Raw genomic sequence first — 56,188 nt, 5'->3', positions numbered from 1 at the left:
CGGCTCCCAGCAACGGCTGGAACTGAGGCGACGGTGATGGGATCGGAAGGCGGCGCGCATCGGCGCGCCGCCCGTCGCCACAAAGGAAGAAGCAATGGCGAACGAACGAGCGACCATGAATTTCCAACCCGCAATCGGCGAGCAGATTGTCGTGGAATTGCCGGCGACGCCTGGCGCGGGCGTCGTCTGGTCGGTTCCGCCGGCGCCGGCGGGCTGCACCATCACCCAGATTGAGAGCAAGCCCGATGACACAGGGATAGGCGGCACAACCTTGCAGCGTTTCACGGTTTCTTGCGGCAAGCCTGGACAGATCCAGCTTCGCTTTGAACTGAAGCGGCCGTGGGAAGACATTGTCCGGGCCGTTCAGCCGGTCACCATCGACGTGAAGTAGCGTCCTAAAAGCGCGGCTCGAACTGCTCAAAAACGGCCGATCGCCCTGCGATGCGGCCTTTCGCGGCCCTCCCCGCGCGACCGCGGGGCTTGACGTTCCTCCCCCCTATCGCCCATAGCCCTCATCAAATTTCGAATTCCCGATAGGACCGGACAAAAATGGGTTTCAAATGCGGCATCGTTGGCTTGCCCAACGTCGGCAAGTCCACGCTCTTCAACGCGTTGACCAGAACGGCGGCGGCGCAGGCCGCCAACTATCCCTTCTGCACCATCGAACCGAACACCGGCGAGGTGGCGGTGCCCGACCCGCGCCTGGGCAAGATCGCCGCGATCGGCAAGTCGAAGGAGATCATCCCGACCCGCATCTCCTTCGTCGACATCGCTGGCCTGGTGCGCGGCGCCTCGAAGGGCGAAGGGCTGGGCAACCAGTTCCTCGCCAACATCCGTGAGGTCGACGCCATCGTGCACGTGCTGCGCTGCTTCGAGGATGACGACATCACCCATGTCGAGGGCCGCATCGACCCCGTCGCCGATGCCGAGACGGTCGAGACCGAGCTGATGCTCGCCGACCTCGACAGCCTCGAGCGCCGCATCGTGCAATTCCGCAAGCGCGCTTCGACCAAGGACAAGGAAGCGACGACCGTGCTGCCGATGATGGAGGCAGCGCTCGAACTGCTGCAGGCCGGCAAGCCGACCCGCATCCTGCTCAAGGGCATTTCGGCCGAGGACCTGCGCATCCTGCAGGGACTGAACCTGTTGACCTCGCATCCCGTGCTCTATGTCTGCAACGTCGCCGAGGCCGATGCCGCCACCGGCAACGAACACACCAGGGCCGTGGAAAAGATGGCGACCGCCCAGGGCGCCGGCACCGTGGTGATCTCGGCCGCGATCGAGGCCGAAGTCGCCCAGCTTTCGGATGAAGAGGAGATGGAATTCCTGTCCTCGCTCGGCCTCGACGAGCCCGGCCTGAACAAGGTCATCCGCGCCGGCTACGAGCTGTTGCACCTCATCACCTATTTCACCGTCGGGCCGAAGGAGACGCGCGCCTGGACCATCCACAAGGGCGACAAGGCCCCGCAGGCCGCCGGCGTCATCCACACCGATTTCGAACGCGGCTTCATCCGCGCCCAGACCATCGCCTATAACGACTTCGTCACGCTGGGCGGCGAAGTGGCGGCCAAGGAAGCCGGCAAGGCACGCGATGAAGGCAAGGAATATGTCGTCCAGGACGGCGACATCATGCTGTTCAAGTTCAACACGTGATGNGGTGGCGAAGTGGCGGCCAAGGAAGCCGGCAAGGCACGCGATGAAGGCAAGGAATATGTCGTCCAGGACGGCGACATCATGCTGTTCAAGTTCAACACGTGATGCTTCGGGAAAGAGCGTCTCGAACTGCTGTCTGACAACATTCTTGATATGAAGAAATTCCTACAATAGACTTATCGGGGTATTTACGATCTTCGGGGCAGTTTTAAAGCAGACGAAGAGAAGAGCGGAAAATGGCCGAGACATCAATCGAATGGACCGACGCGACGTGGAACCCTGTTGCCGGATGCACGATCCTTACGGCAGGATGCACCAACTGCTACGCCATGCGGATGGCTGCCCGCCTCGAAGCGATGGGAGTCGAGAAGTACGTGGGATTGACACGGGAAAGCGGTGGAAGGGCAAAGTGGACAGGCAAAATAAGGCTCGATAGCGGCTCTCTCGACATTCCTGCGTCTTGGAAGAAACCGCGCCGTGTTTTCGTCAACTCGATGTCCGATCTTTTCCACGCGGATGTACCGGTGGACTTCATCCGCGACGTTTGGCGCGTTATGGGCGCCACCCCGCGCCACACTTATCAAATCCTCACCAAGCGGCCAGATAGGATGGCAGAAATTCTATCAACGAAAGCATTTGAAGTTCTGTCGAACGTATGGCTTGGAACAAGCGTTGAGGATAGCCGGGTGCTTCACAGATTGGATGAGCTTCGAGCTGTTCCAGCGGCCATAAGGTTTGTCTCCTATGAACCGCTGATAGGCTCAGTGGCGGGCGCAAGCCTAGCAGGCATTCACTGGGCTATAGTCGGTGGAGAAAGCGGCCCCAACGCACGTCCAATGGAACCGAAGTGGATCGACGAAATCTTCGACCAATGCACCGATGCCGATGCCGCATTCTTTTTCAAACAGTGGGGCGGGAAGAACAAGAAGGCAACAGGTCGAACCTATCGTGAGCGCTTGTGGGATGACCTACCAGAATTGAGAATGTGAGATGCCATCTTGGTCGCCAGCTTCACGGCTGCCGAGCTAGTATTCGAAACCGCAAAGAAAAGCGATGCAAGCGGCGCACCGTTCCTGTGGTGAAGCCGAACCGGATCAAGCACGGCACCTTTGAAGGCGGTTTCAAGGCGTTCTTTCACATAGGCTTCAATCGCGTTTACATCAGCTCGGCGCGCCGCCAGCCCTTGCGTTTCGAAAATGTCTTCACGCGCAATTTCATGATTATACCAACGAGACCGCCAGTCGCTGGCGCCTAGAACCCTATCTAGACTTGCTTGCTTGCCAAGATCGAGCTTAGCCGGATCGTGCGGAGCATTCCTGTAGAGGCCGGACAGCGGAAAGAAGTACCAACAATCCAGTGCCTCGGTCTTGGCAATTGCCTCCACCGTCTCCCAAGACACCTCCATGCCGTACGGATCTAGAAAAATAACCCCACGTATTCCACGGCCGACAATTTCGGAACCTCGCCAAGGGGTATTCGTGCATAGACGCTGCACGAGTTTATTGGCGTCCCCATTGCGCACGATGATTTTGCGATCTGGATATTCCTCAACCAGAGTTTGAAGTTCTGAGAACCGGAACGTGTCTTGTTCAATGAGAACAATCGAGTGCATTGGTGGATCGATTTCGATCGCGATTCGGGCCGACCCTGGTGTCGTGATTTCCTCTGGCTCAGCAAAATCCGGCCCGAATAGCGGCAAACCGGGGCGCACTTCGGTGCGAGTGCCAGAACCAGCAAATGCGTCGATGTAGATGCAAGCAAAATCCTGATTTCGAAGCGCAATCGAAAACGCCTGCAAATACTCTTGCAGACATTTCAATTTTCTCGACGTGTCAGGTCCCCCAAAGACATGTTTTGCCAAATTTAATATCCCCGCCCAAGCGCACTATCCAACCTCGAAAATGGGCAAGTGTCTAGCCAATTTGGCGTTCGAGGAACGAACAATGTAGTCTCGAAAAGTACCCCTTATCTCTTCAACAAAGTATCTAAAGCAAATGCAACAAGCTGAAACCCGCGCATGAACCGTCCATAAGGGCCTATAACGACTTCGTCACGCTGGGTGGCGAAGTGGCGGCCAAGGAAGCCGGCAAGGCACGCGATGAAGGCAAGGAATATGTCGTCCAGGACGGCGACATCATGCTGTTCAAGTTCAACACGTGATGTTNAGGCACGCGATGAAGGCAAGGAATATGTCGTCCAGGACGGCGACATCATGCTGTTCAAGTTCAACACGTGATGTTCGCACGGTAGGCATCCAAAGCATCGTCGCGATCCTGCGGCGATGCACTATCGGCGTATCTCCGAGCTCTGGTGCCATCCCGTCCAATGGCCACTTGTCTTGATTTTTTCATGGCACGGGTCTAAGCGGCGGGCACACGCTCGGCGCATGCGACGAAGAGCCGTGCAATCCGACATCAATCCAACCGCCCTTTGATCCAGCAGGGGAGATCTGGCGATGATCAAGGCCTTCGTCGTCGACAATGATCGCCTGCGTCTCACCGACGACCTCCAGGCCAATGGCGACAAGGTGGTCTGGGCCGATCTCGTCAATCCGACCAAGGAGGAAGAGGCCACCATCGAAAGCTGGCTCGGCATCGCCATCCCGACTCGCGAGGAGATGGAGGAGATCGAGATTTCCAGCCGCCTCTATATCGAGGACGGCGCCTACTTCATGACCGCTACCCTGCCCGCCCAGACCGAGGTCGACGATCCCCTGATGTCACCGGTCACGTTCGCGCTCGCCGGCAACAGGCTGATCACGGTGCGCTACCACGAACCGAAGGCGTTCAAGACCTTTCCGCTGCGCGCCGAGAAGGCGGCGACCGGATGCACCAGCGGCGACACCATCCTGATCGGCCTGCTGGAAGCGATCGTCGATCGCCTTGCCGACATTCTCGAGCGCGCCGGCCGTGACGTGGAAGTGATCTCGCGTGACATCTTCCAGGCGACCTCGACCAAGGCGTCGAAGCGCAACCGCGACTTCCAGGAGCTGCTGAAAGCCATCGGCCGCAAGGAGGACATCGCCTCCTCCGTGCGCGACAGCCTGATCTCGCTGCAGCGCCTCGCCGGTTTCCTCGCCCATGTCGCCACCCAGACCAGGATGAGCAAGGATATCCGCGCCCGCATCAAGACCTTGTCGCGCGACGTGCTGTCGCTTGCCGACCACGCCACCTTCCTGTCGCAGAAGATCTCCTTCCTGCTCGACGCCACGCTCGGCATGATCTCGATCGAACAGAACGCCATCATCAAGATCTTCTCGGTTGCCGCCGTCATCTTCCTGCCGCCAACGCTGGTCGCCTCCATCTACGGCATGAATTTCGACGTCATTCCCGAGCTGAAATGGCAGCTTGGCTATCCCTTCGCCATCGGCCTGATGATCCTGTCGGCGATCCTGCCCTTCTGGTATTTCCGCCGCCGCGGCTGGCTTTGATCGGGTCGCCGCGGGCGGACTGCCTGTTGCTGGCGCACCAGAAATAACTTGACCAAACCGCGCCCTGCCTGCATCCGGGATACCCGATCCCTGCGGATCGCTGAGCCGGATTTCAGACCATGACTGCAAAAACCTGGGCCTATGAGGAGTTCGTCGAGGGCACCTCGCTCGACCTCGGCACCAAGCTGGTAAGTGCCGCCGAGATCATCGAATTCGCGCGGGAGTTCGACGCCCAGCCGATGCATCTCGACGAGGAGGCCGGCAAGGCCAGCATCCTTGGCGGGCTNACACCTGCGCCATGTTCATGCGCATGCTGTGCGATGCCTTCCTGCTGGACTCCACCTGCCAGGGCGCGCCCGGCGTCGACCAGGTCAAATGGAAAAAGCCGGTCCTGGCCGGCGACCAGCTCACCGGCAGCCTCGTGGTCGTCGCCAAGCGCCTGTCGAGATCGAAGCCGCAACTGGGCTTCGTCACCATGCGCAGCGAACTGTTCAACCAGCGCGGCGAAAGCGTTTTCGAGCTTGAGAATTCCGTCATGTTCCTCACGCGTGAGGCCGCGGGGAGCCTGGCATGACCCTGGACGAATTCTTCCGCATCGGTACCACCGTGACGCTGGGCTCGCACACATTCGAGCCCGAGGCGATCAAGGCCTTCGCCCGCAAATACGACCCGCAAATCTTCCATATCGACGAGGAAGCCGCCAGGAAGAGCGTGCTCGGCGGCCTCTGCGCCTCCGGCTGGCATACCGCCGCCACCTGGATGAAACTCAATCTCGAAGCCGGCATGGACACCGGGGGCGCTGCCTGGGACGGCCCCGGCTTGGTCCCCGAATTCGGCCCCTCGCCCGGCTTCAAGAACCTGAAATGGCTGAAGCCGGTCTACGCCGGCGAAACCGTCACCTTCACGCGCACCGCCCTTTCCCACCGCCCGATCGCCTCGCGCCCCGGCTGGCGCCTGCTGACGCTGCGTTGCGAGGCCTTCGCCTCGGCCGGCGACAAGGTGCTGGAGTTCGAGAGCGCCGTGCTGGTGAAGGTGGAGTAGCGGCGCTGGGCGCTCTTCCTTCTCCCCTTGCGGGAGAAGGTGGCCTCGCGAAGCGAGGTCGGATGAGGGGTGTTCCAGCTTGGCGCCGACGGCACTCCGTCGCCCACCCCTCAACCGTCTCGGCGCTGCGCGCCGATCCACCTTCTCCCGCAAGGGGAAGGGAAGAACTGCTCCCTCAATGGCCCTCGAACCCGATCAGCGTCCGCACCGGCACACCGAGCGCTTCCAGCTTGGCGCGGCCGCCGAGGTCCGGCAGGTCGATGACGAAGCAGGCGGCGAGGATGTCGGCGCCGATCTGGCGCAAGAGCTTGACCGCCGCCTCCGCCGTGCCGCCGGTGGCGATCAGGTCGTCGACGAGGATCACCTTCTCCCCAGGGGCAACGCCGTCCTTGTGCATCTCCATTTCGTCGAGCCCGTATTCCAGGCTGTAGGCGACGCGCACGGTCTCGTAAGGCAGCTTGCCTTTCTTGCGGATCGGCACGAAGCCAGCTGAGAGCTGGTGGGCGACGGCGCCGCCAAGGATGAAGCCGCGCGCCTCGATCCCGGCGATCTTGTCGATCTTCTGACCGGCATAGGGATGCACCAGTTCGTCGATGGCGCGGCGGAAGGCGCGCGCATTGCCAAGCAGCGTCGTGATGTCGCGAAACAGGATGCCGGGCTTGGGATAGTCCGGGATGGTGCGGATCGACGCCAGCAGCGTGTCTTCGAGCGAAGGTTTCATGAGACGGCTCTCCGGATGATCCAACTGACGGGCGTGAAAGGCGGCAGGGTCCGATCGTAACCCGGCGCGACCGACAACGGCTAGCGCGATGTGGCGGCCGAGACAAGCCGCATCCGGAAGGGATCGATCTAGCAGACCCCAGCCATATTCCGCATCCGCATGATCCGCGATGGTCCGCCCGACTCCGACTATCTGAAACGGAGATTGGAGCGCGACAATTGCCCGATCGAACTGCAGCCCATCAGCTTCATGCCGCGTTCGACCTCGACCCGCATCTGCTCGAGCGCCCTTTCGACACCCGGTTGGCCGGCCGCCGCCAGGGGAAACATATAGTACCGGCCAATGCCGACGGCCTTGGCCCCGAGCGACAGTGCCTTCAGCACATGGGTGCCGCGCTGCACACCACCATCCATGATGACGTCGATCTTGTCGCCGACGGCATCGACGACCTCGGCAAGCTGGTCGAATGCCGCCCGCGAGCCATCCAATTGCCGCCCGCCATGGTTGGACAGTACGATGCCGCTGCAGCCAATATCGACGGCGCGTCTGGCATCCTCCACCGACATGATACCCTTGAGGCAGAACGGACCCGACCACTGCCTGACCATCTCGGCGACATCGTCCCAGGTCATCGACGGATCGAGCATCTCGGTGAAGTAGCGGCTGATCGACATCGTGCCGCCGCCCATGTCGACATGTTCGTCGAGCTGCGGCAACTTGAAGCCCTCATGGGTGAAATAGTTGACTGCCCAAGCCGGCTTCAGCGCGAACTGCGCCATGCCGGCAAGGTTGAGTTTGAAGGGAATGGCAAAACCAGTGCGCTTGTCGCGTTCGCGATTGCCCCCGGTGGTGCTGTCGACGGTCAGCATCATCACTTCTACGCCAACCTGCTTTGCCCGCTGTATCATCGCCCGGTTGAGGCCGCGATCTCGGTGGAAGTAGAACTGGTAGATCTGCGGGCTGCTGCTGATCCTGCGCACTTCCTCGAGGCTGACGGTGCCGAGCGTGGAAACACCGAACATCGTGCCGTATTTGGCCGCGGCTTTGGCGACCGCCCTCTCGCCCTGATGGTGGAAAAGCCGCTGCAGGGCAGTCGGTGAGCAATAGAACGGCATAGCCAATTTCTGACCCATGACGGTCACCGACATGTCGATCTCACTCACCCCGCGCAGGACGTTGGGGACCAGGTCACAGCTTTCGAAACTTGCGGTGTTGCGGCGATAGGTGACCTCGTCATCGGCCGCGCCATCGATGTAATTGAAGATCGGCCCCGGCAGCCTTCGCTGCGCCATCCGCCGGAAATCGGAAAAATTGTGACAGTCGCTGAGCCGCATCATCGATTTCCAAGGCCATGGCCGACGAAGCCTTTGCCGCTGTTGAAATATCAACCAGATGCGGCCCTGCCAACGAACTAATTGCTGAACTCCCCATAGAGCACGGCCGTGAACACGAAAAGGGGCGCCTGAAGCGCCCCTCTCTGCCGAGATTGCCGGCGAAGTCTTACATGCCGAGGTCGGAACGCAGCTCGGCCCTGGCAACCTCATATTCGGCCTTGAAATCGTCCCGGTTGAGCAGGACCGCGGCAATGACGCTGCCGGAAATCTTGCCCATCTCGACATCGGACGGATAATGGATGCCGCCGACAACGCGGTTGTGGGCGTATTCGGCCGCGCGCGCCATGATCTCGGCGCGCCTTTCCGGAACCATGTCGGCCAGGATGATGCCCATCATGGTGCCGACAGTGGCGTGGCCGGACGGCCAGGAGCCGGAGCTCGACAGCTTGACCGCCGGCTTGACAAGATCGCTGAGCCGGTGCGGGCGCGGACGCTTCCACACATCCTTGGCCGGGTCGACGACAGCACCTTCGGTGGCCACGACCCGGTCGAAGAAGGCGCTGAATTTCGGCAGCTTTTCCGCAGTGAAATTCGGCCCCATGACATCGGCGAAGCGCCAGACATTCTCTTCGGCATCGGCGACGGCGCGGGCTTCCATTTCGGGCGTACGCGTCACCTGCAGCGTCAGCACCTCGCCGAGTTCGGCCTTGGTCTCGGCCGAATCGTTCGCCGGTGGAGGCGGCAGGATCATCGTCAGGTCGACGTCCTTATTGGTGACGAAGGGTTTTGCGTCTTCGGCTTGGGCGGCCGAGCCGATGACCAGCAGCAGCAGACCAGCCGCGAGCGATGCGTATTTCTTCATGGAGCGATCCTTTGTTCGAGAATGCCGCAGGATCGCCAGATGCGGTGACGGCCATGTGACATGACCGTCACCGGACGCAAAAAGGGCGCCTCTCGGCGCCCCCCTGCATTTCGCTATGTCCGCCCCGCTCAGTGGGCGATGCCTTCCCACACCTTGCGCTTGGTCAGATAGACCAGCGCGCCGAACAGCAGCAGGAACACCAGCACGCGGAAGCCCATTTTCTTGCGGTCTTCCATGTGCGGCTCGGCGGCCCATGTCAGGAAGGCGGCCACGTCGCGGGAATACTGGTCGACGGTCTGCGGCGAGCCGTCATCATAGGTCACCTGGCCGTCGGAGAGCGGCTTGGGCATCTTCAGCGACACGCCCGACATGAAGTACGGATTGTAGTGCGTGCCTTCCGGGATGACCATTCCGGCCGGCGGCGTTTGATCGTAGCCGGTCAGCAGCGAATGGATGTAGTCGGGGCCGCCCGCGTCATACTGGGTGAAGATGTCGAAGACGAACTGCGGAAAGCCGCGCTCGACGCCGCGAGCCTTGGCCAGCAGCGACATGTCGGGCGGGGCAGCGCCGCCATTGGAGGCAGCGGCGGCTTCCTCATTGGCGAACGGCGCCGGGAAATGGTCTGACGGCTTGCCGGGACGGTCGAACATGTCGCCGGCATCGTTGGGGCCGTCATGGATGGTATATTCGGCCGACAGCGTCTTGACCTGGGCGTCACTGTAGCCGAGGTCCGAAAGCGTGCGGAACGCCACCAAATTCATCGAGTGACAGGCCGAGCAGACTTCCTTGTAGACCTTCAGGCCGCGCTGCAGCTGCGCCTTGTCATAGGTGCCGAACGGGCCGGTGAAGCTCCAGTTCATCTCCTTCGGCTCGTCGATCGGGAAATGCGTCGGTGCGGCTGCATTGTGCGCCTCTTCGGCCGCGAATGCCCAAGTGCCTCCAGTTCCAACGCCGGCAGCCACAAGGCCGATCAGCGCCAGCGAGGTGAGAATCTTTTTCATGCCAAATCCCCTTAGATTCTCTACCGCTCTGTCTTCCTGTTTGAGCATGATCTCTGGACAAACGGTTCCGTTTGTCCGGGAAAACCGGTTCCCACTTTTCGGGATCATGCTCTAGCCCTTGGTCTCTGGTGCGGCCGTGGCGCCCGCCGGATGCCCGCTGCCACCCTTGTTCTTTTCGAGCACCGCCTCGGTGATCGAGTTCGGCACCCTGCGCGGCGTCTCGATCAGGCCGAGCACTGGCAGCGCGATCAGGAAGAAGGCGAAGTAGAACAGCGTCGCCATCTGCGCCATGAACACATAGCTGCCTTCCGCCGGCTGCGAGCCCAGCCAGCCGAGCAGGATGGCATCGGCCACGAACAGCCAGAAGAACAGCTTGTACCAGGGCCGGTAGACCGCCGAACGCACCTTGGAAGTGTCGAGCCACGGCACCAGGAACAGCATGACGATGGCACCGAACATGCATAGCACGCCGCCGAGCTTGGAGTTGATCGGCCCGATGTTGAAGGTGATGGCGCGCAGGATCGCGTAGAACGGCAGGAAGTACCATTCCGGCACGATATGGGCCGGGGTCTTCAGCGGGTTGGCGACCGTGTAATTGTCCGGATGGCCGAGATAGTTCGGCAGGTAGAAGACGAAGTAGGCGAAGAAGAACAGGAACACGATCATGCCGAACGCGTCCTTGATGGTCGCGTAAGGGGTGAAGGCGACGGTGTCGGTCTTCGACTTGACCTCGATGCCGGTCGGGTTCGACTGGCCCACGACATGCAGCGCCCAGACGTGCAGCACGACGACGCCGGCGATCATGAACGGCAGCAGGTAATGCAGCGCGAAGAAGCGGTTGAGCGTCGGGTTGTCGACGGCGAAGCCGCCCAGCAACAGCTGCTGGATCCAGTCGCCGACCAGCGGAATGGCGCTGAAGAAGCCGGTGATGACGGTGGCGCCCCAGAAGCTCATCTGTCCCCATGGCAGCACGTAGCCCATGAAGCCGGTCGCCATCATCAGGAGGTAGATGATGCAGCCGAGGATCCAGAGCAGTTCGCGCGGCGCCTTGTAGGAGCCGTAATAGAGGCCACGGAAGATGTGGATATAGACGGCGACGAAGAAGAACGAGGCGCCGTTGGCATGCATGTAGCGCAGGAGCCAGCCGGAATTGACGTCGCGCATGATCTTCTCGACCGAGCCGAAGGCTAGATTGGTGTCGGCCGTGTAGTGCATGGCCAGCACGATGCCGGTCAGGATCTGCGCCACCAGCATGATCGACAGGATGCCGCCGAAGGTCCAGGCATAGTTGAGGTTGCGCGGCACCGGATAGGCGACGAAGCTGTCATAAACCAGCCGCGGCAGCGGCATGCGGGCGTCGAACCAGCGTTCGATACCGGTCTTGGGCGTGTAGGTCGAGTGTCCCTCGCTCATCGAAATATCCCCTGCCTCAACCGATAAGGATCTTGGTATCGGAAATGAACTTGAATACCGGCACAGCCATGTTCTCGGGCGCCGGGCCTTTGCGGATGCGGCCGGCGGTATCGTATTGCGAGCCGTGGCACGGGCAGAACCAGCCGCCGAAATCGCCTTCCTGGCCGAGCGGAATGCAGCCCAGATGGGTGCAGACCTGAACCATCACCATCCAGGCTTCCTTGCCGGGCGTGGTGCGGTTGGCGTCGGTCGCCGGCGCGTCGGCCGGAAGGTTGGCGTTGCGGGCGATCGGATCCTTGAGATCGGAGAGCTTGACGGCCTCGCCGTCCTTCATTTCCTGTTCGGTGCGGTTGCGCACCACGACCGGCTTGCCGCGCCACTTGACGATCAAGGACATGCCCGGTGTCAGCGAGGCGACATCGACCTCGACCGAGGCAAGCGCCAGCGTCGAGGCATCGGGGCGCATCTGGTCGATGAAGGGCCAGGCAACGGCGCCGGCGCCGACCACGGCTGCCATGCCGGTGGCGACGTAGAGAAAATCTCGACGGTTGGGATCGTGGGTATCGGTTGCGCTCACGGGTGCCTGATCCTTTCGCCTCTTCCGCGCCGGTGGCCGAGCCTGTTCCCCGCTCAATCACGCCAACCCGACAGCGCATGGCGAACAGGCTAGCGAATTCCTCCGGCATTTGGACTTCGGTTTATGCGTGAAGCCCGTTTTTGTCCAGACGGGTGAAGGCACAAGGGCAGATTGTCGCGGGGACAAAATCCGCCACTGCGCGGCAAGGCGGCGAATGGTCGCAAAAGGCGGCTAAACAACCGGGAAACAACCGCAAATCCGATGCCCTGGTTCGCCTCGACACGGGACGCCGGTGTGATCTATCCTTCCTTGCATGGCACACGTCATCGATCGCGAGGAATGGGCTGTTCGCCCCGACCGCTGGAAGGGTGAACTGCAGTGCGGCGCCTATGGCTCCAACTCCTGCCTGATCTTCAATCACCTGCCCGATGTCGGCGGCGGACCGCGGCTGCACTCCCATCCCTACGCGGAGATCTTCATCATCCGCCAGGGCACCGGCCTGTTCACGGTCGGCGACCAGGAAATCGAGGCCACCGCCGGCCAGATCCTGATCGTGCCGCCTCACACGCCGCATAAATTCACCAATCTCGGCCCGGGTCCGCTGGAAACGACGGACATCCACGAGAACGGTACGTTCATCACCGAATGGCTGGAGTGAATCCGGCATAGCCCTGTCGAGTTCCCGATTGCCGCCTAGATCTATGGCGTGGCATCGGGCCAGGATATGCAGGACATGCGAACCTCAAACATCGAAATCGAAGGGCTGAGCATTGCCATCCGCGAGGCAGGCCCGGCCGATGCGCCTGCCTTCCTCCTGCTGCATGGATGGCCGCAAAGCTCCTACGCGTTCGAACGCGTGATCGGCCGGCTGGCCGCCGATTACCGGGTCGTCGCACCCGACCTGCCCTGCATCGGCGGCTCGCAAGGCATGCCCAAGGCAGGCGACAAGAAAACCCTGGCGAGGCTGATGAGGGGCGTTGCCGAGGCTTGCGGGCTGCGCCAACTCGTGGCCGCCGGCCATGATGTCGGCGGCCAGATCGTGTTCGCTCTGTTGCGTGACCATCCCGACATTCTTTCTGGCGCGGCGATCATGGATGTCGTCGTTCCAGGCGTCGCGCCGTGGGAGGAGGTCATTCGCAATCCGATGATCTGGCATTTTGCATTCCATGCCGTCCCGGCATTGCCGGAAACGCTGGTGAGCGGCCATCAGAGCACCTATTTCGACTTCTTCTTCAATGCGCTTTCGAAGGATCGGGCATCGATCCCCGCGCAGGCCAGGGAAATCTATGCAAGAGCCTATTCCCGGCCGGAAAGCCTTCAGGCCGGCTTCGACTGGTACCGCGCCTTCCCCGAAGACGCCAAGGCCAACGCGCTTCCGCCCACCCAGCCGATCGCGATCCCGGTGCTGTATCTGAGGGGGTCGGCCGAGGCCGGCGACATCGACGACTATGTCGACGGGCTGCGGGCGGCCGGGCTGTCGAACGTCGAGGGCGACATCATCGCCGACAGCGGACACTTCGTCGCCGACGAGAACCCCGAAGCGCTCGCCGTCCGCCTGGCGAGATTTCACAGGGAAATCCGCGCTGCAGGCTCCGGCCCTACATGGCGCCAAGCCTGACCAGCACGGCCTTCGGGATGTTGTATTCGCGGATGACGGCATCATGCCTGCGCAGCCCGCACAGTTCGCGCTGGATGAAGTAGGCGTGCACTGCCTTGGCGGCATCCTTCAGGAGCATCGAGCGTATCTGTTCGTCGGCATTGTCACGCAGCCTTGCCAGCGTTTCCTCGACCTTCTGCCCGGCGCGGCCGAGCGCGGCCGCCTTCTCGGCTAGGATCTCGTGGCCAAGCGCATCGAAAGCGGCTTCGTCGGCGGCAGCGCTCGTCGAACCAGAAGGGGGGCGTAGAGACATCAGCGGGCCTCCAAGTCCTTAGCTTCGGGAAAAGATAAAATAGGGCCGAAATCATATCTCCAAAAATCGACCGCGGAAATAACGTGTCCATCCGAGAACGCGGACACTAAGACGCCCATACCGTCGACATCCGTGTAGGCAAAATCGGAGATCAGTCGCGCCTTAGTTGTCAAGGAATGGCCAACACCTACAGCTTCGAAGCTTCCCATGTCCCCATCGTCCATTTTTGTAAAGGAGACTGCTGCCGGCACGGAAAGTCCAGAATGGTCGGAGAGGAACTTAAGCAATTCCAACCGGAGCTCATTGAGCACTTCAGTCTCTAGCGGCAAGACAATAGCCATCAAACCTACTCCGCCGGCCGTGTCTCTTCCAGCACGCTTTCCTCGTGATAGAGGAAGCCGCCGGACTGCCGTTTCCACAGCCGCGCATAAAGACCGTCGAGCGCCACCAGTTCGTCATGCGTGCCTTGCTCGACGATGCGGCCGCCATCGAGCACCACCAGGCGATCGAGGGCGGCGATCGTCGACAGCCGGTGGGCGATGGCGATCACGGTCTTGTCCTGCATCAGCCGCGTCAAATTTTCCTGGATCGCCGCCTCGATGTCGGAATCGAGCGCCGAGGTCGCCTCGTCGAGGATCAGGATTGGCGCATCCTTGAGGAAGACACGTGCGATTGCGACGCGCTGGCGCTGGCCTCCCGAAAGCTTGACGCCGCGCTCGCCGACAAAGGCCTCGTAGCCGGCCCGGTCCCTGTTGTCGCGCAGGCCAAGGATGAACTCGTGCGCCTCGGCTTTCTTCGCCGCCGCGATCACCTCCGCATCGGTCGCGTCGGGCATGCCGAGCTTGATGTTGTCGCGCAACGAGCGATGAAACAGCGCCGTGTCCTGGCTGACGACGCCGATATTGGCGCGCAGTGAATTCTGCGTAACGTCCGAAACGTCCTGGCCGTCGATGGTGATCGAGCCGCTCTCCAGATCGTAGAGCCGCAGGATCAGATTGGCGAGCGTCGTCTTGCCGGCACCCGACGGTCCGACCAGCCCGACTTTCTCGCCCGGCTTCACGACAAGGTCGATGCCGTTCAGCACCCCGAACCCCTTGCCATAGTGGAACTCGACGTTTTTCACGTCGATGCGGCCGCCAGCCACGATGAGTTCCTTGGCGTCAGGCGCGTCGATGAGCCCGAGCGGCTGCGAGATCAGCGCCTTGGAGTTCTCCAGCACGCCGAGGTTTCGCAAGATGCTGTTGAGCTGCATCATCAGCCGGCCGAGCAGCATGTTGAGCCGAAGCACCAGCGACAGCGTGAAGGCGACCGCGCCGACGGTGATCGAGCCCTCGACCCAGAGATAGACGGCAAAACAGCCGATCGCCGTGATCATGATGCCCGACAGCGTCGTCAGCGCCATGCGCACGCCGGTCAGCCGGCGGGTGAAGGGGCGCAGCGCGTCGAGATAGATGTCGAAGCCGTTCCTGATGTAGCGGTCGTCGCCGTCGGCCGAAAACAGCTTCAGCGTCTGCACGTTGGAATAGGAATCGACGATGCGCCCGGTGATCATCGAGCCGGCTTCGGCCGTCGCCTCGGCGTGCTTGCGGATTGCCGGCAGATAGAGCTTGGCCAGCCAGCCGAAGGCGGTGATCCAGATCACCACCAGCACAGCGAGCCTGAGATCGAGCCCGGCGACCAGCGCCAGCGTCGTCACCGTGTAGACGACCATGAACCAGACCACCTCGAGGAAGCTTTCCATCAAATCGCCGGTCGCCTGGCCCGCCTGCCAGACTTTTGTGGCGATGCGGCCGGCGAAATCGTTCTGGAAGAAGGCGTAGGACTGGCGCGAGACATGCCTGTGCGCTTGCCAGCGCACCAGATTGTAGAAGCCGGGCGTGATCGTCTGTTCGTCGACCAGCGCCGACAGGCCGACGACGATGGTGCGGACGACCAGCACCACCACGATCATGAACACCAGCTCCGGGCCGGCGGCGGTCCACAGCGCATCCCAGCTGCGCTCGCCGGGAAGCTGGTCGAGAATATCGACCAGCCGCCCGACGAAGTAGAACAGGCCCGCCTCGACCAGCGGCGCGATGCCGCCGATGACCAGCATGGCGAAGAAGGCGAATTTCGCCTGGCCGACATAGTGCCAGAGAAAGCCGGTGACGCTTGAAGGTGGCCGAAGGCTCGACGGCTCCCTGAACGGATAAACCCAGTTCTCGAACCAGCGATAGACGGCTGTCATCATGCGGCGATCATCATTCTGCGGCTTGCCCCTTGGCACCGATGTCATTGGCAACGAGGTCGTTGGCGGCCTCGACGGGGCTGTCCTCGAGCAGGAAGCCGCCCGACTGGCGTTGCCAGAGCTGCGCATAGAGCCCGCCCCTGGCGACCAGTTCGTCGTGCGAACCCTCTTCGATGACGCGGCCCTGGTCCATCACCACCAGCCTGTCCATCGCCGCGATGGTCGACAGCCGGTGCGCGATGGCAATGACGGTCTTGCCTTGCATGAGCTTGTAAAGATTCTCCTGGATGGCCGCTTCCGCCTCGGAATCCAGCGCCGATGTCGCCTCGTCAAGGATAAGTATAGGCGCATCCTTCAACATAACGCGAGCAATGGCGATGCGTTGCCGCTGGCCGCCGGACAATTTGACCCCGCGGTCGCCGACATGGGCGTCGAACCCCTTGCGGCCATTGTGGTCCGAAAGCCCGCCGATGAAATCCAGCGCCTCGGCCCGCCGCGCCGCCTCGACAAGCATCTCGTCCGACGCGTCGGGCCGGCCATAGAGGATGTTGTCGCGCACCGAACGATGCAGCAGCGAGGTGTCCTGCGTGACCATGCCGATCTGGGCACGCAGAGAATCCTGCTTCACACCGGCGATCTCCTGGCCATCGATCAGGACCCGGCCGCTCTCCAAGTCGTAGAAGCGCAGGAGCAGATTGACCAGCGTCGACTTGCCGGCGCCCGAACGGCCGACGATGCCGACCTTCTCGCCCGGCTTCACCGCCAGCGACAGGCTCTCGATGACCCCCTTCTGCTTGCCGTAATGGAAACGGATGTCCTCGAAGCGGATTTCACCACGGGAAACGGTGATCTCCTTCGCATCGGGCTTGTCCTCGACCAGGCGCGGCAGCGAGATCGAGGCGATGCCGTCCTGCACCGTGCCGATGTTCTCGAACAGGCCCGACATTTCCCACATGATCCACTGCGACATGCCCCACATCCTGAGCACCAGGCCGATGACCACGGCCACCGCGCCGATCGTCACCGCTTGCCCCATCCACAGCCACAGCGAGATGGCGGTGACCGAGAACAGCAGCAAAGCGTTCAGGATGTAGAGCGAACCGAAAAGCACCGTTACCAGCCGCATCGACCGGTAGACCGTGTCGAGGAAGCCCATCATGCCTTCCCTGGCGAAGGAGGCCTCGCGGCGCGAATGGCTGAACAGCTTGACCGTCTGGATGTTGGTGTAGCTGTCGACGACGCGGCCCGTCATGGTCGAGCGCGCATTGGCCTGCTCCTCGCCGACCTTGCCGAGGCGCGGAATGAAAAAGCGCAGCAACAGGATGTAACCGACCAGCCAGACGCCAAGCGGCGCCGCCAGCCGCCAGTCGGCCGAGCCGACGATGAACAACATGCCGAGGAAATAGACGATGACGTAGTTCAGCACGTCGATCACCTTGATGACGCACTCGCGCACGGCGAGCGCCGTCTGCATCAGCTTGGTTGCGATGCGGCCGGCGAACTCATCCTGGTAGAAGCTCATCGATTGCCTGAGCAGGTAGCGGTGCACCTGCCAGCGTATGCGCATCGGATAATTGCCCATCAGCGTCTGCTGGTTGAGCAGCGAATGCAGCCAGACGGTGCCCGGCAGCGCGAACAGCACGATGAAGGCCATGCCGGCGAGCTTCCAGCCTTCTGTCTGCAGGAAGGTTTCGCGGTTCTGCCCCGACAGCCAGTCGACGATGCGGCCGAGGAAACCGAACATCCACACTTCCGCGATGGCGATGGCCGTCACCAGCACCGCATCGGTCAGTATATAGGGCCATGCGCCGCGCGTATAATGCAGGCAGAAGGCCACCAGCGTCTTGGGCGGCTCGACCGGTTCCGCTGCCGGGAACGGATCGAGCCTTCTTTCAAACCAGTTAAACAACAACATAGGTCATGCTCGTGAAATCTGTTTCCCGCTTACGCGGCGTGGCGACGTACGAAGTCCCCGGGCCGTGTGGCGCCGAGGGCCGACGGTCCGGAATCATCCGGACCGCCGGCCCTGCTTCGCGCTATATAGGGGCTCGCGGGCTTTTCGCCGACAGGCTCGTTTGTCGATCCTGACGGTGCGGTGTCGACGAGCCGGATTTTCGCGCCCGGCCGGATCAGCCGGATAATCCGGCGCACCAGCGAGGGCCGGCCCGGGTCGGGAACCGCACGCGAAAAATCGACATCCGGCAGCATGCCGCGATGCGGCCGGCGGCGGACTTCGGCGTGGACTGCCGACGAATAGGTTTCGCCGATCAGCAGAGCCCAGGTCGCCATCTTGCGCTCGTGCAGGCTTCTTGAACCGGGTATTCTGTAGGGATCGAACATTGGTCCGTCCTCCACGTGAAGATGTGATAAAAAAGGCGAAGCAAGTTCGACCACCGGCATTCGGCCGGAGGTGCGCATTGCCTCGGTCAGGGCATGACTGAACGAGTCGGTCTGGACACGACTGAAGGANATTCGGCCGGAGGTGCGCATTGCCTCGGTCAGGGCATGACTGAACGAGTCGGTCTGGACACGACTGAAGGAGTCGGTCCGGACATGCTCAGCTTGGGCGTTCAGCCCTTTTGACTTTTTGAAAAACATCGCAGGATTCCTTCGAGTGCCGAAAAATCGTTTCGGCGGGAATCGGTGCGATCAAGTCTTAGAGAGTCAGGAGAATCGTCGTACCGAAACCGCCGTGGGGCGTACTGGCCCACAGGAGAGGCGCTGGATGTGCATGGTCATCATGAGTTACCCCTCCATCGGTTCGGGTTGACAATGCTGGCCGTATACCCGACTTCGCAGAAAATGGCCACCCGCAGGTCCAGGAATTTCCAAAACCGCGAGGTCGCTGTGGCCGATCTGCCACTTATTAGAAAGATGCGGAAATGAACAATCGTCTCCGCGTCGCGCTCTACCAGCCTGACATCGCCGGCAATACCGGGACAATCCTGCGCTTCGCCGCTTGCCTCGGTCTTGGCGTCGACATCATCGAACCGGCCGGCTTCCCGCTCTCCGACAAAGCGCTCAGGCGCGCCGGCATGGACTATATCGAAATGGCTGCCCTGACCCGACATGTCGACTGGAACGCCTTCGAGGAATGGCGCAAGGTGAACGCGAAACGGCTGGTGCTTCTGTCGACCAAGGCGACGGCCCCTTACACCGAATTCGCCTTCGCCCACGGCGACATTCTCCTGTTCGGCCGCGAATCCGCAGGCGTGCCGGATCCGGTCCATCAGGCCGCGGACGCGCGGCTGACCATCCCCATGCAGGGTGGCGCGCGCAGCATCAACGTCGCGCTCTCCGTCGCCATGGTGGCTGGCGAAGCCGTCCGGCAACTCGGATAGCGGTTCACCAGCAACGCCGTTTCCAGTCATTTTCACCCAGGCGCACATCGCCTTCTCCTGTCATTTGCTCCATCGGCATTTCTTCGCTACAAGCTCAACTTAACTTGAGGTCAAGCGGAAAATGGGAAATGGCTCCAGCAACGGAACTGACGGTCGGCCAAGTGGCCACGCGCAGCGGCGTGGCGGTATCGGCACTGCACTTCTATGAGGCGCGCGGGCTGATCCGCAGCCACCGCACATCAGGCAACCAGCGCCGCTACGGCCGCGACGTGCTGCGGCGGGTGGCGATCATCAAGGTCGCGCAGGAGGTCGGCATCTCGCTGGCCGAAATCGGCGCGGCACTTGAATCATTACCTGAAGGCCGCACGCCGACGCGCGAGGATTGGAATCTGCTTTCAACGGCTTGGCGCGATAGCCTCGACCAGAAGATCAGCCAGCTAGAGAAGCTGCGCGACGGCCTGACCGACTGTATCGGCTGCGGCTGCATGTCGATCGACAAATGTCCGCTCAGGAACAAGGGCGACAGGCTGGCAAGGGAAGGCACGGGGGCGAGAAGGCTGGTTCTTCCTTCTCCCCGTTCACGGGGAGAAGGTGCCTGAAAGGCGGATGAGGGGCAGCGCGAACCTTTTCAATGTTCGCGCTGCCCCTCATCTGCCTGCCGGCATCCTCTTCCCGTAAACGGTGCGAGGAAATCCTAATCCGCCGCCGGCAACCGCCTGATGGTGAATTCGATCAGATCCCCCGGCCGTTCGAACCAGCTTTCGATCTCCGTCCAGTAGGCCTGCTTGGGGAAACGCTCGAACCATTCCTTGGCTTTGAGGCGCGCATCGGAGCGCGGCAGCACGAAGGTCTCGCGCAGGAAACCGTCGCGCGGCATGCGCTCGCGTTCGGCCCGGCTTTGGTCGAGCCTTTTCTTCAGGCCATCCAGCGGCGGTCTTGCCGGAGTGCGCACGAAACAACTCCTTGCACCTGGCGCATGACCCCGAAATCGGGTTCGGAAAGGATCATGCGCAAAACCAAAGTGACTTGACCCTGTCCCTTAAGAGATTAGGGATCGCGCCCGGAAAAGACGAGTCTTTTGTCGACTCGACCGACCCGCAACCGGAGACAGCACTTGGAACGACCTGAAATGCCACCTGGCCTGCCCGCCGACATCGAAGAGAAGAAGATGAAGGCACGCCTGTGGTTCGAGGCCTTGCGCGAACGCATCTGCGGCGCCTTCGAGCAGATCGAGCAGGATCTCCAGGGACCGCTGGCCTCATGGTCGCCGGGCCGCTTCGAAAAGACGCCTTGGGAGCGTGACCAGGGCAAGGGCGGCGGCGGCACCATGTCGATGATGCATGGCCGCGTCTTCGAGAAGGTCGGCGTCCACACCTCGACTGTTTATGGCGAGTTCTCGCCCGAATTCAGGAAGCAGATGCCCGGCGCCGAGGAAGATCCGCGCTTCTGGGCGTCCGGCATTTCGCTGATCGCGCATCCTTGGAACCCCAACGTCCCGGCCGTGCACATGAACACGCGCATGGTCGTCACTTCCAGCCATTGGTTCGGCGGCGGCGCCGATCTGACCCCGGTGCTGTACCGCCGCCGCACACAAGACGATCCCGATAGCATCGCTTTCCACCGCGCCATGCAGTTCGCTTGCGAAAAGAACGCTGATGTCGCCGACTACCCGAAATTCAAGACTTGGTGCGACGAGTACTTCTATCTGCCGCACCGCAACGAGCCGCGCGGCACCGGCGGCATTTTCTTCGACTGGCTGCATTCGGCGCAGGACAAAGGCGGCTGGAATGCCGATTTGAACTTCGTCCAGGATGTCGGGCGATCTTTCCTGGTCGTCTACGGCCATCTCGTGCGCGCCAACTTCAACGAGAACTGGACCGACGGCGACCGCGACGAACAGCTCATCCGCCGTGGCCGCTATGTCGAATTCAACCTGCTTCACGATCGCGGGACCATCTTCGGCCTGAAAACCGGCGGCAATGTCGCGTCGATCCTGTCCAGCCTGCCGCCGGAGGTCCGCTGGCCGTAACAAGATGGTGAGCGTGATGTGAGGCCGCATTGATGTCCCATTCCCGGCGAAATGGGCACGGAATGTGGCACCGAATGCTTCGAAAATTTCTTTTTCGTCTAATAGGCACTTGAAAAGATTGGTCTAATTGTTGTGCCGGGTCGGGAAGCGCCGGTGGTTTGCTGAGCGTAATTCCGAGGAAGTGGGAAACGCTTTTTCCGTTCGGAATTGCGTCGAAACAAGCGAGCCGCGACTCGACGCAACCGGACGGCCCAAGACCATGCGGGACACCTCGTCAAAAGGATGCCCGCTCTTTCCAGGAGTACTTCCCAATGCGCAAGATCATTGTTTCGGCCGCCGCGGCGGCCTTGCTCGCTTCCGGTTCGGTAGCATTCGCCGCCGTCAAGCACACAACCGGCACGGTCAAGACCTTCGACGCGACAGCCATGAGCCTGGTTCTTGACAATGGATCATCTTTTACGCTTCCCAGCACCTTCAAGGATCCTGGCCTGAAGGTCGGTGAAAAAGTCAGAATCTCATGGGACACGAGCGGCAAGAACAAGATTGCCGAGTCGGTCAAGATCATGAAGTGACGACCAACCCGCCCGGGCTGGACGAGACGATGTCCGGCCCCTGCCCTGGGCTAAGCGCAAGAGGGCGGAGCGGAACCGCTCCGCCTTTTTGTGGTTGACCGCAACCAATATCACCCCATCTGTGTTATGCTTTCCGCCCGCTCAGGCTCCGAAAGTCCAAGCCCGGAATTCGAAGCGTGGGCCAAGAAAGCACTGGGGCCTCGCCCAGGCTCCACGGAGGAAAAAGGGAGAAATCCGATGAAGGAATTCCACTGCGGGTCGCTCGTTCCCGGCTGTGACTGGCACACCCGAGCCGACGAGGAAGCCGAGGTGATGCGCCGGGCCGTCGAGCATATGCGCGAGACGCACGGCGAGACGACCATCCGCGAAACTATGATCGAGGCGATCCGTTCACGCATCGAGAAGGCCCGCGACGCCGCGTAAGCTGTGCGCCGACCTTGACGCCCGCCATTCGCTTTGGCGTTGTGGTCGCTTTGATACATGGCACCGCACCTGCTCCGTATTGCGACGACGAGATGTTGCAGGAAATCGCTTCGACGCGGTGCACGTCACCTTGTGAGTAAAAAAATATATTCCCTCCAGCTAAAATAAACCCCGCGGTAACCCAACCGGTGCCACTGTCGGCCGGACAATCCGGGTACTGTGGGCTGCCAGAGAAGCCCGTCGCCACCAGGCACTGATCCGGATCGGTGGGGTGGTGAGGTGGTTCGCGCATGCGCGAAAAGTCCGGCAGTCGACTGAGCTCCTGCACAATGGCGCTCGTTTCGTGCGCGCTCATTGGCGCATCGCCGGTTGTTGCCCAGGAATTGACGACATCGTTGGTCGACGTCCATCAGGGCTCGCCGCTCAGCGATCGCGCGCGAGGCTTGGGCAATGGCGGTTACGAATTGCAGAGCGGAAACCGGGTATCGTTCAACCAATGGTACCGCGCAAGCTGGGTCGATATGCACGTGGACCTCATCACCCAGATCACCCAGGACACCGGCATCCTTTGGGGATTTGGGACCGGGGAACAGGGCGAGAAATACAGGATCGAGCCCAGCCTCAAGCTTGGTTTCCTCACCCAGATGCATCCGAGCCCGAACAGCACCCTTTCCCTGTCGCTTACCACCGTGATCGGCGGCAAACTCACCGAAAAATCCTGCCAGGCCGACTATGGCGACCTCGGTACCTACAGCGTCAATTGCCGGCTTGCGGCCAGCCAGATGGCTCCTGAGGAAACGTTGAAATATCTGGTTAACGCTAAACCGGAGAGCCAGCATCTGTGGCTGAACTACCGTGTTACTTTCTGATCGCCGAAGGCCATGGATTGAAAAACCGCGGTTCGCGATCGCCCGTACCAGTTTCTTGTTTGATCGGAGTAGGAACATGCCAGCTAGACATTTGAAATTCGGTATCGCCATGGCCTTCGCCATGCTGTCGGCGCCGATCGCGTCGGCCCAGCAGGCCCCCGATGCCGACGAGATGGCCGCGCTGTGCCATGGCGGCCTGTCCATATGCGTAAGTGCAAAGATCCCGGCCGCGCGCACGCAAACAGCAACAACACCAGGGTGGATGAGCCCCGACGTCGGTGCCGCGTGGGCCGCGGGTTACAAGGGCAAGGGCGTCACGATTACGATCGTTGACGATTTTTCCAGTACATCGCGGTTCTCCGGCAACTTTGGCATTGGGGTGCAGACCCAGCGGCACGGCGAATGGACACGCGAAGAAGCCTCCATGATTGCCCCCTTGGCAACCATAAGGTCGAAAGACTTCACAACCAGCTCGGCGGTGACGCTGGCGCCTGGCCTGAACGTGCTCAATCTGAGTTATGGCATGTACGCTACAGCGGGCTACAGCCCAAACCAGATTGGATGGAGCGCCGAGGAGGCTTCGATCATCTCTTATGCCACCAGAGGGTCAGCCGTTGTCTCCAAGGCAGCCGGCAACGACTCCGTTGCCGTGGGCGGTGTCACCAATGGCCAGCAGGACTATCTCGACCTCGCCCTGGTCGGCAAAGCGTCAGCGATCTTCGTCGGTGCGCTGTCAACGAACGGCACGACGTCAAACCCGGCCCAGCTCGCCTGGTACTCCAACTACGCCGGATCCAATCCGCTTGTGCAAAGCCATTTCCTTGTAGTCGGTGTCGACGGGAGCAAGACGGGCCTTTATGGCACGTCCTTCGCCGCGCCGATCATTTCAGGCTATGCGGCGATCATCGGCAGTAAATTCACCAAGGCGACGCCGACCCAGATCACCAACGATCTGCTCAACACGGCTCGTACCGACACGCTGGTCAACTATAGCGCCTCCACCTACGGCAAGGGCGAAGCAAGCCTTTCGCGTGCCTTGGCTCCCGTGGCCATCAGGTAGATGGGCCGCCCTTCGTGCACGATATTCGAGCCAGGCTCTAGGGTTCAAGGGCCTTCGCGGCGCGTTCGAGCAACGCGCCGCGATTAGGCGCAAATCCCGCTTCGACCCATTCCGCCTCGAGGTTCTTGAGGATTTCGCCGAGCTTCGGCCCAGGCTTGGCGCCAAGTGCAGTCAGATCGGCGCCTTTCAGCGGAAACGACGGCTTTTCCCATTTGAGCGCAAAGGCGAGCAGGCGCGAGAAACCGCCGGCTTCGAGCAGTGCGTCATTGTCGTCGACGGCCCGCACCCGCGCCGAGGCGAGCGACAGCCGCAGGCGATCGACAAAGCCTTGCCGATCGCCACGATAGAGCCGCTTGGCCAGTTCGCCCTCGGTCGTCTTCGGCTCGACGGCAGACGTCAGCCCCCAGTGGCGCAGGCGATCAGCTTCCGCGGTCGACAGTTTCAGCCGCTCGGCCAGTATTTTCATGCGCGCCGCATCCGGCGGCACGATCGCCTCCAGCCGCAGCATCGCGTCGGCCGGCCAACCCAGATCCTTCTCGGCCTTGGTCAGCCCGTGGATGGCGTCGATGCCCCATCTCTCGCTTTCCGGCAGCGCCGCGGTCAGGACGCCGGCCTGCCGCATCCACAGCAGCGCCCGAGATGGGTCCGGCGCCGACAGAAGCTTCTTCACTTCGGACCAGACGCGCTCGGCCGACAGCTGTGCGAGCCCGTCCTTCAGCCGCGCGCAGGCCTTCAGCCCCTCGGCGTCCGGCCGCCCTTCGCCATACCAGGCGAAAAAGCGGAAAAAGCGCAGGATGCGCAGGTAATCCTCGCGGATACGTGCTTCCGGACCGCCGATGAAGCGCAGCCGCCGTGCCTCGATGTCGGCGATGCCGCCGACCAGGTCGAGAACCCTGCCGTCGGCCTCGGCATAGAGCGCGTTGATGGTGAAATCGCGCCGCTCGGCGTCGAGCTTCCAGTCGCGGCCGAACGAGACCTTGGCGCGGCGGCCATCGGTCTCGATATCGGCGCGCAAGGTGGTGATTTCATAGGGCTTGCCGCCTGCGACCACAGTAATGGTACCGTGCTCGATACCGGTTGGCACCGCCTTGAAGCCTTTCGCCTCGGCGCGGCGGATGGTTTCCTCAGGCAAACAGGTGGTGGCGATGTCCACGTCGGCGACCGGCTGGCCCATCAGCGTATTGCGCACCGCCCCACCGGCAATACGCGCCTCTTCACCGCCCTCGGTGAGCGCGGCAAGCAGGCGCTGCAGATGCTTGTCGGCGAGCCAGTCGGCCCTGCCAGCGATCGAAACACTCACGCATAGAGCCTTTCATAGAGCGTACGGATGATGCCGGCGGTGACGCCCCAGATGCGCCGGTCGCCGTAAGGCATGTCATAGAAGAACCATTCGAGATCGTTCCACATCCGGCTGTCGCGCTTATGGTTGGCGGGCTCCATCAGGAAGCGCAACGGCACCTCGAAGGCCGCGTCGACTTCATCGGCGTTCAAGGCGAGCTGGAAACCGGGCCGCACGATGCCAAGCACCGGCGCGATGCGGTAGCCGCTGCCGGCGACATAGTCGGGCATGCGTCCGAGGATCTCGATGCGATCCTGGCCAAGGCCGATCTCCTCGAAGGTCTCGCGCAGTGCCGCGGCTTCCGGGCTCGCGTCGGTGGCATCGATGGTGCCGCCGGGAAAAGCCACCTGCCCCGAATGGTTGCGCAGCTTTTCGGCCCGCTTGGTCAGGAGAACCGTCGCCTCGCCTTCGTGATCGACAACCGGGATCAGCACCGCCGCGTTGCGCAGCGCCTTGCCCCGGTTGAGGCGCGGATGGCCCGGATTGAAGCGGTGATCGCCATAGTCGTCGCTGGCATGAGCCTGCGGCTGCGCGGCGAAGCGCGCGCGAAAATCCGCCGATGAAAACGGCATCGGTGACACCTGGTCCATCACGCGCTCAGCCGCTTCAGTTGATCCGCCGGCATGATCGCAAACACCGCTCCCCTGGAGCGCACGGCGAACATCATCCTGCCGTCGATCTCGATCTCCTCGGCATGCTCGACCAGTTCGTACATGACCGGCCGCGCCACCAGCGCCTCCAGCCTGCCGCGCACCAGCACATAGGGCTTCAATCCGCCGGTCTCATTCTCGTCGACGAAGCGCAGCGGCCGCTCCGGCCCGGCCTCGACGACATCTCCGACATTGGTGCGGAAGGTGATGACTTGCTGGTCACCGCTGCCCGAAACGTCCATTTCGACGGCGATGAAAGGTGCATCGGCGACCCGGATGCCGACCTTTTCCACCGGCGTCACCAGATAGGTCCTGCCGTCGGCATCCTTGCGCAGCACGGAAGAGAAAAGCTGCACCAGCGGCATGCGCCCGATCGGCGTACCCAGATAGAACCAGGTGCCGTCGGCCTTGATCTCCATGTCGAGATCGCCGCAAAAGTCGGGATTCCAGCGCTCGACCGGCGCCGCGCCCTTGCCGGCACGTGCCGCACGCGAGATCAGCGCCTCCAGGCCGCGCGCCTCGGTGGCATCGGCAAGGCGCTGTTCGCGATGTTCGAAGTGTTCCGACATGGTCACGAAATAGTCACTGTTGTTCCGCTTGTCAGCCTAAGTCTGTGATTTAAGTTTCAACGTAGGCGCCACGCGAGGCCGAATCGCGGCAAACTTATGCTATGCTGCAACCGTTATTTCCAACCATCTATCTCCAATTTTAAGGGATTGAGCTGAATGAGCGTAATGGTCAAGGAAAGCCCAATCAGCGAAAAGGACATGATCGCCGAGGCCGAGAAGGCGCTGGCCGACATCTCCAGAATTCGCGACGGGGTCGGCCGGGTCATCTTCGGCCAGGAGAATGTCGTCGAGCGCACGCTGGTGGCGTTGCTGGCCGGCGGCCATGCGCTGCTGGTCGGCGTGCCCGGCCTCGCCAAGACCAAGCTGGTCGAGACACTGGGTGTCGTGCTCGGCCTCGATTCGCGCCGCATCCAGTTCACGCCCGATCTGATGCCCTCCGACATCCTCGGCTCCGAAGTGATGGAGCAGGACGAATTCGGCAAGCGCTCCTTCCGCTTCATTTCCGGACCGATCTTCGCCCAGCTTTTGATGGCCGACGAGATCAACCGCGCCTCGCCGCGCACCCAGTCGGCGCTGCTGCAGGCGATGCAGGAGTACCACGTCACCATTGCCGGCGCCCGCCACGACCTGCCGGCGCCCTTCCATGTGCTGGCGACGCAGAATCCGCTGGAGCAGGAAGGCACCTATCCGCTGCCGGAAGCCCAGCTCGACCGCTTCCTGATGCAGGTCGACATCCTCTATCCCGAAATCGAGGCCGAGCGCCGCATTCTTCTGGAAACCACCGGCGTCGAGGACGCCAAGGCGCAGAACGTGCTGCAGCCGGCGCGGCTGAAGGAGATCCAGACGCTGATCCGCCGCATGCCGGTGCCCGAAAGCGTCGTCGAGGCGATCCTGACCCTGGTGCGCTCGGCGCGCCCGGGCCAGGGCAATGCCGAGACCGACAAGCTTGTCGCCTGGGGTCCAGGCCCGCGCGCTAGCCAAGCGCTGATGCTGTGCACGCGGGCGCGGGCGCTTTACGATGGGCGGTTGGCGCCCTCGGTCGACGATGTGCGGGCGCTGGCCGAGCCGGTGCTGCAGCATCGCATGGCGCTGACTTTCGCCGCCCGCGCCGAAGGCACCAGCGTGCGCGATGTCGTGGCGAAGCTTGTGAAAGGGATTTGATGGCGCGCATCGGCGAGGTCCAGGCTCCGGCGGCGACGCGCGACGCGCTCGCCCGTGGCCGGTTGCGGGCTTCGCTTGTGCCCGACCTGCTGGTCGAGGCGCGCCGCATCGTCAACACCGTGATCGCCGGCTGGCACGGCCGTCGCAAACGCGGTATCGGCGAGAATTTCTGGCAGTTCCGGCCCTATGTCGAAGGCGATTCCTCACGCATCGACTGGCGCCGCTCGGCACGCGACGACCATACCTATGTGCGCGACCGCGAATGGGAAGCCGCTCATACGGTGTGGCTGTGGGCCGACCCTTCGCCATCCATGCTTTACAAGTCGACCGGCGCCAGCGTTTCCAAGCAATCGCGCGCCTTGGTGCTCACGCTCGCCATGGCCGAACTTTTGTCGCGCAGCGGCGAACGCATCGCCTGGCCGGGGCTGACCGATCCGTTCACCGCCCGCAACGGCGCCGAACGCATCGCCGCCCAGCTGATGCATGCCGGCGAGCTGCCGGCAAAACCCGACCTCACGGATATCCGGCGCTTCTGCGACATCGTCATCGCCAGTGATTTCCTCGATCCCGTGGAGGAAACGATGGCCTGGCTCGACGTGCTGGCCCGCCACGGCGTACGCGCCCACCTGATCGAGGTCGCCGACCCGGCCGAGGAGACCTTCCCCTATGCCGGCCGCACCGAGTTCACCGATCCCGAGACCGGCGAAAAATTGACGGCCGGGCGCGCCGAAATGCTCGCCGATGAATACCGCCTGCTCTACACTGCCCGCCGCCAGGAACTGGCCGGCTGGTGCAAGCGGCTCGGTTGGAGCTTCACCGTCAACCACACCGATCGGCTGGCCTCCGACGCGCTGGTGCGCCTGCACATGGCGATGACCGCCGAAGGCGGTCATGCCGGGCTGACTAATAGTCATGCCGGGCTGACAGCCGGAAAGGCGGTCGCATGAGCTGGCTGCCGCTCTCCTTCGGCGCTCCCATGGTGCTGTGGGGCCTGCTGGCGTTGCCGGTGATCTGGTGGCTGCTCAGGCTGACGCCGCCCAAGCCGCAGACCGAAGTGTTCCCGCCGCTGAAGATCCTGGCCCGTGTGCTGAAACGCGAGGAGACCCCGCAGCAGAGCCCGTGGTGGCTGACGCTGCTCAGGCTCTTGATGGCGGCCCTCATCGTGGCCGCCTTGGCCGAACCGGTTTTCAACCCGCGCGAAAAATTGGCGGCCGAGGGAGCAGCACTTGCACTGGTCATCGACAATGACTGGGCCAGCGCCGCCGACTGGAACAAACGTGTCGCCACCGCCGAGCGGCTGATTAGCGATGCCGGTTCGAACGGCGTGCCGGTCATCATCGCCTTCACCGCCGAAAAGCCCAATGCCGAGATCGGCCCTTTCGATGCCGCTTCGGCGCTCAACCGGCTGCGCGCGGCCAAGCCGCGGCCGATCCCGACCGACCGGCCCGCCGTATATGCCCGTGTCGCCGGCGTGCTGGAGACCGTGCCCGGTGCCAGCGTCGCCGTGCTTGCCGATGGCCTGGCGGCCAAGGGCGATGAAGCCGCCTTCAACACGCTGTTGTCGAAAAATGCCGCCCGCGTCGTTTGGGCAACAGCCGACCGGCTTTCGCTGACCGGCCTCACCGCCGCCGACAACCAGGTCGACGGCTTCGCACTGACCGCCATTCGTGCGCCGGGCGACCCTGCACCGGGCCAGGTCACCGCCGGTGCTTTCGACGACAAGGGCCGCCGCATCGCCGATGCGACGCTGACCTTCGCGCCGGGCGAGGCGACTGCCACCGGCACCATGACGGTGCCGTTCGAGCTGCGCAACGACTTCGCCTCGATCGCGCTCGACGGCGAGCGCCACGCCGGCGCCGTGCGCGTGCTCGACGAAAACTCCAAGCGTCGCCGTGTCGGGCTGTTGTCGCAGGCCGAGGCCGACCAAGCGCAGCCGCTGCTGTCGCCGCTCTACTACATCAGGCGTGCGCTGCAGCCCTTCGCCGATCTGGTCGAACCTTCAAGCGCCGATCTTGCCGACGCCATCCCGCAGATCCTCGACCAGAAGCCGGCGATGATCATCATGGCCGATATCGGCACCATTCCCGAGCAGGTCCGGCCAAGGCTGGTCGATTGGGTCGAAAAAGGCGGCACGCTGGTGCGTTTCGCCGGCTCGCGGCTGGCCGCCGCCGGCAATGACGACGACCTGCTGCCCGTGCGCCTGCGCACCGGCGAGCGTTCGCTCGGCGGCGCCTTGTCATGGACGTCGCCGCAGCCGGTCACCGAATTCCCCAAGGCCGGACCGTTCGCCGATCTGGCGCCACCCACCGAAGTCACCGTGAGCCGGCAGGTGCTGGCGGAGCCGACGCCCGATATCGTCGAGCGCACGTGGGCCGCACTTGCCGACGGCACGCCGCTGGTCACCGGGCTGAAGAAGGGCAAGGGCACGCTGGTGCTGTTCCATATCACGCCGGAGGCGACATGGTCGAACCTGCCGATCTCCGGCAGCTTCGTCGAGATGCTGCGCCGCATCGTCCAGCTGTCGCGCAACCAGGGCGCTGCGATCGCCAACGCCGAAGCCGCCGCCACCTCGCTCGCGCCCTATCGCATGATAGCGGCCGACGGCTCGCTGGTGCCGCCGACGCCGGATGCACGGCCGCTGGTGCCGGGCGCCGGCACACTGCCGGTGACCTTCGAGAACCCGCCCGGCCTCTACGGTTCCGAGACTGGCGTCTTCGCTCACAACCTGCTCGATGCCGCAAGCACGCTGGCCCCGTTGGCGCGCCCGCAAATCACCGTGCCGGTCACCACGATGCAGTATGCCTTCGACGAATCGCGCAACCTGAAGGGCGGGCTGGTTGCCGCCTCTTTGATACTGATGCTGCTCGACACGCTGGCGGTGTTGTGGATGGGCGGCCTGTTTTCGCGCCGGCCGCGACGCGCCGGCGCGGTGGCGACCACCGCCGCGATACTGATCGCGCTCGGCGCTTTGTTCGGTCATGCCGACCTTGCCCGCGCCGACGATGCCAAGCCCGGCGACGAGGTGGCCATCGAGGCGATTTCCAAGACCCGCATCGCCTATGTGCTGACCGGCGTGCCGGGTGTCGATTCGATCAGCCGCGCCGGGCTTGAGGGCCTGACCCGCTTCCTGATCGAAAAGACCGCGCTCGAACCTGGCGAGCCGGCCGGCGTCGACATTTCGAAGGACGAGCTGTCGTTCTATCCCCTGATATACTGGCCGATCGATCCATCGGCACCGATGCCGAGCCAGGCGGCGATCGCCCGCATCGACGCCTATATGCAGCAGGGCGGCACGGTGCTGTTCGACACGCGCGACCAATTCGCCAACGGCATCGGCGCCGATTCCACCAGCCCGGCGACCGAACGGCTGCGCGACATCCTCGGCAGCCTCAACGTGCCGCCACTGGAGCCGGTGCCGTCGGATCATGTGCTGACCAAATCCTTCTTCATCCTGCCCGAATTCCCGGGCCGCTTCGCCGGCAGCCCGCTCTGGGTCGAGACATCGCTCGATGCCAGCAACGCCGACAACCGGCCGGTGCGCACCGGTGACGGCGTCTCGCCGATCATGATCACCGCCAATGATTTCGCCGGCGCCTGGGCGGTCGACGAGAATGGCGACCCGCTGCTGCCGACCGTGCCGGCCGACCCTATGCAGCGGATCTACGCGCTGCGTGCCGGCGTCAACATCATGATGTACATGCTGACCGGAAACTACAAATCCGACCAGGTGCATGTCCCGATACTGCTCGAACGGCTGGGGCAGTAAGATGATGCTCCTTGTTGCACGACTTGAGTGGATCGACCCTCCCCACAATGCGGAGGGCAAGGTATGAACTGGTCGATCTCCTTCGAGCCGCTGATCTCGTCCTGGCCCTTGCTGGCCTTGGTGCTGGTGCCATTGGCGCTGCTTGCGCTCGTCGGCCTGTGGTTTCGCCAGCGCGGCGGTGTCCTGCGCTTCGTTGCCCTGCTGGCGCTCGCCGCCGCCCTCTTCAACCCGGTGTTCCTCAACGAGGAGCGCGAGCCGCTGAAGAGCGTCGTCGCCCTGATCGTCGATCGCAGCCAGAGCCAGGACATCGGCGACCGCACCAGGCAGACCGACGAGGCGCTGGCCGGCCTGCAGCAGCGGCTTGGCCGCTTCAAGCAGTTCGACGTTCGCGTCGTCGAGGCCGGCAAGTCCGAGGCCGCCGAAGAGCGCACCGAGACGCGCCTGTTCGGCGCGCTGGAAGGCGCCTTCCGCGACGTGCCGCCATCGCGCATCGGCGGCGCCATCATGGTCACCGACGGCGAGGTGCATGACGCGCCCCCCGGCGCGCCCGATTTCAACGCCCCGCTGCATGCCCTGATCACCGGCAACGATCACGAAAAGGACCGCCGTATCCGCTTCGAGAACGCGCCGCGTTTCGGCCTCGTCGGCAAGCCGCTCGATATGACCTATCGCGTCATCTCGACGGAGAACGAGACCGGTCCGGTCGATGTGCGCGTCTCGGTCAATGGCGAGCAGGTCGCGGTCGAGCATGCTACCGTCGGCCAGGCGATGCCGCTGCAGGTGACCATCCCGGGCGCCGGGCGCAACATCATCGAACTCGCCATCGATCGCGAGCCGGGCGAACTGACCGACACCAACAACCGCGCCATCGCGCTGGTCGACGGCATCCGCGAGAACCTGCGCGTGCTGCTGGTTTCGGGCGAGCCGCACGCGGGCGAGCGTACCTGGCGCAACCTGTTGAAATCCGACGCCTCCGTCGATCTCGTCCATTTCACCATTCTGCGGCCGCCGGAAAAGCAGGACGGCACGCCGATCAACGAATTGTCGCTGATCGCCTTCCCGACGCGTGAGCTGTTCGTCGAGAAGATCAAGGATTTCGATCTCATCATCTTCGACCGCTACCAGCACCGCGACGTGCTGCCGATCCTCTATTACGACTACATTTCCGAATATGTCGAAAAGGGCGGCGCGCTGCTGATCGCCGCCGGCCCCGAATATGCCGGCGAAAGTTCGATCGCGCGCACGCCGCTGATGTCGGCCCTGCCGGCCATGCCGACCGGCGAAGTGGTCGACAAGGCCTTCTATCCGCGCCTCACCGATCTCGGCCAGCGCCATCCGGTGACCCGCGGCCTCGACGGTTCGGCCACCGAGCCGCCGCACTGGAGCCGCTGGTTCCGGACCATCGGTGTGCAGAACCCGCAGGGCGAAGTGGTGATGAAGGGCGCCGACAACCGGCCGCTGCTGCTGCTCGACCGCAAGGGCGAAGGCCGTGTCGGCATGCTTCTGTCGGACCAGGGCTGGCTGTGGGCGCGCGGCTTCGAGGGCGGCGGTCCGCATGTCCAGCTCTACCGGCGCATCGCCCACTGGCTGATGAAGGAGCCCGAGCTGGAGGAAGAGCGGCTGACCGCCGATGGACGCGGCATGGTGCTGGAGATCCGCCGCCAGACGATGGCCGACGACCCCGGTCCCGCGCAGATCATCACGCCCTCCGGCAAGACCTTGACCGTCAAGCTCGAGAAATCCGAACCCGGCGTCTTCCTCGGCAGCGTCGAGACCAACGAGATCGGTCTCTTCCAGGTCGCCAATGGCGACCTCACCGCGCTCGCCCATGTCGGACCGGTCAACGCACCGGAATTCTCGGATGTCATCTCCACCGAAAACCGGTTGAAGGCGCCGGCGGAAGCGACCGGCGGCAGCGTGCGCCGGCTGGCGTCATCCTCCGCCCTTGGCGGTGATGTGACGCTGCCCTCAATCGTGCCGGTGCGCTCGGCCGGCGAAGCCTCCGGCAGCGACTGGATCGGCCTGCGCACCACCGATGACAGCGTGCTCAAGGCCGTCTCGCGCGTGCCGCTGTTCGGCGGCTTCCTTGGCCTCGGCCTGCTGCTCCTGGCGATGGGCTCGATGTGGTATCGCGAGGGACGGTAAGCTTCCTTCTCCCCGTCACTATACGGGGAGAAGGTGCCGGCAGGCGGATGAGGGGCAGCGCCAGCCTTCGCGATCTTCACTACTTGCGTAAATGACCATTGTCGGCGCCGCCCCTCATTGTCCTGCCGGACATTTCTCCCCGTATAGTGACGGGGAGAAAAACGCTGTCGTGCCCTACTCCTCCGNCCCCTCATTGTCCTGCCGGACATTTCTCCCCGTATAGTGACGGGGAGAAAAACGCTGTCGTGCCCTACTCCTCCGGCTCTGTCGTGAACAGCAGCGGGTAGCCCTTGGCCTTGCCGGCGTCGGTGGCCCGCGTCGCCTTGGTTTCGGCGACATCCCTGGTGAAGACGGCGACCACGCAGACGCCGCGCTGGTGGGCGGTGATCATGATCCGGTGCGCCTGGTCTTCGCTGAGCTTGAACTCGCCCTTCAGCACCGTCACCACGAATTCGCGCGGCGTGAAATCGTCGTTGATGAGGATGACCTTGTAAAGCTTCGGCCGCTCGGTTTGCGGCTTGACCTTGGTGCGCGGCTTTGTGGTGATTTCAGGCATTGGAACCGACAGTTTCGCGATCGGGCTTCGGTCTGCATTTTGCCACGGGCGCCAGCGATCGTCCATTTTGATCGGCGCGCAACCCGATAGAGCAATTCCAGGAAAAGTGTGAAACGGTTTCCCGTCCGGAATTGCGTAAAACAAAGGGTTAGAGCAGTTTGCCGTTTCCATGAAACGGTGAACTGCTGCTAACCGACATGACGCGACCGTTCACAATCATGTGGGCAGTTGCCGGCCGCGGTTCAACGGTCCTGGCGGCCGAAGATGTGGCGGCCTGAAGCTGGCCGCGAGCTGCCGGCATCCGCCCGGCGTTCCATCCAGGCAGCGATCGGCCACGCGACAACGCAGATCAACGTCACGCCGGTGAGCATGATCAGCAGCCAGGTCTGTGCCGGCGTGATGTAGTCCCAGTTGCTGGAGATTGCCGGTGCAAACAGCGAAGGCTCGGTCCGTCCGCTCGCCGGATCCGGCACCGGGCTGGCGGAAAACAGAATCAGCACCCTGGCGACACCGGTGGCAACGAGGCCGCCAATTGCCATCGAACGAAAAATGGACGAAAGCCGCTTCTTCATGCGGAATGTCCTACACCGCCGGCGTTGCAGACAGGTTAAGTGCGATCGAGGAGGCTGGCTGTGGGCCACTGGTGTTCAGCCGCTCGATCAGGCGCTTGGCAGAAGGCCGCCCCAGCCGGTTGCGGCTGGAACGGCCTTGATAGGAAGCTGTCTTCGACCTGATCAGGCCTTCGGAGCAACCGCCGGCTTGGCCTTCTTGACGACCTTCTTGGCGGCGACCTTCTTGTGCTTGACCTTCTTCACGACCTTCTTCGGAGTAGCCATGGCATCGGCAGCCGGAGCGGTGGTGGTGGTCGTAGCGGCAGCAGCCGGAGCGGCGGTCGTGGTCGTTGCGGCGTTGCCGAGAGCCGGCATCGCGAAAGCGAGAGCGACGGCGAGACCGGTGGCGGAGAGGACGGACTTCTTCATAGCTTCATTTCCTTTCTGTGCGGGTCGATTTGAGTGTCACTGAACTGGGTCGTTCGGTGTCACTCCAAGCAGCTTCAAAGCATTGGCGAGCATCCGGATGCCCTGCGCCTGTTTCTTGGCGGCGCAGTACCGGTTGCCCTTTCTCTGAAGTGCCTTTGCCGCGGTGACCTGCGTGGCCGTGGCGTGGGTTTCGAGGGCTTCATCGAATTGGTGGCTGAGATTGGCACACCGCTCGCTCCGGCTGAGCGTCACCTTTGCGTCCGATTGTCCGACAGAAGCGGAGGCGAGGCTGACGCCCAGCAACACACCCAGCAAACTGATCGGCAATCTTGGCATCGGTTTTTCCGTGAACCCGGAGACTTGCGTCGCGGCCAATGACCTGACCGCCACGACACCGTTATGCCGCCCTACTTTTTCAGGAGTTTTTCCCGATTGTAGAATTTTGTTTCTGGATTGTGTCTGGCCGGCCCGGCTGGTGCATATCGCCCAAAAGTGGTTCCGGTTTTGGGCTTTGACGCGGCCATTGCATTCGGTGTGGAGAAGGCGGAATTCGTTCTTCCTTGAAATGCAAGGCACTGGCCAACATATGGCCCGAATTCTATCGTGTGGCTCACCGGCCAAGAATGACTTGGCCGGCAACCGGGACAGGCACCTGTGAAATCCGATGCGCACATACTGATCGTCGACGACGACAAGGGCATCCGTGACCTGCTTCAGGAATTCTTCCAGAAGCGGGGCCTGCACACCTCGGTCGCGGCCGACGGAATCGAGATGGAAACGATCCTGCGCCGCGCGCAAGTGGATCTAATCGTGCTTGACGTGATGCTGCCCGGCAAGAGCGGCCTGGAACTGTGCCGCGACCTTCGCGCCCAGTATTCGACGCCGATCATCATGCTGACCGCCGTCACCGAGACGACCGACCGCGTGGTCGGCCTGGAGATGGGCGCCGACGACTATGTTCCCAAACCCTTCGACCCGCGCGAACTCCTGGCCCGCATCCGCGCCGTGCTGCGGCGCAACGGTGCCGCCGCCGAACCCAAGCGCCCCACATCCAAGCAGATCTACCGCTTCGCCGGCTGGACGATGGACTGTTCGCGGCGCCGGCTGACCGCGCCCGACGATGTCAGGGTCGAACTGACGATGGCCGAGTTCAACCTGCTGCAGACCTTCGTCAAGAGCGCCCAGCGCGTGCTGACCCGCGACCAGCTCATCGAGCTTTCCGGCGGCGACAGCGACTATTCCTTCGACCGCAGCATCGACATCCTGGTCAGCCGGCTGCGGCGCAAGATGGAAGACGACCCCAAGACGCCGAAACTGATCCTCACGGTGCGCAGCGGCGGCTACCAGTTCCTGCCCGAGACGATCTCCGAATGAGACGTTTCCTGCCGCAGACCTTGCCTGTCTGGGTGCTGCTGATCGTCATCGCCGGCCTGCTGATCAGCCAGGTCGCGACCCTCTACATCGTGTCGCGCGACCGTGCCGCGGCCAACGACGTGGTCGACCTCTACCGCCTCAACGACCGCGCCTTCTCGCTGGTGCAGCTGATGCATGACGCCACGCCGGAGGAGCGCAAGGCGACCGCGACAGGCCTGTTCAATTCGACTTATGCGCTGACTGTCTCGGATACGCCCGCGGTCACCTCCTCGATCGCCGGCGACGACGAACTGGCCGAGCTCGAGGACATCCTCGTCGGCCGGCTGTCGAAATTCGGCATCACCGACGCGCGCGTTCGGCGCGACCCGGCGACGCGCGAGGCCGATGACGCCGGCGGCACCCAGCCGGGGCCCGATATCGGCCAGGTCGAGCGCGACCTGCTGGTGCTGGCCGCCAATTTCGCCCAGAGCGACAAGCTGACGGCATCGCTGCGCTTCGCCGACGGCCAATGGCTGAACTTCACCGAGCCGATCACACCCATCGGCCCGATCCTGAGCGTCGACAGCCTGCCGCTCTATTCGCTGATCGCCGGACTGGTGGTCATCATGTCGATCTGGTCGCTGCGCCGGCTGACGGCGCCCTACCGGATGATGGAAACCGCCGTGAACAGGATCGGCAAGGACCTGAAGAGCCCACCCATCGCCGAATCGGGCAGCCGCGAGGTCCAGGCCGCCGCCAGGGCGATCAACGCCATGCAGGCCCGGCTGCGCGAATATGTCGAGGACCGCGAACATCTGGCCGCCGCACTCGCGCATGACCTGCGCACGCCAATGACGCGGATGCGGCTGCGCCTGGAGCTGTTGCGCAAATCGGCGGTGCGCGAGGCGCTGGCGCACGATCTCGCCGACGTCGAGAGCATCGCCAGTTCAGTGATCGACTTCGCCACCTTCGAGGTGACCGAGGAGAAGAGCGAACGCATCGACTTCTGGTCGCTCGTGGAATCGATCGCCGATGCCTACCCGGACGTCTCCTTCGATAATGACGATACTCGCTCGCGCGGCTTGATCTGCATGGCTCGGCCGGTTGCGCTGAAGCGCTGCGTCACCAATCTGGTGCAGAACGCCGTCACCTACGGCAAGAAGGCGCATCTGAGCCTGCATCGTTCCGACCGCACGATCACCCTTGCCATTCGCGACGAAGGACCGGGCATACCGCAGGCCCAGATCGATGCCGTGTTCGGTTCCTTCGTGCGCCTCGAACAATCCCGCAACCGCCAGACCGGCGGCCTCGGTCTCGGCCTCACCATCGCCCGCAACATCGCCCGCGCCGCCGGCGGCGAGATCCGCCTGTCCAACCATCCTGCCGGCGGCCTGCTAACGGAGCTGCGCTTGCCGCTGGCGGCCTGACGCGGGTCGTCCAGAATGCCGGCCTCGCAAGAGGCGCGGCGATCAGGGATGGTCCCCGTTTGCCGATTTTCAACGGATGGCGGCGATTTTCCATGCCAGCAGGGCAATTATTGCCATCACGCTGGACAACGTTGCCCAACCGTGCCGCCCGAATGCATGCAGGACAAGAACCGCCAACGCGGCACTGACTGCCGCGAACGCCCCTTCGATATAAAAGAGCTGGTTTGCACTCAGCGGCGTACCGGTCGCCCCGCCGATCCTGAAGAATTCCAGGATCGATCGCATCGCGATCACAAGCAGCATGCCGAGCGCCGTTTGAGCGACCCGCGGTTTAGAAAGCCAATTCCGAATCCGCTTCAACGCGCCCTGTCCCTGCAAGACCGCGCTCGACTACCGCCGCAGCACTGCGCTCAGCACATCCCTGATGCCGATGGCGCCGACGAAGCGGGACTGGTCGTCGAACAGCGCCACCGGTGCGGTCTGCGAGCGGTGCATGGCCAGCATCACCGTTTTCAGCGATGTGCCGGGATTGGCCCAGAACACTTGCGCTGCTTCCTCCGACTGGGCTTCGACATCGGCGCAGGACATCCACACCGCCGGCTTGCCGTCGCGTTCGGCCGCCGCCACCAGCCCGTGGTCGTCGATCTTGAAGCGCGTCGTCTTGCGCCGGTCGAGCCACACCCAGCCATTGTCGCCATGCTCCAGGTCGCGGCGGTCGCGCATCACGTTCCAGGCGGTCAGCACCGACAGCGGGTTCACATTGGCGATGAAGTCGCGGACATAGTCGTTTGCGGGACGCAGCACGATGTCTTCGGGCGCGCCGGTCTGGACGATGCGGCCACCCTCCATGATGGTGATATGGCTGCCGATCTTCAGCGCCTCCTCCAGATCGTGGCTGACGAAGATGATGGTCTTCTTCAACTCTGCCTGCAGCTGCAGCAACTCGTCCTGCAGCTTGGTGCGGATCAGCGGATCGAGCGCCGAGAACGGCTCGTCCATCAACAGGATCGGCGCTTCGGTGGCGAAGGCGCGCGCCAGGCCGACGCGTTGCTGCATGCCGCCCGACAGCTCGTGGGCGTATTTGTTCGACCACTGGTCGAGATTGACCAGCTTGAGCTGCCTGTGCACGCGCTCCTTGCGTTCGGCGTCCGGCACGCCGGCGAGTTCGAGGCCGAGCCCGACATTTTCCTCCACCGTGCGCCACGGCAACAGGCCGAACTGTTGGAACACCATCGCCACCTGCTTCTGGCGCAGGCGCCGCAATGTGGCCTGGTCGCACGTGACGACATCGACGATCTTGTCGCCGTCCTTGACCAGCACCTGGCCACGCGACACCACGTTGAGCCGGTTGACGGCCCTGAGCAGCGTCGACTTGCCGGAGCCCGAGAGGCCCATCAGCACCGAAATCTCGCCTTCGTGCACGGTGAGGCTGGCGTCGGCGCAGCCCAGCACATTGCCGGTCTTCTCGAGGATTTCGGCGCGGGTCGCGCCCTTGTCGATCATCGCCAGCGAGCCCGCCTGATCGGCGCCGAAGACGATGTCGACGTTCTTGAAATCGACGGCGACGGTCATTTCTTGCCTCCAACGCCAATACGGGTCATCCGGTCGAGCACGATTGCAAGCACGACGATGGCTAGACCGGCCTCAAGCCCGAGATCGATGCGGCGCGAGCCGAGCGCGCGGTTGATTTCCGTGCCGAGGCCGCCTGCGCCGATCAGTGCGGCGAACACCACCATCGACAGCGACAGCATGATCGACTGGGTCAGCCCCGCCATGATGGTGGGCAGCGCCGAGGGCAGTTCCACCTTCCACAAAAGCTGGCTCTTGGTGGCGCCGAACGCCTCGCCGGCTTCGATGATCGACTTCGGCACCGAGACGACGCCGAGATGGGTGAGCCTGACCGCGGTCGGGATGACGAAGATGATGGTGACGATGAGACCGGGCGCATTGCCGAGGCCGAACAGCGTCAGCACCGGGATAAGGTACACGAAGGTCGGCAGCGTCTGCATCAGGTCGAGCACCGGCAGCATGATGCGGTAGACCTTGGGCTTGTGCGCCGCCCAGATGCCGAGCGGCACGCCGATGGCCATCGCCATGGCGGCGGCCGCCACGACCAGCACCAGCGTCTGAACCGTCTGCTTCCAAAGGTTCTGGTTGATGATGAAGATCAGGCCGAGGAACACGCCGATGGCGAGCGGTCGAGAGCGCTGCAGCAGCCAGGCGACGACAGCGATGACCAGCGCCAGCAGCACCGGCGGCACCATCAGCAGGATGCCGACCAGCCCGTCGAGCAGNGGCGACGACAGCGATGACCAGCGCCAGCAGCACCGGCGGCACCATCAGCAGGATGCCGACCAGCCCGTCGAGCAGGAAGTTCAGCCCATTCGAAAAGGCCCTGAACACGGTGTCGAAATTGTCTGTGAGGAAACCGAAGAACGCCTTTCCCCAGGCGCCGATCGGAATCTTGTGATCGACCATGAATTTCGAAATCGGATCCATATCGCCCCTCTCAGACGCGAAGCCGCCCTGCCCTCGGCCTCAGCTCTCGCAACGTCATCTTGTCACAGCATATGAAAAAGGGCAGCCTTTTCCAGTGGCTGCCCCCTTCTTTCGGCTACGCCGAAACAAAAGCCGGCTCAGCCTCCGAGCGCGGTCTTGATCGCGGCCGCGGCGTCGCCGCCGTCGAAGGTGGTCACGCCGGCGATCCATGGCTTGACGGCGTCCGGATTTTTCTTCAGCCAGTCGGTCGCAACCGTGTTGGCGTCGCCGCCTTTCAGGATGGCGTCCATCATCTGGCCTTCCATATCCAAGTTGAACTTCAGATTGGCGATGAACTTGCCGGCATTCGGGCATTCGGTGGTGTAGCCCTTGCGCGCGACGGTGTAGACGGTGGCGGCGCCGAAACCGCTGTCGCCCATGCCGTCGAGATAGGTGATCTTCATGGCGCCCATCACCGGATGCGGCGTCCAGCCGAGGAAGGCGATCCACTCGTTGTTCTTCATCGACTGCTCGGCCTGCGTCAGCATGCCGGCCTCCGACGACTCGACCAGTTCGAAGCCTTCGAGATTGTCCTTCGGGTTCTTGATCATGTCGAGGATGATGCGGTTGCCGTCATTGCCGGCCTCGATGCCATAAATCTTGCCGTTGAACTTGTCCTTGAACTTGCCGATGTCGGTCAGCGACTTCACGCCGGCGTCCGCGACATAGGTCGGCACGACGATGCCGTAGCCGGCGCCGGTCAGGTTGGTGCTGATCGTCTCGACCGAACCGTCGGCGGTGTAGTCCTTGATGTCGTTGGTCATCGACGGCATCCAGTTGCCGAGGAAGACATCGAGATCCTTGTTCTTCAGCGACGCCATGGTCACCGGCACCGACAGCTGGATCGTTTGCGGCTCGTAGCCGAGCGCGGTGAGCAGCACCGAGGCGACGCCGGTCGTCGCCTGGATGTCGGTCCAGCCGACATCGGAGAGACGCACGGCCTTGCAGCTTTCCGGATCGCCGGCAAACGCAGCACTCGTGGACAGGAAGGCCGCCAGGCCGAGGCCGGCGACGAAGGAATTCATACGCGACATAGACAGTCTCCCATTGTGATTCTTTGGCGAAGCGCAATTACGGTTTCTCTGCCCGCCTTGTTTCGCCAGCCAAACACCATTCTGTTGTGGTTTCAAGCGGTAAGGCAATCACGATCAACGGCGCGGACTGGCCCATCAGCGACACGGTTGACGCTTTTGTTACGCGAGGCGGCTTTTTCAGGGGAATGCGGCGGCGGCCCCTCCCCGCGCCGAGCCAAGTCGGCTTAAGGTCTGTTTAGATTCAGGTCAGGCCGCGCCGAAAATGGTGGGTTCCGAGAACCAAGCGGAGCGTACTTTTCGTACGTGAGCATCGGAAGCGCAGGGAGCCGCCATTTGCAGGCCGGCCTCACCTGAATATCAACAGACCTTACAGGGCAATATGGCCAAGCTTTACTTCCACTACGCGACGATGAATGCGGGCAAGACGACGATGCTGCTGCAGGCGTCGTATAACTATCGCGAGCGCGGCATGACGACGATGCTGTTCGTCGCCGGCCACTACCGCAAGGGCGACAGCGGCCTGATCTCGTCGCGCATCGGGCTGGAGACCGAGGCCGAGATGTTCCGCGACGGCGACGATCTGTTCGCCCGCGTCGCCGAGCATCATCAGCGCAGCGCCGTGCATTGCGTCTTCGTCGACGAGGCGCAGTTCCTGGAGGAGGAGCAGGTCTGGCAACTCGCCCGCATCGCCGACCGGTTGAACATCCCCGTCATGTGCTATGGCCTGCGCACCGATTTCCAGGGCAAGCTGTTTTCCGGCTCGCGCGCGCTGCTGGCCATCGCCGACGATCTGCGCGAAGTCCGCACCATCTGCCGCTGCGGCCGCAAGGCGACGATGGTCGTGCGCCTCGGCCCCGACGGCAAGGTCGCCCGGCAAGGCGAACAGGTGGCGATCGGCAAGGACGTCTACGTCTCGCTCTGCCGCCGCCACTGGGAGGAAGAGATGGGCCGCGCCGCGCCCGACGACTTCATCGGCTTCATCAGGAACTGACCGGGATGGCAACCTCGCCCAGGCTTTGTGCAACCGGATCGGGCATCAATCCCGCCGCGATGCAGCGTTTGTTAAGGCGTAGGCCCTATAAGCCGTCAGCCGAAACCACCTGGAGGTCAGCCATGCTTCGAGCCGTCTCGTCAGCCAGCATCCTTCTGCTGGCCACCTCGATTGCCGCTCTTGCAGGCGGTGATCCCGTGCAAGGCAAGTACGTCTTCAACCGCTGCATCGCCTGCCATGAAGCAGCCACCGACCGCGACAAGGTCGGCCCGCATCTAATGGGTGTCGTCGGCCGCACCGCCGGCAGCGCCGAAAGCTTCCTTGGCCACTATTCGGAAGCCATGAAAAACGCCGGCGCCGCTGGTCTCGTCTGGGACGAGGCAAACCTTGCCGGATACCTCAAGGCTCCCAGGCTGAAGGTGCCCGGCAACAAGATGGCTTTCGGCGGCCTCGGCAGCGACGACGACATCGCCAACGTCATCGCCTATCTGAAGGCCGATCCCAAGCCCTGAGCAGCATGATGGCGCCGGCTGACGCCCGGCATGGAGCGGCTGCTGCAACTGGTCAGTTGTTGTCCGGCTTCAGGACCATCCTAATCGATGGAGACTGACTGCTTTGCCGGCGTGAAAGTTCAAAATCAGCTGAACTACGCTCGGCTCACCAGCTAATCACGCCATGACCACCGCTCCATTGCCTTTCAAGGGCTCGGCCTGATATTTTGTTTTCGCATCGTCCCTGTCTTCACGTCTTTCAATCCCCTGATACCCCACATATATTCGCCGCTGTTCGCAACCAGCGACCTGATGCCGAAGCGGGAGGCCCCTATGGCGACATTGCAGAATTTCGATGCCGAAATTGCCAAGACCAAGCAGGTCGTCCAGGATATGCGCACCAAGATCGAGCAGTCCGGCACCGTGCTCGACACGCTTGCCACCGCCGACAAGAAGATCGGCGACGCCAATTTCGACATCGAGAACGCCCGCATCGAGGATGTGCTGAAGCAGCAGAAGGTGATGGAAGGCAACATCGCCGACCTGATCATCGGCCTGGAGGACGCCACCAACGTCTTCGGCGCCGAGTTCGAAAGCATGAAAAACTACACCGGCTGGGAAAACTTCATCGGCATCTTCTCCAGCCAGAGCAAGCAACGCATGCGCACCGACCGTGTCCGCAACATGTCGCTGGCCGGCAATCTGCAGGAACTGCTGGCCAAGTCCGACACCATCGTCGGCATCCTGAAGGCGCAGAAGGAGGTCCTCGACCAGCGCTACAAGACTTCCGAGACAAGCCTGTCGCAGGTGATCGAGCGCCGCAAGACCACCATGTCCAACCTCGAAACCGTGCAGAAGCGCATCGAGGAACTCAACCCGATGCTGCTCGACATCGAGAACAAGATCGCCGCCTCGACCAGCCAGAAGGACCGCACGCAGCTCGAAGGCGAGCGCTCCAAGCTCGCCACCGAATACAACGAGAAGCAGGCCAAGGAGCAGGAACTGCTGGCCGAGAGCCAGACGCTGGAGCGCTACACCTCGATGTTCCAGACCTTCGTGGATTCGCTCAACAACCAGATCGCGGCGCAGTCGACGCTGATCAACAAGCTGACCATCGATACAGAGCAGCGCATCGTGCTCTACAAGGCGCTGGAAGATTCGCTGAAGACCGCCGCCCAGCAGGACGTTGCCCACAAGATCAACACGCTGGGCAGCCAGGTCGACAACACCGCCGAGGAAACCATGGCCGGCATCGGTGCCGCCTCGCAAAAGCACATCGGCGACCTGCTCGAGATGCACGAGAAGAACATGGTCGCCAGCGCCGACATCCAACGCCGCAAGAAGCTGGCCGACGATGCCTTCGCCCGCCGCTTCGACGAAGTGCTGAAGAAGCACAATTCGGCCAACTACGTACAGTCTTAATTGCTGCACTCGCCAGTGTCGCGTTCCGACTTGAGGCCAGCAGCATGACCCCCGAAAACGACGCGGCGGCGCGGTATTTCTCGGCAATCACGGCCGCGCTCAGCGGCCTGGAAGTGTTCATGCGCGACGACCGCTCGCCGCTCTACCGGCACGGCATCGTCGCCAAGATCGTCGCCGAATACATCGCCCGGCTCGACAAATCCTTCTCCTGCTGGCGCAACCGGCTGGGCTTCGTGGACACGTTCCGGATTTCGCGCGCCGAAAGCGGCTTTCCAGTGTTCCAGAACCTGCTCGAACTGGAAAACGACCGCCGCCAGGCGGACAGCCGGCTCGCCAACATCCCGCTGGCCGGCGAATTGCGCGAGGAGATGGCCGATTTCATCCTGCGCCACAAGGAATTCCCCGAGGCGCTGCAGAAATCGATGGCCGAGCGGCTCTATCTCGAGGACGTCAAGAGCGAGCAGACCTTCGGGCCCTTCACCCTGGCGCAGACCGCCAAGGTCTCGGTCAACCCGAAGACGGCGCGGCCCTACTATCTCGTCCATTGGGCGACATTCGACGGCAGCGCCAACCTGCCCCTGGTCTACATGGTGACGGTGGAAGATTCCTCGGAAACCATGATCAGCCAACTCGTCGACAGGAACGGCAAGCTCAACGACAAGGTCGACATTCCGCTGCCGGTCGACGGCCTGCTCAATCCGGAGCTCGCCCACCGTTTCGACGATTTCACCGAGAAGAATTCCGCCTACACCCTGTCGCCGGCGACGATCGCCGTCAACCTGGACAAGGATTTCGAGCCGCTGCACCCCAAGCAATTGCGCCGCGTCGTGCTCGGCCCCTTCTATTCGGCTGGTATCACCGACAACAATTCGACGGTGACCGAGGTGCTGGCCAAGGTGCGCAAGCCCGAGAATGCCTGGCTTTTGACCTGGACCATCCAGGAAGTCTATTCCAAGGCCGAGAAACCCGGCCGCAGGGGGCTGTTTTCAAGCGAGAAGACGACCCAGGAATTCTTCATCAACACCGACGATCTGGAAGCCGCGCGCCAGGGCGTGTCGAGCTACGAGAACCACGCACTGATTCCGCACGAAGCCTACCAGGCGCTCTACGCCGCCGGCGAGGCGCAGAAGATCTTTTCCGGCTACAAGGTCCACATCCTGTCCAACGGACAGGTCATCTCGGACGTCTGACCGTCACACCACGGAGCAACCTTCATGGATACCGGCCTGACCACCATCCCGGAAGCGGCTGTCGAGAAGCACCGCGCCACCGCGCAGAGCTTCATCACCCGCATCGTCGTGCTGGAGGATCCCTCGCGAGAATCCGGCACGGCGCTGGCCGGCACCAACCGCCGCTTCGTCTCCACCGTATCGGTGGGTTCTGTGCGCCGCACGCGCGAGGTCGAGCTGTCGAAGACAGTCGGGGCAGTCCATCCCGACGACCAGTTGCTCACCATCCCGCAGCACACGCTTCTGTTTCGCGCCCGGCGCGGCACGGCCATTGCCCTGGCCATATCGGATGTTTTCGCCGAAGGCTCCGACCTCGAAAGCCTGCAGGCGAAGAACACCCGCGCCCCGCTCGAGGGCGACGAGGCATCGGCCTTCAAGAAGCTGCTGTCGGCCTCCGCCTATATCTCCGCCTTCAGCCTGGCATCCTATCTGTTCCAGCTGATCGACAGCGACGGCGAGGCGCCCAACGACATCCCCGAGCCGGATTTCCTGTTCGACACGCCGCAGGACGCGGTGAAATCGATCCTGGCCGGCCTCGACAAGGCGATATCAGGCGCGTCCGACGACGCCGACCTGATGACGCGCGCGCGTGCTTTCGCCCGTGTCGCCATCGATGGGCTCCTGGCGCGAAAAGGCCGCTTCGACGGCATAGGGCCATTCGAGAACGCCCATATCCGCATCGACGCCGACGATTTCACCCTCGACGGCTTCGACGTTGCACCCGGCAAGCGTTCGAAGCCGCTGGTGATGACCTTCAAGACGCCCGAAGAGGTCGTCGGCAACCACATCGCCAAATACCAGTCGGTCAAGCTCGCCAAGATGCTGATGGCCTATGATTTCGAGCGCGAGCTGAACCCGTTCGTCGAACTCGGCGGTTTCCTGTTCACCTTCATCGGCGATGGCGCGCCCGGCACCGGCAAGACGACGCTGATCCAGATGATCGCCGGTCTCGTCAACGGTTACTGCCAGGTCGCGGGCTACCCCTTCGCCTACGAGAATTTCGGCGTCGACCAGATCTCGTCCTATCAGGGCAAATCGGGCCAGAACTGCCGCCAGTTCATCAACAATGTGCTGAACCCGCGCGTCATCGGCTTCGGCACCATCGACGACATCGACCAAGTAGCCGCCAAACGCTCCGATGACCGCGCCTCCGCCGGCCAGCAGGAGATCACCGGCGTCTTGATGGACGCCTTCGCCGGTGCCGCCACCGTGGTGCGCGGCAACTGCTCGTTCGGCATGTTCTCCAACTATCCCGAAAATGTCGACGATGCGCTGCGCCAGCGCGCCGGCGCCCGCTGGCTGGTCGACGGTCCGCAGAGCCGCGACGACTACATCGACATCTTCGTGCTGCTCGCCGGCAAGAACCATGAGATACCGCTCGGGGACCACAAGCTCTATGCCGCGCAGGAAATCCAGCGTGCCGTGACCGAAGCCTATGAGGAGCACGAGAAGCCGCAGGAAGACGGCCTGATGAAGGTCTACGAGCGCTACATGAAGGAAAATGGCGCACCCAAGACCATGGCCGACATCGGCACCTACCTGCACCTGATCAAGGATGCCGAGCCGCGCTTCACCGGCCGCGCCATCAAGNATCAAGAACGTCACCGACGCCATCAAGATGCGCGCCATGGACATCGAGCTTCCCGACGACTGGTTCGAGAAGCCGGAAGCGTTCATGCACAAGGCCTACGACGACAAGAAAGCCATGATCGAGGAACTGCGCGGGCCGTTCTCGATGGACATGGTCATGCAGGAGATCAACCGCTACGCCGACTCTGAATTCCGCTATTCCGACAAGTCCGACGACGCCGCCGTGGAGAAGCTGCTGCGCGACGCAAGGCTGCGCGAGAGGGCAGCGCGCGAGATGGAGGAGATGAAGAAGAAGGGCAATTGGTGATCTTTTCCTTCTCCCCGTTTACGGGGAGAAGGAAAAATGAGCGCCAAAAAACCCGACCTTCTGCGCGACAACGAACTCATCTATGGCCGGCTNGAGATGGAGGAGATGAAGAAGAAGGGCAATTGGTGATCTTTTCCTTCTCCCCGTTTACGGGGAGAAGGTGCCCGAAGGGCGGATGAGGGGCAGCGCCATGCGTGGAAGAAATGAGCCAAAAGTTGTGAGAGCCCGCGAACTGCGGAAGGTTGAAAACGATGCCGAGGAACGTCTGTGGCACGAATTGCGTGGGCGGCGACTGAATGGCCACAAATTTGTTCGTCAACTGCCAATTGGCCCATATTTCGCGGACTTCGCCTGCCGCGAGGCCAACCTGGTTGTGGAAGTCGATGGCAGTCAGCATGCCAGTCGATCCGGTGATCGATACAGGGACGAGACCATGAACAGGAACGGCTGGTCAGTGTTGAGGGTATGGCACGCGGATGTCCTGACGGGCCGCAAGAGCGTCCTGGATACGATTGTTGCAGCATTGGATGGGCGGCTGGATCGCAAGATGATCGGTGTCGATGCGAAATTTCTGCCGGCTGCGGCGTTGGAGCAAGAATAATGACCGTGTGCGCCGCCCCTCATCCGCCCTTCGGGCACCTTCTCCCCGTGAACGGGGAGAAGGAAAAATGAGCGCCAAAAAACCCGACCTTCTGCGCGACAACGAACTCATCTATGGCCGGCTGCTCACTGTCGACGAGCCGCATCTCATCCAGCGCTACAACAAGGCGTTGGCCGCATTCGGCCTCAAGCCGACCAAGCTTGCGAGCTTCCAGATCGACCGCACCGGTTTCTCGCCCGAGATCGCCGATGAATGCGGCGACCCTGACTATCTCGATCCCAACGAGGTCAACCGCCGCTTCATCATCCTGACGCCGTCGCAGATCGACCTGCCGGTGGTGCACACCGCCTTCTCCAACACCTCGCAGCTGATGTTCGAGTTCATGTCCAAGAACCAGCGCGCCATCGATGCGCTGACCATCAAGGACGTCATCTACGGCGAGATCGAGGACACCGTTCCCAAGGTCAACGACATTGAGGACCTGCTGTCGATCAGCCAGATCGAGTTCAAGGTGCTTTCGGCCGAGGACGTGCTGGGCAAGGCGGCCGAACTCGGCAAGCTCGTCGACAGGCTGAAGCAGGAGCCGGATGCCTGGCGCGACAACGCCATGCTGAACCGCATGGTGGAGCTGGCGAAGATCTGCGGCGACATCCGTGAGAACGCGCTGGTGCCCGACCAGGTGATCTTCCGCCACAATGCCTACTGGACCAGCCATTTCGGCGGGCTCTACGTGTTCGTCGACCCCGACATGACGACGGTGATCAGCGACCCGGCCGCCCCCGGCTTCCGCCGCTCGCGGCCCTGGCAGGTCAGCTATCTCTCGATCAACGACGCCGACAAGGTGTTCAAATTCCTGGCCAGCACCGGCCGCATCGAACTGCCGCGCGCCTCATGGATCGAGTCGTCGGGCTATCTCGAGCACCGGGCGGAGATGGTGGTGCGCGCGCTGATCCGCGACGCCGAACCCGACCGCAACCTGACCGACGTCGACAAGGTCTGGCTGCAGACCTGGATCCAAAGCCATACCGACCTGATCGCCAAGGACGGCAATTTCCCCTTCCTCAATGCCGCCAAGCGCGAAATCACCCAGCTTGGCCAACTCAAAATCGACGACGTGTTTCCCCAGCAGCGCTTCCTGGTGACCCGTGCCAAGCCGGACCACCCCGACGCATGGCTGACCAACCGGCTGATCTCGGATTTCGTACCGTCGGACTTCGTCTCGCGCTACATCTTCAACAAGCAGGGCTTCTACAGGGACTATGACGGCTTCAGCGACGCCTGGCGATCGCATGTTGTGGACGTTCTGAAAACCACATATTTGAAGGACAAGGTGGCGTTTCGCACGCGCCTCTACGGTCTGGCCGACTAAAATGAAATGACCCGTCATTTCGTTCTAACTTGTTGTTTTGGTGCATGTTATTTAAAAAAGTCCGCAACTTTTTTGACATCATGCTTTGAGGGGGTGACATAAGCCATGCTTGATCCGATCGTGAATTTCTTCACCCGCATTTTCCAGTGGATCGGCCGCGGCATCGGCCTCGTCATCGGTGTGATCCTGTGGCCTTTCCTGTGGGCCGGGCGCTGGTATACGCAGCGCGGCTGGATCCTCAAGGCGGTGGTCGGCCTGGCTTTGCTGGTGCTGGTCGGCCTCTACGCCAATTTCTTCTGCGCCACCCAATGGTGGAGCAATTTCAACCCGACCTATCCCGACTCTTACACTTTCGAGAAGCGCAATGTCTCCGCCGGCGAGCAGGTCGCCGCCGGCAGCGGCACCGACACGGCCAAGACTTGCGGCAATTCCGGCATTGCCCAGGTGGCGGCGGATCTGATCGACTTCAACGTCAATCAGAACGCCTGGGTCTCGTCGATGATCCTTTACAAGTTCGGCCTGTTCGGCATCGACTGGGACGACACGCCCTGGATGGACAACAAGGCTTCGTTCCAGCGCGGCATCAACCAGGCGGTGCGGCGCACCGCGACCGAGCTTGCCGACAATCTTGGCCGCGTGCGCACCACCTCGCAGATCGATACCAATCTCCAGGATGCCCGCGGTCAGCTGCAGTATGACGAGTCCATCTGGTACATCAGCCGCAACGGCATGACCGCGACCACGCCCAGCATGTACCGCCGTGCGATGGGCAATCTGCGCTCTTTCAACGCTCGCCTCGCCACCTGCCAGGCGACCTTCGATGCCCGCGCCGACAATCTCAAGCAGTATATCGACCGCATTGCTTCGGACATCGGTTCAACCTCGGCCATCCTCAAGGAGCGTGCCGAAAACCACAACAATGGCTGGTTCGACACCCGCGCCGACGACCGCTACTGGTTCGCCTATGGCCAGCTCTATGCTTATTACGGACTGATGAAAGGCGCTCAGGCCGATTTCGAGGATGTACTCAAGGAAAAGCACCTGCAGAGCCTGTGGGACACGATGGATGCCCAGTTCGTTTCGGCTCTCAGGATCCAGCCCTTCATCATCGCCAATGGCCGCGAGGACGGCTGGCTGTTGCCGACACACCTGACGACGATGGGCTTCTACATCCTGCGCGTGCGCTCCAACATGGTCGAGATCAGCAATGTTCTGACCCAGTAGCGCTGAGCCGCAATGCATGTCGCCCAAAGTGGTCCCGGTTTTGGGAGAACGACATGCATAAAGCAAACGGCAAGCCGATGGCGGATTTGCGCCGTCGCCTCTGTCGCATTCGGTGCATTGTGCGGCTGTTTTGAGACGGCGGAAGCCTCCCTGCTCTGGCTTCTATACGGCGCGGCAAGCGGAGCCAGGAAGAACCGAGGACAGGTCGGCCGGCCGCAGAGGAATTTTCTCTAGAGGAAACATAGTTGCATGAAAGTTGACGCCACGGCAGCGAGAGGGTTAGAACATGCCCGCGCGCCCGGTTCCAACCTGTTTGCGATAGACATCAACCCCGTCCCCTCCACCGTCCAATCCAGAGGAAAGCCGTCATGGCCGAAGTGAAGTCCGACATCGAGATCGCGCGCGGCGCCAGGAAAAAGCAGATCCAGGAGATCGGCCAGAAGATTGGCATCCCGACCGAACACCTGCTGCCCTACGGCCACGACAAGGCCAAGATATCGGCCGAATTCATCAAGTCGGTGAAGGGCAACAAGGACGGCAAGCTGATCCTGGTCACAGCCATCAACCCGACCCCGGCCGGCGAAGGCAAGACCACCACCACGGTCGGCCTCGGCGACGGCCTGAACCGTATCGGCAAGAAGGCGATCGTCTGCATCCGCGAGGCCTCGCTCGGCCCGAATTTCGGCGTCAAGGGCGGTGCCGCCGGCGGCGGTTACGCACAAGTCGTGCCGATGGAGGACATGAACCTCCACTTCACCGGCGACTTCCACGCCATCACCACCGCGCACAACCTTTTGTCGGCGCTGATCGACAACCACATCTACTGGGGCAATGAGCTCGGCATCGACACCCGCCGCGTGGTGTGGCGCCGCGTCATGGATATGAACGACCGGGCGCTGCGCGAGATCATCTGCTCGCTCGGCGGCGTCGCCAACGGTTTCCCGCGCGAGGCCGGCTTCGACATCACCGTCGCCTCGGAAGTCATGGCGATCCTGTGCCTGTCGACCGACCTGAAGGATCTGGAAAAGCGCCTCGGCGACATCATCGTCGCCTATCGCCGCGACAAGTCGCCGGTCTATGCCCGCGACCTCAAGGCCGATGGCGCCATGGCCGTGCTCTTGAAGGATGCCATGCAGCCCAATCTGGTGCAGACGCTGGAGAACAATCCGGCCTTCGTGCATGGCGGCCCGTTCGCCAACATCGCGCATGGCTGCAACTCGGTCGTCGCCACCACCACGGCGCTGAAGCTCGCCGACTACGTCGTCACCGAAGCCGGCTTCGGCGCTGATCTCGGCGCCGAAAAATTCTTCGACATCAAGTGCCGCAAGGCGGGCCTCAAGCCGGCGGCCGCCGTCATCGTCGCCACCGTGCGCGCCATGAAGATGAATGGCGGCGTCAAGAAGGAAGACCTCGGCAAGGAAAACGTCGAAGCGGTGAAGAAGGGCTGCGCCAACCTTGGCCGCCACATCGAGAACATCCGCCAGTTCGGCGTGCCGGCGGTGGTTGCCATCAACCACTTCTATTCCGACACCGACGCCGAAATCCAGGCGATGAAGGACTATGTCGCCTCGATGGGCGAAGAGGCGATCCTGTGCAAGCACTGGGCCTACGGCTCGGCCGGCATCGAGGATCTCGCCAACAAGGTGGTGGCGCTGGCCGAATCCGGCGCCTCGCAGTTCGCGCCGCTCTATCCCGACGCCATGCCGCTGTTCGAGAAGATCAACACCATCGTCCAGCGCATCTATCGCGGCTCGGAAGCGATCGCCGACAAGTCGGTGCGCGACCAGCTCAAGGCCTGGGAAGACGCCGGCTATGGCAACCTGCCGGTCTGCATGGCCAAGACCCAGTACTCCTTCTCGACCGACCCGAACCTGCGCGGCGCCCCGACCGGACACACCGTGCCGGTGCGCGAGGTCAGGCTTTCGGCCGGTGCGGGCTTCGTCGTCATCATCTGCGGCGAAGTCATGACCATGCCCGGTCTGCCCAAGGCACCGTCCTCGGAAAAGATATTCCTCAACGAGGCCGGCCAGATCGAAGGCCTGTTCTAGACTAGACATTATGAACACCAGACAAGAACGGGCGCCGCAGCGATGCGGCGCCCGTTCTGTTTGCGGATCTTGCTACGCCGCGCCGCGCGCCAGCGCCCNGATGCGGCGCCCGTTCTGTTTGCGGATCTTGCTACGCCGCGCTGCGCGCCAGCGCCCGCTGGTTGGAGGCGTAGATCGTATCGCGCTCCGGTAAGGCGCCGGTCTTCAGGCACTCCACCCACTCGGCGGTCTTCAGCACCGCCGCGAAGCGCGACTGCAGGATAACAGTCACCACGCGGTGAATCTCCTCCGCCGAGGCATACCCGGCGCTGTTGGCATAGGGTAGCGAGCCGGTGGCGTCGGACAGGAATTCGACCGCAAAACCCATATGCACGGCGTGGATGATGGTCGACAGATCGCAATTGTGCGTCATGTAGCCGACCACCGTGAGCGTATCGATGGCGTTGGCGCGCAGCCAATCCTCGAGGTCGGTGCCGGTGAAGGCGGAAGGCAGGTTCTTTTCGATATAGTGGTCGCGGCCGCGCCTGGCGATCTCCGGATGCAGTTCGGCGCCATGGCTGCCCTTGGCGAAAACTGGCGATGTCTCGGGTGCCATCTGCTTGATGACCACTACCTTGACGCCGGCAGCAGTGGCCGCATCCATGGCCCGCGCCACGTTGACGACGCTGTCGCGGAACGGCGGATGCTGGATGGCTAGATTGCCGCCATCATAGTCGTTCTGGACGTCGATGACGATGAGAGCGCGGCGCGGCGCGGTTTTGACTGGGTCAGACACGGGTGTTTTCCTTTCCGGCTTGAAATGCGATGGGGCCGAAAATAGGCATATCCCCAAGCGACCAAAAGTGTCCCGATTGACATCATTCGAAAGAATTGGGACAATCCGCGATCACTTTTCTGGAAGCTCCATGACCGACCCGATCATTGCCGTCCTAGCCTTCGACGGCATCAGCCCATTCCATCTCTCCGTGCCATGCCTGGTTTTCGGCGAGGACAGGACGGCGCTTGGACTGCCGCGCTTCGAGTTCCGCATCTGCGCGGTCAAGGCCGGCCCGGTCCACACCGAAGCCGGACTGACGGTTGCCGCACCGCATGGGCTCGAAGGGCTCGACGGCGCCGATATCGTCATCATTCCAAGCTGGCATCATCTCGGCGAGCCGCCAGCGCCAGTGTTGATGGAGGCGATGCGCAGAGCGCACGAGCATGGCGCATTGATTGTCGGACTGTGTCTCGGAACCTTTGCCATTGCCGCGGCTGGACTGCTTTCAGGTCGCCGCGCCGCGACGCACTGGGCCTACTCCGAGCGGCTGCAGGAACTCCATCCAGACATCGCGGTCGATGCCACGGTGCTCTATGTCGACAATGGCGACGTAGTGACCTCGGCCGGTGTCGCGGCCGGCCTCGACTGCTGTCTCCACATCGTGCGCGCCCGCTACGGCGCGGAAGCGGCACTGCGGCTCGCCCGCCAGATCGTCCTTTCCCCGCACCGGCAGGGCGGGCAGGCGCAATTCATCGAGCGCCCCGTGGCAAAAAGCGCTGACGCCGACCGCTTCACCCAGGCGCTTGACGCGGTGTGCGTCACGCTCGGCGAGGCACACAGCCTCGACGGCGTCGCCGAAGCCGCCGGCCTGACCCGGCGCACCTTCACCCGCCGTTTCCAGAAGTCGATCGGCACCAGTTTTGGCGATTGGCTGACCAGCCAGCGGATAGAACTCGCGCAGCGGCTGCTGGAAACGACGGAGAAATCGATGGATGTCGTCGCCTTCGAAGCCGGCTTCGGCAGCGCCACCTCGTTGCGCCAGCATTTTGCCGCGAGACTGAGGACATCGCCGGCGCAATACCGGCGCGAGTTTTCCAGGCGAGGCGAGCAGGACGAGCGCGCGGCGTTGTCGCGTTGATCGCCTGCGGCAGCCCCCTCACCCCCGCTTGACCGCCCGCGCCGGATTGCCGACCACCGTGGTGTCGGCTGGCACGTCACGCGTCACCACCGCGCCGGCGCCGACAATGGCGCCCTCGCCAATGCTGACGCCGCCAAGGATGACCGCGCTGCCGCCGATCCACGCATTTGCGCCGATCTCGACCGGCCTGGCGATCTCCAGTCCCGCCTGCCGTCCCGCCGCTTGCCTGTGGTGCTCGGCGCAGTAGATCTGGACATTGGGGCCGAGCAGCGTTCCCTTGCCGATGCGCACCGGCGCCGTGTCCAGGATGGTGCAGCCGGCGTTGAGAAAAACATTGTCGCCGAGAAAGATGTTGAAGCCGCAGGCGCAGTGGAACGGCGCCTCGATGCGGGCGCCAGTGCCAGCGGCGCCGAGCAGCGCCTTCAGGCTCGGTCCGAGATTGCCGCGCTGGCGGGGCGGCAGCGTATTATGCTCGAACACGGCGTCGCGCGCCGTGGCGCGCAGCGCCTCCAATTCGTCATCGAGGCAGGTATACCATTGGCCGGCGGCCATCCTTGTGCGCTCGCTATCAGCCATGAAGGGTCTCCAGTCGACGTCATTGCAAAGCACAATCGCGGCCGGCAGAAAAGCGCCGACGCAAGTAGTGGCCAAATATCGGACCTATGGTAGCCTGCCTTCTGAGGGCTGTCCTAGCCCGGGGATCGAGGGGATCTACCATGCTTTACGTTCTCGCACTGTTGATCGGCGTCATTGCCGGCCTGCGCGCCATGACCGCGCCGGCCGCCGTCGCCTGGGGCGCCTGGCTCGGCTGGCTGCCGGTTGCCGGCACCTGGGCGAGCTTCATGAGCCACTGGGCCGCCGTCGGCATCTTCACCATCCTGGCCATCGTCGAGCTGGTCACCGACCAGCTGCCGTCGACGCCCAGCCGCAAGGTGCCGCAGCAGTTCGGCGCCCGCATCGTCATGGGCGCCTTCACTGGCGCGGTGATCGGCGCAACTGGCGGCGCCACCATCGGCGGCCTGATCGCCGGGGCCATCGGC

The 56,188-nt window shown here is 62.8% G+C and carries 57 protein-coding genes and 4 pseudogenes (1 of these 61 cut by a window edge); 35 read left to right on the top strand and 26 right to left on the bottom strand.

The features are described 5' to 3' along the window. From X741_RS1000000168950 to X741_RS143715, 5 genes are all read left to right on the top strand, one after another. A protein-coding gene (locus X741_RS1000000168950) for a C1 family peptidase (RefSeq protein WP_198024000.1) crosses the window boundary here: on the top strand, positions 1–26 show its final stretch. It extends 1,756 nt beyond the left edge of the window; only the last 26 of its 1,782 coding nucleotides appear in the window; its start codon lies off the left edge, out of view; the stop codon is at positions 24–26. Between the two features lie 68 nt (positions 27–94). Then, entirely contained in the window at positions 95–391 is a 297-nt protein-coding gene (locus tag X741_RS143705; RefSeq protein WP_013893482.1) for a protease inhibitor I42 family protein, read from the top strand. Between the two features lie 158 nt (positions 392–549). Further along, positions 550–1,653, top strand: coding sequence for a redox-regulated ATPase YchF (gene ychF / locus X741_RS143710; protein ID WP_023779596.1), 1,104 nt, complete (start codon positions 550–552; stop codon positions 1,651–1,653). A 12-nt stretch (positions 1,654–1,665) separates the two neighbouring features. Continuing rightward, positions 1,666–1,758, top strand: a complete 93-nt coding sequence (locus tag X741_RS1000000168945; protein ID WP_023779594.1) for a DUF933 domain-containing protein — start codon at positions 1,666–1,668, stop codon at positions 1,756–1,758. Positions 1,759–1,889: 131 nt separating this feature from the next. Continuing rightward, positions 1,890–2,642, top strand: coding sequence for a DUF5131 family protein (locus X741_RS143715; protein ID WP_023779595.1), 753 nt, complete (start codon positions 1,890–1,892; stop codon positions 2,640–2,642). Here X741_RS143715 and X741_RS1000000168940 read toward each other — a convergent pair. Next, positions 2,597–3,514, bottom strand: a complete 918-nt coding sequence (locus tag X741_RS1000000168940; RefSeq protein ID WP_150111192.1) for a three-Cys-motif partner protein TcmP — start codon at positions 3,512–3,514, stop codon at positions 2,597–2,599. The two genes, X741_RS143715 and X741_RS1000000168940, sit on opposite strands and share 46 nt — an antisense overlap. Positions 3,515–3,687: 173 nt before the next feature. Here X741_RS1000000168940 and X741_RS1000000168935 point away from each other — a divergent pair. From X741_RS1000000168935 to X741_RS143730, 4 genes and pseudogenes are all read left to right on the top strand, one after another. Beyond that, positions 3,688–3,813 (top strand): annotated as a pseudogene (locus tag X741_RS1000000168935) (DUF933 domain-containing protein); the annotation flags it as partial. A gap of 295 nt (positions 3,814–4,108) precedes the next feature. After that, on the top strand, positions 4,109–5,083 hold the full coding sequence (gene corA, locus X741_RS143725) for a magnesium/cobalt transporter CorA (RefSeq protein WP_013893477.1): 975 nt from the start codon (positions 4,109–4,111) through the stop codon (positions 5,081–5,083). A gap of 119 nt (positions 5,084–5,202) precedes the next feature. After that, positions 5,203–5,657: pseudogene (locus X741_RS01000000167100) on the top strand (MaoC family dehydratase). Further along, the gene (locus tag X741_RS143730; protein ID WP_023779592.1) at positions 5,654–6,124 is read left to right on the top strand and encodes a MaoC family dehydratase; all 471 of its coding nucleotides are present in this window, start codon (positions 5,654–5,656) and stop codon (positions 6,122–6,124) included. The pseudogene X741_RS01000000167100 and the gene X741_RS143730 overlap by 4 nt, the downstream one beginning before the upstream one ends. 175 nt (positions 6,125–6,299) lie before the next feature. Here the strand turns inward: X741_RS143730 and X741_RS143735 are convergent, their stop codons facing one another. The 6 genes from X741_RS143735 to petA all read right to left on the bottom strand — a co-directional run bounded on the left by X741_RS143735 (position 6,300) and on the right by petA (position 12,032). Continuing rightward, positions 6,300–6,845, bottom strand: coding sequence for an adenine phosphoribosyltransferase (locus tag X741_RS143735; protein WP_013893474.1), 546 nt, complete (start codon positions 6,843–6,845; stop codon positions 6,300–6,302). 188 nt (positions 6,846–7,033) lie between these two features. Next, positions 7,034–8,179 carry an alpha-hydroxy acid oxidase gene (locus tag X741_RS143740; RefSeq protein WP_031250353.1) on the bottom strand — a complete coding sequence of 382 codons (1,146 nt, stop codon included), beginning with the start codon at positions 8,177–8,179 and terminating at the stop codon, positions 7,034–7,036. Positions 8,180–8,345: 166 nt separating this feature from the next. Further along, the gene (locus X741_RS143745; protein ID WP_023779590.1) at positions 8,346–9,041 is read right to left on the bottom strand and encodes a phosphatase PAP2 family protein; all 696 of its coding nucleotides are present in this window, start codon (positions 9,039–9,041) and stop codon (positions 8,346–8,348) included. Positions 9,042–9,169: 128 nt separating this feature from the next. Then, positions 9,170–10,042, bottom strand: coding sequence for a cytochrome c1 (locus X741_RS143750; protein WP_023779589.1), 873 nt, complete (start codon positions 10,040–10,042; stop codon positions 9,170–9,172). Positions 10,043–10,153: 111 nt separating this feature from the next. Then, positions 10,154–11,455, bottom strand: a complete 1,302-nt coding sequence (locus X741_RS143755) for a cytochrome b N-terminal domain-containing protein (RefSeq protein ID WP_013893470.1) — start codon at positions 11,453–11,455, stop codon at positions 10,154–10,156. A 16-nt stretch (positions 11,456–11,471) separates the two neighbouring features. After that, on the bottom strand, positions 11,472–12,032 hold the full coding sequence (gene petA / locus X741_RS143760) for a ubiquinol-cytochrome c reductase iron-sulfur subunit (protein ID WP_013893469.1): 561 nt from the start codon (positions 12,030–12,032) through the stop codon (positions 11,472–11,474). 313 nt (positions 12,033–12,345) lie between these two features. Here petA and X741_RS143765 point away from each other — a divergent pair, with 313 nt between their 5' ends. Further along, positions 12,346–12,690: a cupin domain-containing protein gene (locus X741_RS143765; RefSeq protein WP_023768030.1), complete on the top strand. Its 345-nt coding sequence runs from the start codon at positions 12,346–12,348 to the stop codon at positions 12,688–12,690. 75 nt (positions 12,691–12,765) lie between these two features. Continuing rightward, positions 12,766–13,650 carry an alpha/beta hydrolase gene (locus X741_RS143770; RefSeq protein WP_031250352.1) on the top strand — a complete coding sequence of 295 codons (885 nt, stop codon included), beginning with the start codon at positions 12,766–12,768 and terminating at the stop codon, positions 13,648–13,650. On the opposite strand, the gene X741_RS143775 is transcribed toward X741_RS143770, so the two are convergent. The 5 genes from X741_RS143775 to X741_RS1000000170515 are packed head-to-tail and all read right to left on the bottom strand — an operon-like array spanning position 13,631 to position 18,767. Beyond that, positions 13,631–13,942 (bottom strand): DUF6665 family protein, encoded by a 312-nt coding sequence (locus X741_RS143775; protein ID WP_023779587.1) that lies wholly within the window; start codon positions 13,940–13,942, stop codon positions 13,631–13,633. The genes X741_RS143770 and X741_RS143775 overlap by 20 nt on opposite strands. Next, positions 13,942–14,283 carry a hypothetical protein gene (locus tag X741_RS143780; RefSeq protein WP_023779586.1) on the bottom strand — a complete coding sequence of 114 codons (342 nt, stop codon included), beginning with the start codon at positions 14,281–14,283 and terminating at the stop codon, positions 13,942–13,944. The genes X741_RS143775 and X741_RS143780 overlap by 1 nt, the downstream gene beginning before the upstream one ends. Before the next feature lie 5 nt (positions 14,284–14,288). Beyond that, entirely contained in the window at positions 14,289–16,172 is a 1,884-nt protein-coding gene (locus tag X741_RS143785; protein WP_031250350.1) for an ABC transporter ATP-binding protein, read from the bottom strand. Between the two features lie 10 nt (positions 16,173–16,182). Beyond that, complete coding sequence (locus X741_RS143790) at positions 16,183–18,084, bottom strand: ABC transporter ATP-binding protein (protein ID WP_023779584.1); 1,902 nt, start codon at positions 18,082–18,084, stop codon at positions 16,183–16,185. A 29-nt stretch (positions 18,085–18,113) separates the two neighbouring features. After that, positions 18,114–18,767 carry a hypothetical protein gene (locus tag X741_RS1000000170515; protein WP_023779583.1) on the bottom strand — a complete coding sequence of 218 codons (654 nt, stop codon included), beginning with the start codon at positions 18,765–18,767 and terminating at the stop codon, positions 18,114–18,116. A 284-nt stretch (positions 18,768–19,051) separates the two neighbouring features. Here X741_RS1000000170515 and X741_RS143800 point away from each other — a divergent pair, with 284 nt between their 5' ends. Both X741_RS143800 and soxR read left to right on the top strand, forming a co-directional pair. Next, a complete protein-coding gene (locus X741_RS143800; RefSeq protein ID WP_023779582.1) occupies positions 19,052–19,510 on the top strand; it encodes a tRNA (cytidine(34)-2'-O)-methyltransferase in 459 nt (152 codons plus the stop codon). Positions 19,511–19,638: 128 nt separating this feature from the next. Continuing rightward, positions 19,639–20,109, top strand: coding sequence for a redox-sensitive transcriptional activator SoxR (gene soxR, locus X741_RS143805; protein ID WP_023779581.1), 471 nt, complete (start codon positions 19,639–19,641; stop codon positions 20,107–20,109). A gap of 95 nt (positions 20,110–20,204) precedes the next feature. On the opposite strand, the gene X741_RS143810 is transcribed toward soxR, so the two are convergent. Continuing rightward, the gene (locus X741_RS143810; RefSeq protein ID WP_013893458.1) at positions 20,205–20,462 is read right to left on the bottom strand and encodes a hypothetical protein; all 258 of its coding nucleotides are present in this window, start codon (positions 20,460–20,462) and stop codon (positions 20,205–20,207) included. Positions 20,463–20,624: 162 nt separating this feature from the next. On the opposite strand from X741_RS143810, the gene hemF reads away from it, so the two are divergent. The 5 genes from hemF (at position 20,625) to X741_RS1000000168920 (ending at position 24,463) form a co-directional block, all read left to right on the top strand. Next, positions 20,625–21,539, top strand: a complete 915-nt coding sequence (hemF, locus tag X741_RS143815) for an oxygen-dependent coproporphyrinogen oxidase (RefSeq protein ID WP_031250349.1) — start codon at positions 20,625–20,627, stop codon at positions 21,537–21,539. 311 nt (positions 21,540–21,850) lie between these two features. Continuing rightward, positions 21,851–22,111, top strand: coding sequence for a DUF1344 domain-containing protein (locus X741_RS143820; protein WP_013893456.1), 261 nt, complete (start codon positions 21,851–21,853; stop codon positions 22,109–22,111). 237 nt (positions 22,112–22,348) lie between these two features. Then, positions 22,349–22,534: a DUF1059 domain-containing protein gene (locus tag X741_RS143825; RefSeq protein ID WP_023779579.1), complete on the top strand. Its 186-nt coding sequence runs from the start codon at positions 22,349–22,351 to the stop codon at positions 22,532–22,534. 290 nt (positions 22,535–22,824) lie between these two features. Beyond that, positions 22,825–23,403 (top strand): hypothetical protein, encoded by a 579-nt coding sequence (locus X741_RS143830; RefSeq protein ID WP_031250348.1) that lies wholly within the window; start codon positions 22,825–22,827, stop codon positions 23,401–23,403. Between the two features lie 76 nt (positions 23,404–23,479). Beyond that, positions 23,480–24,463 carry a S8 family serine peptidase gene (locus X741_RS1000000168920; protein WP_084018827.1) on the top strand — a complete coding sequence of 328 codons (984 nt, stop codon included), beginning with the start codon at positions 23,480–23,482 and terminating at the stop codon, positions 24,461–24,463. 37 nt (positions 24,464–24,500) lie between these two features. Here X741_RS1000000168920 and X741_RS143835 read toward each other — a convergent pair whose 3' ends face one another. From X741_RS143835 to X741_RS143845, 3 genes are read right to left on the bottom strand one after another with little or no spacing between them, the layout of a single operon-like run. Continuing rightward, complete coding sequence (locus X741_RS143835; RefSeq protein ID WP_023779577.1) at positions 24,501–25,763, bottom strand: CCA tRNA nucleotidyltransferase; 1,263 nt, start codon at positions 25,761–25,763, stop codon at positions 24,501–24,503. After that, positions 25,760–26,392 (bottom strand): CoA pyrophosphatase, encoded by a 633-nt coding sequence (locus X741_RS143840; protein WP_023779576.1) that lies wholly within the window; start codon positions 26,390–26,392, stop codon positions 25,760–25,762. Before X741_RS143840 ends, X741_RS143835 begins: the two co-directional genes overlap by 4 nt. Next, entirely contained in the window at positions 26,392–27,021 is a 630-nt protein-coding gene (locus tag X741_RS143845; protein ID WP_023779575.1) for a DUF1285 domain-containing protein, read from the bottom strand. Before X741_RS143845 ends, X741_RS143840 begins: the two co-directional genes overlap by 1 nt. A 156-nt stretch (positions 27,022–27,177) precedes the next feature. Here X741_RS143845 and X741_RS143850 point away from each other — a divergent pair, with 156 nt between their 5' ends. From X741_RS143850 to X741_RS143865, 4 genes are all read left to right on the top strand, one after another. Then, positions 27,178–28,182, top strand: coding sequence for a MoxR family ATPase (locus tag X741_RS143850; RefSeq protein WP_031250346.1), 1,005 nt, complete (start codon positions 27,178–27,180; stop codon positions 28,180–28,182). Beyond that, on the top strand, positions 28,182–29,129 hold the full coding sequence (locus X741_RS143855) for a DUF58 domain-containing protein (protein ID WP_023779574.1): 948 nt from the start codon (positions 28,182–28,184) through the stop codon (positions 29,127–29,129). Before X741_RS143850 ends, X741_RS143855 begins: the two co-directional genes overlap by 1 nt. Continuing rightward, on the top strand, positions 29,126–31,948 hold the full coding sequence (locus X741_RS143860; RefSeq protein WP_023779573.1) for a DUF4159 domain-containing protein: 2,823 nt from the start codon (positions 29,126–29,128) through the stop codon (positions 31,946–31,948). The genes X741_RS143855 and X741_RS143860 overlap by 4 nt, the downstream gene beginning before the upstream one ends. Positions 31,949–32,011: 63 nt before the next feature. Next, complete coding sequence (locus X741_RS143865; protein ID WP_023779572.1) at positions 32,012–34,093, top strand: membrane protein; 2,082 nt, start codon at positions 32,012–32,014, stop codon at positions 34,091–34,093. Positions 34,094–34,343: 250 nt separating this feature from the next. Here X741_RS143865 and clpS read toward each other — a convergent pair whose 3' ends face one another. The 4 genes from clpS to X741_RS143885 form a co-directional block, all read right to left on the bottom strand. Further along, entirely contained in the window at positions 34,344–34,649 is a 306-nt protein-coding gene (gene clpS, locus X741_RS143870; protein ID WP_013893445.1) for an ATP-dependent Clp protease adapter ClpS, read from the bottom strand. A 242-nt stretch (positions 34,650–34,891) separates the two neighbouring features. Then, complete coding sequence (locus X741_RS143875; protein WP_023779570.1) at positions 34,892–35,221, bottom strand: hypothetical protein; 330 nt, start codon at positions 35,219–35,221, stop codon at positions 34,892–34,894. Positions 35,222–35,383: 162 nt separating this feature from the next. Then, positions 35,384–35,629 carry a hypothetical protein gene (locus tag X741_RS143880; RefSeq protein ID WP_023779569.1) on the bottom strand — a complete coding sequence of 82 codons (246 nt, stop codon included), beginning with the start codon at positions 35,627–35,629 and terminating at the stop codon, positions 35,384–35,386. A 36-nt stretch (positions 35,630–35,665) separates the two neighbouring features. Further along, entirely contained in the window at positions 35,666–35,965 is a 300-nt protein-coding gene (locus X741_RS143885; protein ID WP_023768007.1) for a hypothetical protein, read from the bottom strand. Between the two features lie 318 nt (positions 35,966–36,283). Here X741_RS143885 and X741_RS143890 point away from each other — a divergent pair, with 318 nt between their 5' ends. Next, positions 36,284–37,003, top strand: a complete 720-nt coding sequence (locus X741_RS143890; RefSeq protein ID WP_023768006.1) for a response regulator transcription factor — start codon at positions 36,284–36,286, stop codon at positions 37,001–37,003. Next, a complete protein-coding gene (locus X741_RS143895; RefSeq protein ID WP_023779568.1) occupies positions 37,000–38,409 on the top strand; it encodes an ATP-binding protein in 1,410 nt (469 codons plus the stop codon). Before X741_RS143890 ends, X741_RS143895 begins: the two co-directional genes overlap by 4 nt. A gap of 69 nt (positions 38,410–38,478) precedes the next feature. Here X741_RS143895 and X741_RS143900 read toward each other — a convergent pair whose 3' ends face one another. From X741_RS143900 to X741_RS143915, 4 genes and pseudogenes are all read right to left on the bottom strand, one after another. After that, on the bottom strand, positions 38,479–38,712 hold the full coding sequence (locus tag X741_RS143900; RefSeq protein ID WP_023779567.1) for a hypothetical protein: 234 nt from the start codon (positions 38,710–38,712) through the stop codon (positions 38,479–38,481). Positions 38,713–38,799: 87 nt separating this feature from the next. Then, entirely contained in the window at positions 38,800–39,981 is a 1,182-nt protein-coding gene (gene choV, locus X741_RS143905; protein ID WP_013893438.1) for a choline ABC transporter ATP-binding protein, read from the bottom strand. After that, positions 39,978–40,908 (bottom strand): annotated as a pseudogene (locus X741_RS143910) (ABC transporter permease subunit). Before X741_RS143910 ends, choV begins: the two are co-directional and overlap by 4 nt. Before the next feature lie 137 nt (positions 40,909–41,045). Beyond that, positions 41,046–41,981: a choline ABC transporter substrate-binding protein gene (locus X741_RS143915; RefSeq protein WP_023779566.1), complete on the bottom strand. Its 936-nt coding sequence runs from the start codon at positions 41,979–41,981 to the stop codon at positions 41,046–41,048. Positions 41,982–42,360: 379 nt separating this feature from the next. Between X741_RS143915 and X741_RS143920 the strand changes: the two genes are divergently transcribed. The 9 genes and pseudogenes from X741_RS143920 to X741_RS143955 all read left to right on the top strand — a co-directional run bounded on the left by X741_RS143920 (position 42,361) and on the right by X741_RS143955 (position 53,253). Beyond that, the gene (locus X741_RS143920) at positions 42,361–42,972 is read left to right on the top strand and encodes a thymidine kinase (protein WP_023779565.1); all 612 of its coding nucleotides are present in this window, start codon (positions 42,361–42,363) and stop codon (positions 42,970–42,972) included. A gap of 122 nt (positions 42,973–43,094) precedes the next feature. Next, complete coding sequence (locus X741_RS143925) at positions 43,095–43,484, top strand: cytochrome c family protein (RefSeq protein WP_023779564.1); 390 nt, start codon at positions 43,095–43,097, stop codon at positions 43,482–43,484. Positions 43,485–43,796: 312 nt separating this feature from the next. After that, entirely contained in the window at positions 43,797–44,885 is a 1,089-nt protein-coding gene (locus tag X741_RS143930) for a hypothetical protein (RefSeq protein WP_023779563.1), read from the top strand. 44 nt (positions 44,886–44,929) lie between these two features. Then, positions 44,930–46,075 carry a hypothetical protein gene (locus tag X741_RS143935; protein ID WP_023779562.1) on the top strand — a complete coding sequence of 382 codons (1,146 nt, stop codon included), beginning with the start codon at positions 44,930–44,932 and terminating at the stop codon, positions 46,073–46,075. A gap of 24 nt (positions 46,076–46,099) precedes the next feature. Further along, positions 46,100–48,011 (top strand): annotated as a pseudogene (locus tag X741_RS07620) (ATP-binding protein). Positions 48,012–48,201: 190 nt separating this feature from the next. Further along, positions 48,202–48,612, top strand: coding sequence for a DUF559 domain-containing protein (locus X741_RS143940; RefSeq protein WP_031250344.1), 411 nt, complete (start codon positions 48,202–48,204; stop codon positions 48,610–48,612). Positions 48,613–48,679: 67 nt separating this feature from the next. Then, positions 48,680–49,981, top strand: coding sequence for a DUF6638 family protein (locus X741_RS143945; protein ID WP_023779557.1), 1,302 nt, complete (start codon positions 48,680–48,682; stop codon positions 49,979–49,981). A 105-nt stretch (positions 49,982–50,086) separates the two neighbouring features. Then, entirely contained in the window at positions 50,087–51,205 is a 1,119-nt protein-coding gene (locus tag X741_RS143950; RefSeq protein ID WP_023779556.1) for a DUF2333 family protein, read from the top strand. Between the two features lie 368 nt (positions 51,206–51,573). Beyond that, on the top strand, positions 51,574–53,253 hold the full coding sequence (locus tag X741_RS143955; protein ID WP_023779555.1) for a formate--tetrahydrofolate ligase: 1,680 nt from the start codon (positions 51,574–51,576) through the stop codon (positions 53,251–53,253). A 130-nt stretch (positions 53,254–53,383) separates the two neighbouring features. Here X741_RS143955 and X741_RS143960 read toward each other — a convergent pair whose 3' ends face one another. Then, positions 53,384–54,028 carry a cysteine hydrolase family protein gene (locus tag X741_RS143960; protein WP_023779554.1) on the bottom strand — a complete coding sequence of 215 codons (645 nt, stop codon included), beginning with the start codon at positions 54,026–54,028 and terminating at the stop codon, positions 53,384–53,386. 130 nt (positions 54,029–54,158) lie between these two features. Between X741_RS143960 and X741_RS143965 the strand changes: the two genes are divergently transcribed. Further along, on the top strand, positions 54,159–55,148 hold the full coding sequence (locus tag X741_RS143965; protein WP_023779553.1) for a helix-turn-helix domain-containing protein: 990 nt from the start codon (positions 54,159–54,161) through the stop codon (positions 55,146–55,148). A gap of 18 nt (positions 55,149–55,166) precedes the next feature. Here X741_RS143965 and X741_RS143970 read toward each other — a convergent pair whose 3' ends face one another. Continuing rightward, positions 55,167–55,724, bottom strand: a complete 558-nt coding sequence (locus X741_RS143970; RefSeq protein ID WP_031250343.1) for a sugar O-acetyltransferase — start codon at positions 55,722–55,724, stop codon at positions 55,167–55,169. Between the two features lie 140 nt (positions 55,725–55,864). On the opposite strand from X741_RS143970, the gene X741_RS143975 reads away from it, so the two are divergent. Continuing rightward, positions 55,865–56,188, top strand: a 324-nt coding sequence (locus X741_RS143975; protein WP_023779551.1) for a membrane protein, incomplete at its 3' end; no start/stop codon positions are given.

The sequence above is a fragment of the Mesorhizobium sp. LNHC221B00 genome, assembly GCF_000502935.1.
In the GTDB taxonomy this organism is placed as follows: Bacteria; Pseudomonadota; Alphaproteobacteria; order Rhizobiales; family Rhizobiaceae; genus Mesorhizobium; species Mesorhizobium opportunistum.
The sequence above is the reverse complement of the archived record's forward strand: the minus strand, read 5'-3'. Positions and strand labels throughout refer to the sequence as shown.

What these genes read in the sequence shown, in the direction of transcription:
- X741_RS143965 (WP_023779553.1), top strand. Translation starts at nt 54,159, where the DNA reads ATGACCGACCCGATCATTGCCGTCCTAGCCTTCGACGGCATCAGCCCA.
- X741_RS143855 (WP_023779574.1), top strand. Translation starts at nt 28,182, where the DNA reads ATGGCGCGCATCGGCGAGGTCCAGGCTCCGGCGGCGACGCGCGACGCG.
- X741_RS143745 (WP_023779590.1), bottom strand. Translation starts at nt 9,041, where the DNA reads ATGAAGAAATACGCATCGCTCGCGGCTGGTCTGCTGCTGCTGGTCATC.
- X741_RS143820 (WP_013893456.1), top strand. Translation starts at nt 21,851, where the DNA reads ATGCGCAAGATCATTGTTTCGGCCGCCGCGGCGGCCTTGCTCGCTTCC.
- X741_RS143830 (WP_031250348.1), top strand. Translation starts at nt 22,825, where the DNA reads ATGCGCGAAAAGTCCGGCAGTCGACTGAGCTCCTGCACAATGGCGCTC.
- X741_RS143875 (WP_023779570.1), bottom strand. Translation starts at nt 35,221, where the DNA reads ATGAAGAAGCGGCTTTCGTCCATTTTTCGTTCGATGGCAATTGGCGGC.
- X741_RS143735 (WP_013893474.1), bottom strand. Translation starts at nt 6,845, where the DNA reads ATGAAACCTTCGCTCGAAGACACGCTGCTGGCGTCGATCCGCACCATC.
- X741_RS143715 (WP_023779595.1), top strand. Translation starts at nt 1,890, where the DNA reads ATGGCCGAGACATCAATCGAATGGACCGACGCGACGTGGAACCCTGTT.
- X741_RS143970 (WP_031250343.1), bottom strand. Translation starts at nt 55,724, where the DNA reads ATGGCTGATAGCGAGCGCACAAGGATGGCCGCCGGCCAATGGTATACC.
- clpS (WP_013893445.1), bottom strand. Translation starts at nt 34,649, where the DNA reads ATGCCTGAAATCACCACAAAGCCGCGCACCAAGGTCAAGCCGCAAACC.
- X741_RS1000000168920 (WP_084018827.1), top strand. Translation starts at nt 23,480, where the DNA reads ATGCCAGCTAGACATTTGAAATTCGGTATCGCCATGGCCTTCGCCATG.
- X741_RS143920 (WP_023779565.1), top strand. Translation starts at nt 42,361, where the DNA reads ATGGCCAAGCTTTACTTCCACTACGCGACGATGAATGCGGGCAAGACG.
- X741_RS143785 (WP_031250350.1), bottom strand. Translation starts at nt 16,172, where the DNA reads ATGATGACAGCCGTCTATCGCTGGTTCGAGAACTGGGTTTATCCGTTC.
- X741_RS143825 (WP_023779579.1), top strand. Translation starts at nt 22,349, where the DNA reads ATGAAGGAATTCCACTGCGGGTCGCTCGTTCCCGGCTGTGACTGGCAC.
- X741_RS143865 (WP_023779572.1), top strand. Translation starts at nt 32,012, where the DNA reads ATGAACTGGTCGATCTCCTTCGAGCCGCTGATCTCGTCCTGGCCCTTG.
- X741_RS143880 (WP_023779569.1), bottom strand. Translation starts at nt 35,629, where the DNA reads ATGAAGAAGTCCGTCCTCTCCGCCACCGGTCTCGCCGTCGCTCTCGCT.
- X741_RS143730 (WP_023779592.1), top strand. Translation starts at nt 5,654, where the DNA reads ATGACCCTGGACGAATTCTTCCGCATCGGTACCACCGTGACGCTGGGC.
- X741_RS143790 (WP_023779584.1), bottom strand. Translation starts at nt 18,084, where the DNA reads ATGTTGTTGTTTAACTGGTTTGAAAGAAGGCTCGATCCGTTCCCGGCA.
- X741_RS143950 (WP_023779556.1), top strand. Translation starts at nt 50,087, where the DNA reads ATGCTTGATCCGATCGTGAATTTCTTCACCCGCATTTTCCAGTGGATC.
- X741_RS143895 (WP_023779568.1), top strand. Translation starts at nt 37,000, where the DNA reads ATGAGACGTTTCCTGCCGCAGACCTTGCCTGTCTGGGTGCTGCTGATC.
- X741_RS143800 (WP_023779582.1), top strand. Translation starts at nt 19,052, where the DNA reads ATGAACAATCGTCTCCGCGTCGCGCTCTACCAGCCTGACATCGCCGGC.
- corA (WP_013893477.1), top strand. Translation starts at nt 4,109, where the DNA reads ATGATCAAGGCCTTCGTCGTCGACAATGATCGCCTGCGTCTCACCGAC.
- soxR (WP_023779581.1), top strand. Translation starts at nt 19,639, where the DNA reads ATGGCTCCAGCAACGGAACTGACGGTCGGCCAAGTGGCCACGCGCAGC.
- X741_RS143930 (WP_023779563.1), top strand. Translation starts at nt 43,797, where the DNA reads ATGGCGACATTGCAGAATTTCGATGCCGAAATTGCCAAGACCAAGCAG.
- ychF (WP_023779596.1), top strand. Translation starts at nt 550, where the DNA reads ATGGGTTTCAAATGCGGCATCGTTGGCTTGCCCAACGTCGGCAAGTCC.
- X741_RS143935 (WP_023779562.1), top strand. Translation starts at nt 44,930, where the DNA reads ATGACCCCCGAAAACGACGCGGCGGCGCGGTATTTCTCGGCAATCACG.
- X741_RS143850 (WP_031250346.1), top strand. Translation starts at nt 27,178, where the DNA reads ATGAGCGTAATGGTCAAGGAAAGCCCAATCAGCGAAAAGGACATGATC.
- X741_RS143840 (WP_023779576.1), bottom strand. Translation starts at nt 26,392, where the DNA reads ATGGACCAGGTGTCACCGATGCCGTTTTCATCGGCGGATTTTCGCGCG.
- X741_RS143740 (WP_031250353.1), bottom strand. Translation starts at nt 8,179, where the DNA reads ATGCGGCTCAGCGACTGTCACAATTTTTCCGATTTCCGGCGGATGGCG.
- X741_RS143705 (WP_013893482.1), top strand. Translation starts at nt 95, where the DNA reads ATGGCGAACGAACGAGCGACCATGAATTTCCAACCCGCAATCGGCGAG.
- X741_RS143915 (WP_023779566.1), bottom strand. Translation starts at nt 41,981, where the DNA reads ATGTCGCGTATGAATTCCTTCGTCGCCGGCCTCGGCCTGGCGGCCTTC.
- X741_RS143845 (WP_023779575.1), bottom strand. Translation starts at nt 27,021, where the DNA reads ATGTCGGAACACTTCGAACATCGCGAACAGCGCCTTGCCGATGCCACC.
- choV (WP_013893438.1), bottom strand. Translation starts at nt 39,981, where the DNA reads ATGACCGTCGCCGTCGATTTCAAGAACGTCGACATCGTCTTCGGCGCC.
- X741_RS143925 (WP_023779564.1), top strand. Translation starts at nt 43,095, where the DNA reads ATGCTTCGAGCCGTCTCGTCAGCCAGCATCCTTCTGCTGGCCACCTCG.
- X741_RS143940 (WP_031250344.1), top strand. Translation starts at nt 48,202, where the DNA reads ATGCGTGGAAGAAATGAGCCAAAAGTTGTGAGAGCCCGCGAACTGCGG.
- X741_RS143765 (WP_023768030.1), top strand. Translation starts at nt 12,346, where the DNA reads ATGGCACACGTCATCGATCGCGAGGAATGGGCTGTTCGCCCCGACCGC.
- X741_RS143900 (WP_023779567.1), bottom strand. Translation starts at nt 38,712, where the DNA reads ATGCTGCTTGTGATCGCGATGCGATCGATCCTGGAATTCTTCAGGATC.
- X741_RS143955 (WP_023779555.1), top strand. Translation starts at nt 51,574, where the DNA reads ATGGCCGAAGTGAAGTCCGACATCGAGATCGCGCGCGGCGCCAGGAAA.
- X741_RS143750 (WP_023779589.1), bottom strand. Translation starts at nt 10,042, where the DNA reads ATGAAAAAGATTCTCACCTCGCTGGCGCTGATCGGCCTTGTGGCTGCC.
- X741_RS143770 (WP_031250352.1), top strand. Translation starts at nt 12,766, where the DNA reads ATGCGAACCTCAAACATCGAAATCGAAGGGCTGAGCATTGCCATCCGC.
- X741_RS143860 (WP_023779573.1), top strand. Translation starts at nt 29,126, where the DNA reads ATGAGCTGGCTGCCGCTCTCCTTCGGCGCTCCCATGGTGCTGTGGGGC.
- X741_RS143755 (WP_013893470.1), bottom strand. Translation starts at nt 11,455, where the DNA reads ATGAGCGAGGGACACTCGACCTACACGCCCAAGACCGGTATCGAACGC.
- X741_RS143945 (WP_023779557.1), top strand. Translation starts at nt 48,680, where the DNA reads ATGAGCGCCAAAAAACCCGACCTTCTGCGCGACAACGAACTCATCTAT.
- X741_RS143780 (WP_023779586.1), bottom strand. Translation starts at nt 14,283, where the DNA reads ATGGCTATTGTCTTGCCGCTAGAGACTGAAGTGCTCAATGAGCTCCGG.
- X741_RS143775 (WP_023779587.1), bottom strand. Translation starts at nt 13,942, where the DNA reads ATGTCTCTACGCCCCCCTTCTGGTTCGACGAGCGCTGCCGCCGACGAA.
- X741_RS143885 (WP_023768007.1), bottom strand. Translation starts at nt 35,965, where the DNA reads ATGCCAAGATTGCCGATCAGTTTGCTGGGTGTGTTGCTGGGCGTCAGC.